Origin of the sequence: Achromobacter sp. UMC46 (assembly GCF_014170335.1) — a bacterium.
Lineage (GTDB): Bacteria > Pseudomonadota > Gammaproteobacteria > Burkholderiales > Burkholderiaceae_B > Achromobacter.
In genome coordinates this window covers 1-53,963 of the sequence record NZ_LZZS01000004.1, presented here as the reverse complement: position 1 = coordinate 53,963, position 53,963 = coordinate 1, and the positions used below count along the sequence as shown (strand labels likewise).

The following is a 53,963-nucleotide window of genomic DNA, read 5'->3' as shown; positions in this document are numbered from 1 at the left end:
GGCCTGGGCATCGGCGCGCTCTTTCCCTTGTCGCTGATCGTAGCCATGGACCACGCGGCGACGCCATCGGACGCCGGCAGGCTGGCGGCGTTCGTGCAAGGCGTGGGCTATCTCATCGCCGCGCTTTTCCCGTTCGCCGCCGGCCTGATCCGCCAACACCTGGCCGACCTCAAGCTGGCCTGGATCTTGATGACGCTGATCTGCCTGGTGCTTTTCGCCATGGCGATCCGCTTCCGTCCGCCGTCAGCGGCGCACGCATCCTAGGGATTTCCCGCGATTTTCCGCCTAAATACCGGCCTCGGCTCGATTCTCCGCTTGCCTGAAAGGTGAACGGAAGTTTGGATTTTTAGACTCCCGCATTCATTGCAATGTCAGCTTTTGTTCAGACAGTAGTCAGGCAAAAGCACAACAACGGGAGGACTAGACCAATGCAATCGAAACGCAGCGCCGTCCGGCGCGAGGCGTGGGCCGCCGGCACGATGATCGTGCTGGGCCTGGGCGCCATCGCGCAGGCATCCACATACACCTTAGGCAGCCTTGCGCGCATGGGGCCGGGCATGTTCCCGGCGATCCTGGGCGCCTTGCTGGTCATGCTGGGGCTGGTCATCGCCAAGATGGCTACGTCCCCCGCCGCCGCCGAAGAAGACGCCGAAGAGGTCCCGCCACCCGAATGGCGCGGCTGGGGCTGCATCATCGGCGGCTTGCTGGCCTTCATCCTGGTCGGCAAGTTCGGTGGCCTGGTGCCTGCCACCTTTGTCCTGGTGTTCATTTCCGCGATGGGCGACCGCCAGCACACGTGGCGCACCGCCGCCCTGCTTGCCGCAGGCGTGACGGTCCTGGGCGTGGCCGTGTTCTCTTGGGCGCTGCAATTGCAGTTTCCGTTGTTCCGCTGGGGCTGATCGATGGAAATCTTCAATAACCTGATGCACGGGTTTTCGGTCGCGTTCGCACTGGACAACCTGATGTGGGCCGTGTTCGGCGTGTTCATGGGCAACCTGATCGGCGTGCTGCCGGGCATGGGTGTGCTGGCCGCCATTTCCATCCTGTTGCCGCTGACCTACACCATGACGCCCACCGCGGCGCTGGTGATGCTGTCGGGCATCTATTACGGTTCGCAGTATGGCGGCGGCATCACCTCCATCATGCTGAACCTGCCGGGCACCGCGTCGCATGCTGTGGCCTGCCTGGACGGCAATCCGCTGGCGCGCAACGGCAAGGCCGGGTCCGCGTTGTTCATGTTGATGTTCTCGTCGTTCTGCGGCGCGTCCGTCGGCATCCTGGCGATGATCCTGTTTTCCCCGATGCTTGTGGACGTGGCCTTCAAGTTCGGGCCGGCCGAGTATTTCTCCATGATGATGCTGGGCCTGCTGGCCGGCGCCACCCTGGCGAAGGGGTCGGCGATCAAAGGCGTGGCGATGGTCGTCGTGGGGCTGTTGCTGGGCGTGGTCGGCACCGACGTCAACACCGGCACGATGCGCTTTCATTTCGGCATCCTGGAACTGTCCGACGGGTTGCAGATCGTGGCGTTGGCCATGGGCCTGTTCGGCGTGGCGGACTTTCTGAAGAACATCAACCGCATCGGCGGCGACAGCAAGATCACCACCGGCAAGATCAGCATGAAGTCCATGCGGCCCGAAGCCGGCGACATCAAGCAATCGCGCGGCGCGCTGGTGCGCGGCACGGCCATCGGGGCGGCGTTCGGCATCCTGCCGGGCACCGGCCCGACCATCGCGTCGTTCATCTCGTATGCGGTGGAAAAGAAGGTGGCGCGCGAGCCGCGCCGCTTCGGCCGCGGCGCGATCGAGGGGATCGCCGGCCCCGAAGCCGCCACCAGCGCGTCCACGCAGACGAGCTTCATCCCGACGATGAGCCTGGGCATCCCCGGCGACCCCGTGATGGCCCTGATGCTGGGCGCGCTGATCATCCACGGCATCCAGCCCGGTCCGCAGATGATGATCGAACACGCCGACATGTTCTGGGGGCTGATCGCCAGCTTCTGGGTGGGCAACGTGCTGCTCTTGCTGCTGAACCTGCCGCTCATCGGCATGTGGGTGCGCCTGTTGACGGTGCCGTTCCGCTACCTGTTCCCGGCCGCGCTGTTCTTTGTCTGCGTGGGGGTCTACAGCACCAACAACAACCTGTTCGACGTCGGCATGGTGACGGTGTTCGGCGCGGCGGGCTATGCGCTGATCCGGCTGCGGTTTGAGCCGGCGCCGTTGCTGCTGGGCTTTGTGCTGGGACCGATGGTGGAAGAGAACTTCCGCCGCGCCCTGCTACTGTCGCGCGGCGAACTGTCGATCTTCGTGACGCGTCCGATCAGCCTGGGCTTCGTGCTGGCCTGCGTCGCACTGATCGCATTGCTGGTCGTGTCGGCGGTGCGCCAGCGCAACAAGGGGCGTGCGGCGTTGCAGGAGTCGGAATCGGCGGCGTAGCCGTCAGGCGTCCGGAGGCGCTGCCAGCGGGCCGGCGGTATGACCGTCGATATGGCCTAGCGGGCGCCCCGGATCCAGCCGGTCTCGCACGCGCTGCTTCAGCACCTTGGCTTCGGGGAAACCGCCGTCGCTCTTACGGTCCCAGATCAGGTCGCCGTTGTACGTGATCTGGAAGATGCCGCCGGTGCCGGGCTGCAGGACCACTTCGCCCAAGTCGGTCGAAAACGTGGACAGGAGTTCTTGCGCCATCCAACCTGCGCGCAGCAGCCACTGGCACTGCGTGCAGTAGAGGATGACGATGCGGGGTCGAAAGGCGGGCGTGTTCATGACGAATATTCTACTGTGCCCGTCATGGCCGCACCCCGCTTCGGCCGCGCCGCGCATTGGTGGATAATATCGGGTTTTCCCGGGTGCGCAATGCGACCCAGAGCCTGCCATGAAGTCTGCTGCATCCTCTCGAAGCCAACGGTGGCTGATCGGTCTCTTGATGGGACTGGTCACGCTTACGCCGATGGGCATCGACATCTACCTTCCTTCGCTTCCCGCCATGGCCGAAGGCTTCGGCCAGCCGGTCAGCGCGTTGCAGGCCAGTATCACGCTGTTCATTTTCGCGGTCGGGCTGGGACAGATGCTGATCGGCCCGCTGGCCGACCGCTATGGCCGCCGGCCCGTCGCGCTGGGCGGCGCGGTGGCCTATCTGGCCGGCTCGGCGCTCGGCGCCGCGGCCACATCGCTCGACATGTTCTACGCGGCTCGCGTCATTCAGGGCCTTGGCGCGTGCTCGGCCTCACTGGTGGCGTTCGCCGCCGTGCGCGACCGTTTCAGCCCGGCCATGGGCGCGCGCGTCTACAGCTATCTGAACGGCGCGCTGTGTTCCGTGCCTGCGCTGGCACCCATGCTGGGCGGCATCCTGGCCGTGCATGCCGGCTGGCGCAGCACGTTCGTGTTCATGGTGCTGTTCGCGCTGGCCCTGGCCGTGCTGCTGGCCAAGCGCTTCGAGGAGACGCGCGCCGCGCCCGCCCAGCCGCGCGCGGCGCTCTATAGCCTGCGCCGCTATCTGCCCATCGTCGCCAGCGGCAGGTTCCTGTATTTCGCGATGTTCGGCACCGCCGGCATGGCGATGATCCTGGTGTTCGTCTCCGCCGCGCCTGTGGTCCTTGTGCAGCAGCTGGGGTATTCCGAGCTGGGCTTTTCCGCCTGGTTCGGCGGCAACGCCGCGATCAACATCGCCGCCTTCTTCATGGCCCCGGCCTTTATCTCGCGCTACGGCCGCCACACCATGGTGCGGGTCGGAATGGCCGCGTTGTTGCTGGCATCGGCCATGCATGCCGCCGCGTGGTGGTGGGCGCCGTTGTCGGCCTGGATCTTCATGCTGCCGGTCGCCGTGCTGACGGTCGGTTTTTCGCTGGCGTTGGGCTCGGGCCTGAGCCTGGCGCTGGAGCCGTTCGCCGAACGCGCCGGCACCGCCGCGGCCGTGTACGGCCTGTTCCAGATGAGCGGCTCCGCGGTCATCGCGACCTTGCTGCTGGACAGCGGCATGGCGCCACAGGCCGCAATGGCCTTGATCGGCGCGGTGATCGTCGTGCCGTTGCTTTGCCTGTCGCCTGGCATGGCCCGCCGCCTGGCGGGCTGAATCCCGCCGCGCGTCAGCCCGGTGCGCGCGGCGCGGTGGACAGGTGCATCACGAGCGCGCCGACGACGATCAGCGCGGCGCCGGCCAGACGCCCCGGGTTCATGGCGCTGCCCAGGAATCCCACCAGCGCGTATCGGTCCAGTGCCAGCGCCGCGATCATCTGCCCCGCGATCACCGCCGCCAGGAAGGCGCCGGCGCCGAGTCGAGGCGCCAGGATCAGCGCAGCCGTGATGTAGAACACGCCGGCCAGCCCGCCGGTCCACCCCCACCAGGGCAAGCGGCCCATCTCGCTGAAAGACGGCGCGGGCACGCGCAGCGCCGCCATCACCACCATCGCCGCCACGGCGCTGACCGCCAGCGACACCATCGTGGCCCAAAGCGGATGGCCCAGGTTGCGGCCCAGCGCCGCGTTGGCGCCCGCCTGGATGGGAACCAGCGCACCGGCGACGACGGCGGCGGAAATCGGAACAAGGGTCGAAACGTTCATGGAGAGCCTCCAATGGCAGGGATGGAGGTATTCTCTTATTCACCAAACGTTAACTCTAATTCCAAGATTGTCTATCCAGCATGCACCAAACGAATAATCTTCGCGCCGTGGACTTGAATCTGCTGGTGGTGCTGGATGCGCTGCTGCAAGAGCGCCACTTGACCCGCGCGGCGGGCCGCCTGCACCTGAGCCAACCCGCGGTCAGCCACGCGCTGGGGCGGTTGCGCACCCTGCTCGGCGATCCCCTGTTCGAGCGCGCACGCGGCGGTTTGCGCCCCACCCCCTACGCCCTGACGCTGGACGAACCATTGCGCGAGGTCCTGGCGCAATTGCGCCGGCTGCTGTCGGGCGTGGTGTTCGACCCCGCCACGAGCCGCAGGGTGTTCCGCCTGGCCATGTCCGACTATGGCGCCGCGATGGCGTTGCCGCCCTTGATGCGGCGCTTGCGGCGCGAAGCGCCCGGCATCGACATCGAGATCGCCGCCGGCAGCCGCAGCGCGATGATCGCGGGCGTCGCCGACGGTCAGTTCGACCTGGCGATGGCAGTGTTCGGCGAAACGCCGGCCGTGATCCGGCGGCGCGTGCTATTCAACGAGACCTTCGTGTGTGCAGTGGACGCGGCGCATGACGCCGGCCCGCTGTCGTTTGAGCAATATCTGGAGCGTCCCCACGTCCTGGTCGCGGCAGGCGCGGACCAGCGCGCGGGTGAAATCGATGCAGCCCTGGCCAGGACGGGCCGGGCCCGGCGCGTCGTGTTGCGGCTGCCGCATTGGGCGGCGGCGCCTGCCGTGCTGCCGGGCACCGACATGGTGTTGACCGTTGCCGGCCGCACGGTGGCGAACGCGGCCGCGCAGGGGCTGGCGGTGCATCCCGTGCCGTTCCCCATCGACGCGCTGGATTTCGAAATGCTGTGGCATGAGCGCGGCGACGGCGATGCCGGCCTGTGCTGGCTGCGAGCCCAGTTGGTGGCGGCGCTGGCCTAGGGGCCCGGCGGCGCCGCTTGCGCTAGTATCCAGGGAACCCCTTTCCTGGAGACGGCATGGCCCTGGATACCTCGGCGGACCAACCGCTGCTTGAGCGCATCACGGAAAACGGCGTGGTCACGCTGCGCATGAACCGGCCCTCGCAATTCAACGCCTTGTCCGAAGGATTGCTGGGCGCCCTGCAGCACGAGATCGACGCCCTGGAGCGCGACGCCGACGTGCGCTGCGTGGTGCTGGAATCGGCGGGCCGCGCCTTCTGCGCCGGCCACGACCTGCGGGAAATGCGCAGCCAGCCCTCGCTGGACTACTACCGCGCGCTGTTCCGCAAATGCGGCAGCGTCATGCAGGGCCTGCAGGCCCTCCCCGTGCCCGTCATCGCCAAGGTGCAAGGCATCGCGACCGCCGCGGGGTGCCAACTGGTCGCCAGCTGCGATCTGGCGGTGGCCGCCGACAATGCGCGCTTCGCCGTGTCAGGCATCAACGTGGGCCTGTTCTGCTCGACGCCCGCCGTGGCCCTCAGCCGCAACGTGTCAGCCAAGCGCGCTTTCGAAATGCTGGTGACCGCCCGCTTCATCGACGCGACCCAGGCCGCGGATTGGGGCCTGATCAATGACGCCGTGCCCGAGGCGGAACTGGATGCGCGGGTGCGCGCCCTGACCGCCGAGATCCTGGCGAAGAGCCCGTCCGCCATCCGTTACGGCAAACGCATGTTCTACAAGCAAAGGCAGATGGCGTTGGCCGACGCCTACGACTACGCGGGTGATGTCATGGCGCGCAACATGATGGAAGCCGACGCCTGCGAAGGCATCGACGCGTTCCTGGAAAAGCGCGCGCCGCGCTGGCAGGGCTAGCTCAGCCAGGTCAGGGCCCAACCGCCGGCCGCCGCCGCCAGCACGACCCAGACGGGCGACCAGCGCGCATAGACCAGCAGCGCGAACAACAGCAACGCTAGCGCGAAATCGGCTTTGCTCAGGATCGCGCTGGTCCAGACCGGGTCATAGAGCGCAGCCAACAGAATGCCGACCACGGCGGCGTTTACGCCCGCGGCGATGTTGCGCACGCCCGGCCGCCGCCGCAGGCTTTCCCAGAAGGGCAATGCGCCGGCCACGAGCAACGCGCCGGGCAGGAAGATGATGGCCAGAAACGCCAACCCGCCCGCCCAGCCCGACAGCGGGCCCGAAGACAAGGCGCCCAGGAACGCGGCGAATGCGAACAAGGGGCCGGGCATCCCCTGCGCCGCACCGTAACCGGCCAGGAAATCGGCCTCGGACACCATGCCGCCCGCGACTGCGGCGGCATCCAGCAAGGGCAGCACCACATGGCCGCCGCCGAACACCAGCGCGCCGGCCCGATAGAAGCCCGCGGCTTGCGTTGCCAGCGGGGAATCCGACAGGGCCGCCCATGCGGGCAAGCCTGCCAGCAGCGCCGCGAAAAGCGCCAGCGCGATGTAGCCTGCGCGACGCGACGCGCCTTGCGCGCGGTTGGCCAAAATCGGCCGGGGCGGCACCTGCAGCGCGGCGGCGCCAACGACAGCGCCAAGCAGGACCGCGCCGACCTGGCCCCATGCGGTCGGCAGCGCGGCCGTGATCAACGCCGCCACCACCGCCAAGCTGGCTCGCGGCCGGTCCGGACACAGGGTCCGGCCCATGCCCCAGACGGCCTGGGCGACGATCGCCACCGCCGCCACCTTCAACCCGTGTATGGCGCCCGACTGCGACAACCAGCCGAAATGCGCCAGGCCCAATGCGAAGCCGATCAGCGCCAGCGCCGTTGGCAAGGTGAAGGCCAGCCAGGCCGCCGCCATGCCGGGCCAACCCGCCCGGCGCAGCCCGATCGCCATGCCGACCTGGCTGCTTGCCGGGCCGGGCAGGAATTGGCACAGCGCCACCAGATCCGAATAGGCGTAGTCATCCAGCCAGCGGCGCTTGTCGACGAATTCCGTGCGGAAATACGCCAGATGCGCGACCGGCCCGCCAAACGACGTCAAGCCCAAACGCAGGAAGACCAGGAACACTTCCCAACAGGAACCCCGCCCGCTCTCCACGCGTTCGTGCGTGGTGGGCCTGCTGGCGACGTGCTCGTCGTGGGGGGGCGGGTGCGGCATCGTACTGGGGATATCTGTGGCGGACGGGGCGCCGGAATTCCGCCCCTTCTTCATGCTTATAGCCGGGCCGCGCGGCAGTTTCAATCGGGTCTGACGGCCCCCTCCCGGCGCCTGCGGCCCTTGCCCGCAGCGGCCCACTGCACGAATCTTCACAATTGACACACAAATCTAGAAGAATTCAGCCGAGAGGCGCCGCTAGCATGCGCGATTTGCCAGCTATCGCCGCATGATTCTTGCCGCCCTTGCCCATCTCAGCTTCGCACCACGCCCGTCCTGGCGGCGCCACAGGAACGGCCTCTGATGCTTAAGTTCGCGATGCGCATCGTCATCATCGCCGTGATCGGCTACGGGGTGGCGACGCAGCTGGTCAACCTCAGCTTCGGGTATCTGCTGGATTCGCTCAGCGCCGACCTGTCATACCGGGCGGTGCGGGGCCAGATCTACGCTTTGCACAAGGACCTGGACCCCGTCGCTCCGGAGGCCCGGGCCAGCTATATCGTGGAAGAACTGCTGCCCCACTATGGGCTTGCGCTGACTCTGCTGCCCGGCAGCCAGGTGAGCCTGACGCCGGCGGAGCAACAGCAAATGGACCGCACCGGCCTTATCATGCGAGACAACTACAACACGTACCTGACCCGCCTGCCGGGCGAACCCGTGCAGTGGCTCGATGTGCGGCTGCCGCTGGAACCCGCGATGGAACGGTGGATCACGTGGTCTGCCTGGGCAGCGCTGAGCATGGTGCTGGCGGTGATCCTGCTGCTCGGGTGGGCGTTGCCCATCTGGCGCGACCTGGACGCGCTCCGCAAGGCGACCCTGCGGATGGGCCAGGGCGACATGAGCGTCCGCGTGCGCCTGTCGCGCATTTCGGGCATCCGCCATGTGGGCGAGAGCTTCAACCACATGGCCGAACGCATTGCCGCATTGATCGACAACCAGCGCAGCCTCACCAATGCCGTATCGCACGAGCTGCGCACGCCGCTTGCCCGCCTGTCGTTCGAAGTGGACATGCTGGGCCACGACCGGTATCTGCCCCGGCGCGGCCAGATCCTGCAGGACATGCGCACCGACATCTCGGAACTGGAAGCGATGGTGGCCGAGCTGCTGGTCTACGCGCGGCTGGAACGCCCCACGGACGATACCGTGAAGCTGGAGACCGTGGACGTGTGCGATTGGCTGGGTGAAGCGCTGGCGCTGGTCGCCCATCAGGCCGACGCACGCGGCATCCAATGCCAGGTGCGCGAGGGCTATCCCGCCCACGTCGAACTGCACCCGCGCTACATGAGCCGCGCCTTGCTGAACCTGGTGCAGAACGCGGTGCGCTATGCCAGCCGGCGGGTCGAGATCGAACTGAAAGAAGCGCCCGAAGGCTACGAGCTGCGGGTGGACGACGACGGCGGCGGCATCGCCGCAGCCGACCGCGAACGAGTCTTCGAACCCTTCACCCGGCTGGACGAAAGCCGGGACCGCGGCACGGGCGGCGCAGGCCTGGGACTGGCTATCGTCAGCCGAGTGGCGGCGAACCATGGCGGCACGATCGAGATCCAGGACAGCCCGCTGGGCGGTGCGCGCTTCGTGCTGCGCTGGCCCCGTGCGGGCGGCGCAGCCCCCCATGGCCTATCCCCGCATGGCCTATAACAAAACATCCTTTATGGCACTTCTTGCCTAGTCCAATCTGTCGGATGATTCGACCTGTTCACCCCATTCGAAAACAGCGCATCAAGAAAGGTAGGCAAATGAGCCAACGATTGAATTACTTCCAGGTGTCGGCGGAACTGTCCAGGAAGTACATGGACTTCAGTGCGGCGATGAAAAAGGTGGCGGTGGTCGAAGAGTTCGGCGACCTGATCGACATCCGCGCGTCGCAGATCAACGGCTGCGGCTTTTGCCTGGACATGCACGTCAAGCAAGCCCGCCTGCATGGCGAACGCGAACTGCGCCTGCACCACATCGCGGTGTGGCGCGAGTCGCCCCTGTTCTCGGCACGCGAACGCGCCGCCCTGGCATGGACCGAAGCGGTGACCACCCTGACGGCGCACGGCGTGCCGAACGACGTCTACGAGCAGGCGCGCGAGCAGTTCACCGAAGCCGAAATCTCGGACCTGACATTCCGCGTGGTCGCCATCAACGGTTGGAACCGCCTGAACGTGGCGTTCCGGACGGTGCCGGGGTCGGCGGACGCCGCTTTCGGCCTGGACAAGGCCGGATTGAACTAGGGGCTACATCAGCCCCTTGATCCGCAAGCCCAGTTCATGGGCTTGCGCTTCGGACGCGATGTTCGTGAAGCTGAGCAACAGGCCCCGCCGCGGGTCCTGCAGGGACGACCATCGAGACAGCGGATGCGCATACATGCCCTGCTCCAGCATCCGCGCGGCCAGCGGCTGATCCGGCTGCCCGCTTTCCATGCGCGCCACCAGATGCATGCCGCCCGGTTGCGGATCGATCGTCATGCGGTCTCCCAGCGCCGCGCTCAAGCCCGCCGCCGTGGCATTGCGCCGTTCACTGTACAGGCGCCGCATGCGCTGGATGTGCCGCCCGAAATGCCCTTCGGCCATGAAGGCCGTCAGCAGGGATTGGGTGTAGCCCGGCGCAGTGCCCGACAGCAATCTGCAGATCCGGTCGAAGCGCGCCACCTGCGCCGCCGGTGCCACCAGATAGGCCAGCCGCAGGCCGGGGAACAGCACCTTGCTGAACGAACCGGCATACAGCACCCGTCCGTGCGCATCCAGGCTCTTCAACGCGGGCAAGGGCCGGCTGACATAGCGGTATTCGCCGTCGTAGTCATCTTCCACGATCCAGGCCTGCCGCCGTTCGGCCCATTCCAGCAGGGCCTGGCGGCGCGGCAACGACAGCGACATCGACAGCGGGCTTTGATGCGCCGGCGTCACCACGGCCGCCTTCGCATCGGTGCATCGCGCGATGCCTTCGCCGACTATCAGGCCGTCAGCGTCCACCGGCACCGGCACCGCCTGCATGCGGGCCTGCGCCAGCAAGGCGCGCGTGGGCGGATAGCCGGGGTCCTCTACCCACACGTGGTCGCCTGGCGCAAGCAGCGCTTGCATGATCAGCTGCATCGTATGGTTGTAGCCCGACGTGATGAACACCTGCGAGGGCTGGCATTGGATGCCGCGCGCCACCTGCAGATAGGCGGCCACGGCCGTGCGCAATCCCATCAGCCCGTTGGACGGTGGATAGGACAGGTCCGGCGCTTGCACGCTGCGCAGTTGCCGGGCGCCCAGGCGGGCCCAGAGCTTGCGCGGAAACTCGTCAAGCGCCGGCACCCCCATCTGGAACGGCAGGATGACGGCCGGACGATGCCAGCCATGCTCGTCGTCGGGCGTTTCCGGCAACGGCGTCGACGCGGCGGGCGCCGCCTGCGGCTGCAGGTCCGGCGTGACGATCGTGCCGGCCTGCCCGCGACTCTGGATATAGCCTTCGGCGACCAGCAACGAGTACGCCACTTCGATCGTGCCGCGCGCCACGCCCATTTCCTTGGCCAGCGCGCGGGCCGACGGAATGCGGTCGCCTGGCGCCAGCGTGCCTGCCGTGATCGCGCCGCGGAACCGGTCGTAGATCTGGCGATAGAGCGGATCCCCGCTGCCGGGCGCAAGCGGCGGCATTCCGTCCTGCGGGCGATGATCGGTCATATGGCATAGTCCAAAGTTCAATTTATGGCCCTTCAAATTATGTCATGGTCTTTCTACGATGACGTCTTGTCCTTTCTGAATCACCCGTGAATTCCTCCATGACCGACTCCGCTTTAAAACACATCGAGACCGACGACGAACTGCACGCCTGCTTGCCGCTGATGCGCGAACTGCGGCCGCATCTTGCCGATGCGGGCGACTTCGTTGCGCGCATCGCCCGCATGCGCGCGGAAAGCTATCGGCTGCTGGCCGCCGTCGACGCCGACCAGGTCGTGGCCCTGGCCGGTTACCGCTATCAGGAAAACCTGATCTACGGCCGCTTCATGTATGTGGACGACCTGGTCGTGGACAGCACGCGCCGCAGCGGCCGCTGGGGCGCCCGCTTGCTGCTCGCGCTGGAAGGCATGGCCCGCGCTGCCGGCTGCGCCAAGTTCGTGCTGGATACGGGCCTGTCCAACGCGCTGGCCCAACGCTTCTACTTCCGCCAAGGCCTGTTGACCAGCGCCATCCGTTTCAGCAAGCTTCTGGATACCCCCGCAGCATGAGCATTCTTCACATCACTTGCAGCCCGCGCGGCCGCCACTCTGAAAGCTACCGGCTGTCGCAGCGCATCCTCGACCGCCTGATCGCCGCCGCAGGCGACAGCAAGCCCGAGATCGTCGAGATCGACGCCACGGCCCTGCCCCATGTGGACCAGGACTACGCCGCGGCCTTGAGCGCGTCCGCCGACCCGGCCGACGACATCTTGGCGCGCGGCGCGCTGCGGCAATCGGCCCAACTGATCCAGGCACTGCAGGACGCCACGCATATCGTCATCGCCACGCCGATGCACAATTTCACGGTGCCGTCGTCCTTGAAGGTCTGGATCGACCATGTCGTGCGCGTGCGCAGCACCTTCCGCATCACCCCCGAAGGCAAGACCGGCAATCTGCCGGACCGGCCGGTGTATGTCGCGATCTCGTCCGGCGGCGAATTCTCAAGCGGCGCGGCCCGCCAACCCGACTTCCTGACGCCCTATCTGAAGCATGTGCTGGGCACCGTCGGCCTGCAGACCGTGACGTTTTTCTCGGTCGAAGGCACCGCACGCGGCGAAGATGCGCTGCAAGCCGCGCGGCGCCGCGCCGACGCAGATATCGCAGCGCATCCATCGTTGGCAGGGCAGGCTCACGCCTGGTGATTCCTGATCCCTGCAGGCTTACCGGGCCCTTCGGGCACATCCGGCGCGACGGCGGAAACTAATCCGCCGCCGGTCGGATTATTTAAGCGTGTCGCATTGACACCGCGAAAACCGGCGCACTACGCTAGGCCGCAAAAGTCCGCGCCTGCAGGCGGACGGCGTATTCCCCCAACCCGCAACGACATGTTGGAGACACGTGATGACCCTATGCCGGGCTGTGCTTTCCACCGTCCTGTTTTGCGCGGTGTCCGCCGGATTCCCGTCCGCCGCCGATGCGGCATGCAGCGACAAGAAAATACTGTCGATGTCGGACGAAGGAAAATCGGTGAAGGCGATCGCCAAGGCATGCAACATGCCAGCGGCGAAAGTGCGGGCAGCGATCGAAAGCGACGAGGGCAACGCCGACGCCTCGGCGGACGCCTCGACGCCCGCGCCCGCCGCGCGGAAACTGCCGTCCGGCTCGGGGCTGGCCAGCTGCGATTGCCAAGGCACCGTGCCGTACGGAGAAAAGGCCCCCGAACTACGTTGCCAAAGCGGCATATCGATCGCCACGCCGTGCGCGGGCTACTGTCCGCCGCGTGGCGTGGCGCCCTGGCGGCGCGTCTGCAGTTGAGCGCGGCAGGTCCGACGCGCCGGATGCGAAACCCCCTGCCGCAATGTCCCGACAGCGCGCTCAGAATACCAGCGTGGCCGTCCCCATGACCGTGCTGGTGCTGTCGAGCCGGTTGGTGCTGCTGATCGTGGGCACCCAACGCAGGCTCAGCGACAGCGAACGCTTGTCCGCCAGTTTCGTGTCGTAGGTCACGATCGGGCCCAATGCCCAGTCTCGCCCCTGGAAGCCATTCAGCCTGTCGGCCGTGGGGCCCTTGTCGCGGCCCATCTGCTGCATGGTGCCCAAGATCAGGCCGGCGCTGACGCCATTGCTGAACTTCTTGCGGCCCATCACGTCCAGGCTGAAGATGGGCGCGTTGCGATAGTCGGTGGCGTTGTTGCGGGTGTAGAACTGCACGCCCGCCACCGTGTCCAGCTGGAAGCCGGACTCCGGGAAAATCTTGGTGTAGGCCACCTGGGGAATGAAGGTCCAGTTGTTCAGACTGGGGTTGGCCATGTCATTCGCGTTGTACTTGCCGGTGGGCGCCCAGATATTCAGGCTGAGTGCCATGTGCGACGTTTCGGAAAAGTGATAGCCAGCGATGATGGGCGAGAAGTACAAGTCGAAAAGGTTCGAGGCGGTATCGCTTTGCCCGACAGTGCGCCCGCCGGGGCCGTTGAATTTGGAATCCACCTTCGTCCACACGTAGGGCAAGGTGAAACTGGATGCGAAGTTCCAGCGGCCCGGCCCGGTGTCCCAGGTTTTCAGCACCGTGGCAAGCGTGAACGCGACCTGCCCGTCCAGCCCCAGCGACGTGCGTCCCCCCACGGGCACTTCACGGCTGCCGCCGACCTTGCCGTCCAGATAGATCTCGGCGAAGTTCACCGCCCAGATCGGTTCGGGCGAAACGATACCCGCGTTCGGCTGCACGTTGGTGCCCGTGATCTGGCGGCCCAAGGCGCCTTCGGTTGCCAAGGATACGGATGGCGCGGCCAGCGCGGCCAGCGTCACCCATGGTGCCATCGCCTTGCGCCAGATGGCCCGGCGCGCATGGTTCGACTTCATTGCTTCCCCTTCCCTTACGCCTCAAGGCACCAATTCGGCCTTGGGCAGCTTCCACGTACCGTTCAGAATTTCGGGTTTCGGGCCATAGAACCGGGCCACGATGTTGAAGCGCCCTTCCGGCGCCGGCAACCAATTCGACTCCTTGTCCTTGCCCGGATTGGCGTGTTGCACGTACAGCGTCAACGATCCGTCCTTGCCGCGCTTCAGCCCGGGGGTGCGGTCGCCGATCGCGTAGCGCTTGATCGGGTTGTCGACCAGGTGGCGGCCAGGCAGGTCGTACATGGTCATGGACCAGAAGAACGCGACGGGCGGCAACTGCCCGGGTTCGAACCGGATCTCATAAGACTTGCCACCGTCCAGCGGGCGTCCCTGCCCGTCTTCCTCATAGCCCAGATAGACGGCTTCTTCCGATGAGTTGCCGTAGATGCCCATGGCGGCGGCCACGGCTCGCTTCGTGTAATCGCCGCCCAGGTCCGTCCGCGAACCGAACAGGCCGATGGACGAACGTGTCTGCTTTTCCGCTTGCAGCAGCGCGGCCTTGCCGTCCGCCACGCCCAGCTCGATTGCATTGCGCGTGGTCGCATCCAATTTGGCGGCGTCGAAGGGCTTGCCCGGCCCGATGCCGATCAGCGCGAAACGCCGCATCATGTCCTGTTCGGCCGCCGGCTGGGGCTGCGTGAACGCCAGCAACTGGTTCAGATAGGCGATGAAGTCCACCGACGTGGCGCGCTGTTCGTCCCACGGCAGCCAGTCCACGCTGGCGGGCGCGGCCGCCGGCGGCGGATGCCGCAGGAAGTCGCTGAGCGGGCGCAACCGGTACTTGGCCTGCAAGGCCTGCACGTTCTTCACGTCCGACGGCCCGTTCAGGCTGGTGCGCCCGAGGATCCCGACGAAGTCCGTTTCGGATTTCAGCACCTTGCTGATTCCACGGGGCTTGCCGCCATCCCAATGCGGCCCGGCGATCAGGTAGTTGCCGGCACCAAAGCCCGTGGCGCGCACGCCGGCGTAGGCGAAGTTGTAGGTGTACAGATCCACCATCTGAAAGACGTTGTACCGGTCTTTCGGGGTGGCGGGCAGGCTCAACACCCAGGGCTCGGTGCGCAGGTCCAGCCACGCCCACGAGTACGGGGTGTCGTTGTTCGGCGTGACGATTTCGCGGTTCTCCGGCGTGTAGGGCTGCGAGTAATGGCGGAACTTTCCAAAGCCGCCGACATACTCCTCGCCGCCGGGATCGATCGCCTGCACGTACATCGTCTTGTAGTTGTAGAGCATGGGGTAGGCATAGATATAGGCCTCCTTGGCGATGCTGCGCAACGACTCGTCCTGGATGGGCGCAGGCGAGGTGGCGCAGCCCGCCACGGCCGCCAACGCCGCCAGGCCGGCGATGCCCAATGCACTACGAAGGGACGCCATCATCTTTTGCATGCTTGCTCCTGGAGTTCTGCGGACCCGATGCCGCGATCAATTCCCGAACGTGATGTTCAACCCGGCGAACACCGTGAACTGGGGCAGCCCTTCGCCCTTGTGCGCCACCGTCCATTGCGGCTCGGCGAACAGGTTGAAGATGTTCTTGCCCACGCGCCAGGCCTTGCCGGCGCCCAGTCCGATGGGGATGTAGTAATTGTTCTTCTGAAGATCGAAGGTCCACGTGGCCGTCGACCGTGTCGCTGCCATCGGCCTGTGGACGCGTGCTGATGGGAACCGTCGTCCGCAATATCTGCGGCACGCCCACCCAATCACTCGGCGCGAACGGAATCGTCAGCCGGATCAGGAAGTCATTGGTGTGCGCATTCGACCCGAACAGTTTCGGCGTGTAGTAATTCTGAAATCCCAGCGACGCGCCCACATTCAACGGATTATTGCTCTTGTTCGCGTCGTCGGCGGACTGCGCGAAGGCAGCGCCTGAAAACCCCAGCGGCGCGCTCAACGCCAGCCATGCGGCAATCCACCCCTTTCCCGATTTTCTCCACCCTGACCTCAAACTGCCCATGCGCTGCTCTCCAACCAGGAATCACAAAATGCAAAGACATGCGGTAGTGCAAAGGATCTTCTTGGAATTATTAATATGAGTACTAAGAAGATTTAAATCTTCCGCAATATTCGCACAGAGTTTTACTTTCCCCAAGCGCCACGTCTTCGCCGGCCATCCCGTGGTTTCTTCGCGGAATACCCGGTCGATCCCAGCACTCGCGAGCGGAAAAAAAAGCGGGGACACCTTATTGGCGTCCCCGCTGCATTCACCGCGTAGCAAACGGTCGGTCGGCCTGCTGCATCCGCGACGCCGGCGGGCGCGCATGGACTTGATGAATACGCAGCCCGTCGCGACGCGTCACTTCGAAACTCCAATCATGCAGTGATACCGTGTCGCCCGCGTCGGGAATCCGGCCCACCGCCCGCAACAGGCAGCCCGCAAGGGTGGCGTCCGGATAGTCGTCGGCCAGTGTAGGCGCCTCCAGCAGCCGGGCCGCCTCGCCAACCGAAAGACGTCCTTCCAGCAGCCACGAACCGTCCGACAATTGCAGCGCTTCGGGCTCGTCGTCGCTATGCTCGGGCAGATCGCCCGCCACCGCAGTCAGCACGTCCATCGGCGTCACCAGGCCTTCGCAGACGCCGTGCTCATCCACCACGATCAGCATGTGGTCGCGCGAGGCGCGCAGCTCTTCCAGCACCTTCAGCACCGGCGTTGTCTCCATGACATAGCGCGGTTCGCGCGCCAGTTCCACCAGGTCGATCGGACCCGGGTTCTGCAGCAGCGGCAGCACATCCTTGAAGTGCAGCACGCCCAGCACGTTGGACGCCTCGCCCGCGCAGAGCGGCAGGCGGGAGTGGCCGGTGGCGAACTTGCGGACGACGATGCCGGGCGTGTCGGACACGTCCAGCCACGTCATGTCGCCGCGCGGCACCATGATGGACCGCACGTCATGCGCGCCGACGGACAACACGCGCTCGATCATCGAGCTTTCTTCAGGCGCGAACGCGGGCTCGTCGCCTGCGCTGTCCACCAGCGCCACGACCTCGTCAGCCTGGTGTCCCGGTTGGCCCGACCGACCAGCGCGCAGCAGGCGCAACACCGCCTGCGCGGTGCGTTGGCGACGCCCCAGCGCATGCGTGCCTCGAGCGCGATTGCGGCGGGCCAACTGGTTGCACAGCTCGATCAGGATCGAGAAGCCGATGGCGGCATACAGGTATCCCTTGGGCATATGGAAGCCCAGGCCTTCGGCCACCAGGCTGAAGCCGATCATCAGCAAGAGGCCCAGGCACAGGATCACCACCGTCGGATGGCGGCCCACGAACGCCATCAGCGGACGGCTGGCCACCATCATGACGGCCATCGCCACCACCACGGCGATCATCATGATGCTCAGGTCCTGCACCATGCCCACGGCGGTAATCACGGAGTCCAGCGAGAACACGGCGTCCAGCACCACAATCTGCAGGATCACCTGCCAGAACACGGCATGCTGCACCTTCTGGCCGGCGTCGTGCGACGCGCTGCCTTCCACGCGCTCATGCAGTTCCATCGTGCCCTTGAAGAGCAGGAACAGGCCGCCCAGGATCAGGATCAGGTCGCGCCCGGAGATCTCGGCCCCCCACACGGTGAACAGAGGCGCCGTCAGCGTGACGACCCATGCAATGCTGGCCAGCAGGCCCAGGCGCATCACCAGCGCCAGCGTCAGGCCGATCAAGCGTGCGCGGTTGCGCTGATCGGGCGGCAGCTTGTCGGCCAGGATGGCGATGAACACCAGGTTGTCGATGCCCAGAACAATTTCAAGAATGACCAGCGTCGCCAGGCCAAGCCAGGCGGTGGGGTCGTTCATCCAGTCGAAAATCATTGTCGGTCCACGGTAATCGGGCGAGCGCACACGATAGCGCCACCTTGCTGAAAGGAAAATGCGTGATCAAGCGATGGGGATCGGGCGGATGGCGGCGCGCGGCACGCCAGCAAGGGCGTCGCCGCATTGGCGCGGGCCGGATCGGCGCTTCGGAAACCGGAGGCCGTGGGGGAAACAGGAAGGGATGGCGGGCGCCGGGGCGCCCTGCTAGGAGGGGGGTCTTCGGTCATGGTGGGCGGAAATCGCGCACTGCCCATCGGGCAGCGATGGCGCATGAAAACCGCCGGGCTCTCGTTCTTACAGGAACCTGAATACTACCTGAATCTTGCCGGAACAGGTAATGGGGAGGCCGGCTGCGGCTAGCGCGGGTCCGCCCCGCCGCCGGATCCTGACGTCGCGCCAGAGCCCGGCATACCGGCATTGTCGGGCGCCCCGGTCTTGTTGCCGGGCGTTTTCTGCGGGTCGGCCGTATCCGCGCCAGGATCCTTTTGCCGGGGGCTTGAGCCCGCCTTGGAATCCGTGCCCTTCTCATCCATGCCCTTTTCTTCAGACGAAGGCATTTTTTTCTCATCCGGCCTCTGCGCGCCGGGGACGGGCTTGCCGATGGCGTTGGCCGGGGCGGTCTTCTCGTCCGGCGTCGGCATGGGTTGCGCGGGAGCGGCGGCCTGCGCAACCAGCGTCGAGCGGGGGGACTGCGCCCAGGCGGCGTGCCAGGGCAGGATTGCCAAGACGGACAGCAGTAGCAGTTTGTGGCTTTTCATGGTTGTCTCCAGAAGGAAAACAGTGACAAACTAGGCGCCGACGGATAACGAGCTGGTGCGGGATCTCTTTCACCCAGGGGCAAGTTGCGTGCCTGCCCCGATGCTGGAGTGATGCATGGACGATCAACCCTCCGACGATCTATCCCCTGAGGCTCGACGCCCGGACGATCCGCCAGCCCCCGGGCGACGCGGCCTGCTCAAGGCGTTGGCGGTCGGGGTTCCCGGCGCCGCATGGGCCGTCACGGCCCGCAGCGCGCCGGGCGAGTCCCCGCCTGCGGCGGGAACGGGCCAGATGCTCCCCCCCGCGGCGACGCCCGTCAATCGAACCTTGACCTTTTTCAATGCCCAGGAAGCCCTGGCGATGGACGCGATCGCGGCACGCCTGATCCCGGCCGACGAACTGGGACCGGGCGCCAAGGAAGCCGGTGTGACCCGTTTCCTGGATGGCCAATTGGCCGGCGCATGGGGGGCAGGCAGCCAGTTCTACCGGCAAGGCCCGTTCGAAAAAGGCACGCCGGAACAGGGTTACCAATTGTCATTCACCCCCGCCGAGATGATCCGGCGCGGTCTGGCCGCGTTGGACGCCGCCACCCGCAAGCAGGACGGCAAGCCGTTTGCCGAATTGGACGACGCCCGGCAGGACGCCTGGCTGCATGACATGCAGGCCGGAAAGCCCGATTTTTCACCCTTGCCCTCCGACGTGTTTTTCCAGGCGCTACTGGACGCCACCATCGAAGGGTTCTTCTCGGACCCGTTGTACGGCGGCAATGCCGACATGGTCGGCTGGAAGCTGGTGGGGTTTCCGGGCGCGTTCGCCTCGTTCTCCAACGATATCGAGCGGCATGGCGTCATCTGGGCCGGCAAGCCGGTGTCCATCGCCAACGCCACGGGACATGTGATGAAACCGGGAGACGGCCATGGCTAAGACCCTGCCCGCAGTAGACGTGGCGATTATCGGCGGCGGCTGGACGGGATCGATCATCGGCAAGGAGCTGGCCGCCGCCAACCAGCGCGTGGTCGTGCTGGAGCGCGGCCAGGCGCGTTGGCCATCGCCCGACTTCCAGGGACCGAACGTCCACGACGAACTGAAGTACACCCGCCGCCACGAGCTGCATCAGGACGCCGCCACCGAAACCTTCACGTTCCGCAACAGCACCGACCAGAAGGCGCTGCCCATGCGCCGCTGGCAGTTCGCCTATCCCGGCACGCATCTGGGCGGGGCCGGCAACCACTGGTCGGGCGCCTACTACCGCTTCGATCCCACGGATTTCCGCATCCGCAGCCACTACACAGAACGCTATGGCGCCGGCATCTTCGACCGCGAATTGACCTGTCAGGACTGGCCGCTGACGTACGACGAACTGGAGCCCTACTTCGACCGCTACGACTACCTGATCGGCGCATCCGGGCAGGCAGGCAACATCAAGGGGCAAAAGCAGGAAGGCGGCAACCCGTTCGAGCCATGGCGGTCGCGGCCGTATCCGAACCCTCCCATGAAGGTGCCCTACGCGCCCGCCCTGTTCGGCGAGGCAGCCAAGACGCTGGGCTACCACCCCTACGTGCAGCCGTCGGCGCTCTGTACGCGGCCCTACGTGAATTCCGAAGGCCTGCACATGAGCGCGTGCGTCTACTGCGGGTTCTGCTCCAACTTCGGCTGCGAGCACTTCGCCAAGGCCTCGCCGCAGGTCTGTATCCTGCCCGTGGCGATGAAGATGGCGAACTTCGAAATCCGCACCGGCGCCCACGTGCTGCGCGTGGAGCTGACGCCGGACAAGAAGCGCGCGCGCGGCGTGACGTATGTGGACGCCGCCGGCGAAGAGATCTTCCAACCCGCCGAGGTCGTCGTGCTGTGCGCGTTCGGCATCAACAACGTGCGGCTGCTGCTGCTCTCCGGTATCGGCAAGCCCTACGATCCGATCACGGACACGGGCGTCGTGGGCCGCAACTACACGCACCAGACGACGTCGGGCGTGAACCTGTTCTTCGACGAATCCGTCAACATCAACCCCTTCATGGGCGCGGGCGCGGTGGCCGTGACGATGGACGATTTCAGCGCCGACAACTTCGACCACGGGCCGCTGGGATTCGTGGGCGGTGGCTATCTGCAGATCCAGGTCGTCAGCGGCGCGCCCATCGGCTACCACCCCACGCCCAAAGGCACGCCGGCGTGGGGCGCCGACTGGAAAAAGGCGGTCAAGCGCTACTACAACCACTCCGCGTCCATCACCATCACGGGTTCCGCCCAACCCTGGCGCGGCGGCTACCTGAGCCTGGACCCCACCTACAATGACGCCTGGGGCCTGCCGCTGCTGCGCGTCACCTATGATTTCCCGGACAACGACATCCGCATGTCGGCCTTCCTGACCACCAAGGGCGACGAGATCGGACGCGCGATGAAAGGGATTGCCCGCACGGAGCCCGGCCCGCGCAAGCGGCCGTTCTCGGCCACCGCTTACCAATCCACGCATTTGACGGGCGGCGCGGCCATGGGCGACAACCCCGAGACCAGCGTCGTCAATCGATATGGGCAGAGCTGGGACGTGCCCAATGTGTTCGTGACGGGCGCGGCGCTTTTCCCGCAGAACTCGGGCTACAACCCGACAGGCACCGTGGGCGCGACCGCCTACTGGATCGTCGACAAAATCAAGGCGGACTATCTGCGTTCGCCAGGGCGGCTGGTGTGATCATGATTGAACATCGCAAAGGCATCACCATTGCCATCCTGCTGATCATCGCGCCACCGCTCGTGACGCTGATCGCCACCGCGCATCAGATGATCGGCACCGGCGGCGACGGCCTGATCCGGGCAAGCGCGGTCGTCGCGCCGCCGGCCCCGCCGCCGCCCGCCGCCAAGCCGGCGGCGCCCGCTGCCGCTACGCCTGCCGCACCCGCCGCGCCTGCCCCGACGGCAACCTCCGCTGCCCCGGCACAGGTGCCGGGCCGCAGCGCGTTGGATTTCAGCGCGTCGCGCCCTGACTGGGAAGGGTTCCTGCGCGGCGCCGACCCGGAAGCCGGCAAGCAACTGGCCGCCACCGGCAAGCCCGGAGCCGGCGTGCAGGCCTGTATCGCCTGCCACGGTCCTGCGGGCATCACGCCCACCGGCGGCATCTTTCCGAACCTGGCCGGCCTGAGCCGCGAGTATCTCGCCAAGCAGTTGGCCGATTTCCGCAGCGGAACGCGCGTCCAGCCGCTGATGAACACGGTGGCACGTGCGCTGACCGAACAGGAGATCGGCCAGGTGGCGGCCTACTACGGCACCTTGGCCGGCCCGCCGTTGCACGTGGGCGAATTCGGCGGCGACGCGGCGCGCAAGCTGGACCTGCAAGGCGACGGCGCGCGGGCGCTGCCCGCCTGCGCCAACTGCCACGGCTTGCGCGGCATGGGCGAAGGCCCCTTGCTGCCCAGGTTGGCGGGCCAATCCAAGGAATACTTCACGGACCAGATGAATGCGTTTCGCAACGGCTCGCGCCAGAACGACGACGTGGGCGTGATGCGCGCGTTTTCGCAGCGGCTGACTGACAGCGAAATCGAGGCGCTGGCCTTGTATTACGCCGGCCCGCCGCCCAAGCCGAAGTGACCGCCTCCCCGCCTTGCGCGCGGCGCAGGGCGGGGAAATTTTCCTGGTGTTTACCCTAGTGCGGCGCTATACTCGCGGCACTTTCAACCACCTAGAGATCACTGTGGACAACGACGGATGTAGTCGAAAACCGACTGCTCGCGCCGCTTGACGCAGGATCCGCGGAATCCCCCTTCCGCGTGAGTCCTGCGTTCAGCCAGGACTTGGGCGTTCAGCCCCTTTCCCCCTAAAGCTTACCGACGCGATACGCGGGCCTTGTTGCGCGCGTGTCTTGCCGGTCAAGCGGCGCATGCCTGTGGACCTTCCACCGTACTCCCCTGTCAAGGAGACGACCATGCGTATCAAGAATTTCTTCCCGTTCCTGGACCGGGCCCATGACGCCCGGGCCGGCCACGCCGCGGGCCCGGTCCCGCTGGGCGCCCTGCCTGCCCGCGCGCCCGTCACGCCGGTCTATCAATTCACCATCGTCAGCCTGAGCGCCACGCTGAACACGCTGCGCAAACAGCTGTACTACGAACTGCAGGCGCTGGACCTGCGGGTAGTCGCCGTACGCATTACGCAGGCTGAAGCCGGCCAGTTGGCGTCCACGGTCGTCACGCTGCATTGCCCGCCGCATCTGCGCAGCCTGCTCAGCGCCGTCGCGCTGCGCCTGGGCCAAAGCCCGGACGTGCGCCGCGTGCATTGGGAAAACGAAACCGGCGCGTCCATCGCCGTGCTGCCGGCCTGAACCACGGTTTTCCTGGCAAGGAGATTGTCATGAAAGACCCGTACAAAGTCCTGTTGCTGGCCCGCGTGCTGGCCCTGGTGCTGATCTGGCTGGTCGGCGTGGGCCTGGTGCTGGCCTCGGTCTGGCGCCTGCCCTGAGCGCGCCAAGGGGCCACGCGAGCCCCACGCCGAACCTCCAATAAGCTGAAAAGGGGCAAGACCATGAAGAACTTCGAAAATATCCAATTCCTGACCTTGGCCAACACCCTGGTCAGCCTGCTGACCGCGTTCGTGCTGGGCTCGATCGTCGGATTCGAACGCCAGTTCCGCCAACGCACGGCCGGCCTGCGCACCAACGTGCTGGTGGCGGTGGGCGCCGCCATCTTCGTCGACCTGGCATTCCGTGTCGGCGGCGCGGACGGCGGCACGCGTGTCATCTCCTACGTGGTGTCGGGCGTGGGATTCCTGGGCGCCGGCGCGATCATGCGCGAAGGCGGCAGCATCCGCGGGCTGAACACCGCCGCCACCCTGTGGGGCTCGGCCGCCATCGGCGCATGTGCAGGCGCATCGCTCATGCTGGAGGCCGTGGCCGCCACGGCCTTCGTGCTGGCGGCCAACACCTTGCTGCGCCCCGTGGTCAGCTATGTGAACCGCCAACCGCTGGATTCGCAGACCTCGGAAGTCACGAATGTGATTCATGTGATCGCGAACGTAGAACACCGCCAGGCCGCCATGACCGTGCTGGAAGACGTGCTGGAGGCCGAACAGCTACCGTTGTCCGAGCTGAAGATCGACCAGTTCGGCGAGAACGAGGTGGAGATCGAAGCCGCGCTCAGCGAGGCCTCGGTCAACGAGCTGGACCTGGACCGCGTCACGGCCAGCATTGCCGCATCGCCTGCGGTGCGCACGGCGTTCTGGGCCGCCCGCACCGTGTGAGGTTTGGCGACGGCCGCGCCGAAACGCTCTAGAATGGGCGCCGACCATGCGAGCCTCCCTGACGACCCTGAACCGCGGCAACGCCGGCCTTTGGCTGGTGCTGATGCTGTTCGTGCTGAAGGCGATGGTGCCGCAGGGCTTCATGCCGGCCACGCATCAAAGCGGCACGCTGATCCAGCTGTGCTCGGCCGCCGGCCCCATCTGGGTGGCCGGGCCGTCCAAGCAGGACAACGCGCCCGACGAACGGCACGCGGCGCAAGCCGCCACCTGCCCGGTCGGCATGGCGCTTGCCGCCGTGGCCTTGCCCCCCTCGCCCGTGGTGTTGACGGCCGCGCTGGCCGTCATGGCCCATCCGCTGGCTGCGCGCGCCCCGCCCGGCCCCGTCCATGCGTCGATCACCGGCGCCCCGCTCGGCGCCCGCGCGCCGCCCCGACTCCCGGTATTCCGCTAAATCCTGCGCCGCCCGTGCGCGGCAATCCTTAGCCTACCGAGAGTATTCATGCCTTTTTCTTCCGCCAGGACGCACCGCGTCCTGAAGCGGCGCGTGGCCATTTGGACCGCGCTCGCCTTCACGCCCGCGCTGCATGCGCAAACGGCCCCGGTCGCCACGCTGCCGGCCATCTCCGTGCAGGGCGATCTGCCCGCGCCGACGTTGCTGGACCAGGCTTCCACCGGCACCTTGCTGGGCCTGACGCCCTTCGAAACGCCTGCCAGCATCGACATCATCAGCAACGAACAACTGCGCGCGCGCGGCGCCACCACCGTCACGGACGCCATCACCCAGGCGGCTGGCATCAGCGCCATGCGGCATCCCGGCAACGGCGGCTCGTCGCTGTCTTCCCGCGGTTTCACCGATTCCAACTCCGTCGCGCAGCTCTATGACGGCGTGCGCCAATACGGCGGCGTCGGCCAGACGTTCATCTACGACCCCTGGGCCGTGGACCGCATCGAAGTGCTTCGCGGTCCGGCCTCGGTGCTGTACGGCGAAGGGGCCATCGGCGGGGTCGTGAACGTGATCCCCAAGAAGCCCACGCGCGGCCCCATCGAAAACGAGCTGATGACGACGATCGGCACGCACGACACCCAGCGTTTCGGTTTCGGCAGCGGCGGCGCGCTGGACGACAAGTGGTCGTACCGGCTGGATGTCAGCGGCAACCATACCGATTCCGGCATCAGTCTGGGGGATTCGCGCGATGCCGCCGTCACCGCCGCGCTGCGCCTGGACGTGTCGCCGGAACTGAATGTCACGCTGACCCAGGCTTATGCCTGGCAGGAGCCCACGCGCTATTTCGGCACGCCGCTTGCCGACGGCACGCTGGACTACAGCTTGCGCAAGCAGAACTACAACGTGGCCGACAGCAAGATCATCTACCGCGACAGCCGCACCGAACTCAAGGCCGAATGGTCCCCCAACCCCGCGACCACCGTGCGCAGCCGCCTCTACTACATCGGCAGCAACCGGGACTACCGCGATGCCGAGAACTACGCGTGGACGCCCGTCGGCCAGATCCTGCGCAGCGGCTACACCGACATCGGCCACGACCAGGAGCAGACCGGCATGGTCACGGACGCCGCGTTCGACGGCCGCCTGTTCGGCCTCGCGAACAAGGTGGCCGTCGGCGTCGAACTGAACCGCGCTTCGCTCAAGCACACCAACAATTCGCCCTACTCCGGCACGTCGCTGGTGGACCCGTACGACGTGGATCACGGCCGCTTCATCAATATGGCCGGCACGACTCCACGCTACCGCAACACGGCCAGCCAGTACGCCCTGTTCGCCGAAGACCGGTTGATGCTGACTTCCCGCTGGTCGGTGCTGGGCGGCTTGCGCTACGACCATATCGACCTGAAACGGCGCGACCTGGTGGCTGACGAAACGGCCTTCCGCAGCACCTACACCAACATCGGCTGGCGCCTGGGCACGGTCTACGACGTGCTGCCCACCTTGTCCGTCTACGGCCAGTACGCGCAGGCCGCCGATCCGATCGGCAGCTTGCTGCTGCTGTCGCCCGCCAACAAGGACTACGAACTGTCGCAGGGCAAACAGATCGAGATCGGCGTGAAGCAGACGTTCTGGGACAACAAGGGCCAATGGACGCTGGCGGCTTATCACATCACCAAGAACAACCTGGTCACGCGCGACCCCAACGACCCCGCGTTGCGCATCCAGGTGGGCGAGCAATCGTCGCGCGGACTGGAGGCCACGCTGGGCGTCGAACTGTCTCCGGCATGGCGGCTGGACGTGAACGCCGTGGCGTTGCGCGCCCGGTATGACGATTTCAACGAGTCGGTCGGCGGCGTGGCGGTGTCGCGCAATGGCAATGTGCCCACCGACGTGCCGGAACGCGTGGCCAACGCGTGGCTCAGCTGGAAGTTCGCCCCGCAATGGACGGCCAGCGCCGGCGTGCGCTACGTGGGCAAACGCTACGCGGACGCGGCCAACCGCCTGGAAATGGCGGGCTACGCGACAACCAACCTGGCGCTGCAATGGGAGCCCCGGCGCGACCTGAGCCTGGCGCTCCGCGCCTTCAACGTGTTCGACCGCCAGTACGCCGAAACCGCCTACTACAACCAGACGCAGTGGCTGCTGGGCGAAGGCCGGCGCGTGGAGCTCAGCGCCAACTACCGGTTCTGAACCGCAGCGGGCCCCGACCCGCGTGTACAATTCGACCGCCGCTTCTGCAACGGAGGCGGCGGTCGCTGCATCTGCGGCCCCGTTGGACCCGGCTTGCCGGGTGGCTCGGCCGGGCGCCTATCCCCCGGATGACCTCTGTTTTATCCAATCCATGCCTTTTTTCTCCAAGCTCCGTCGCGAGTGGATGTCCAATCCGCGCGCCGACATCCTTGCGGGCGTACTGGTCGCGCTTGCCCTGATCCCCGAAGCCATCGGCTTTTCCATCATCGCCGGCGTGGACCCCAGCGTGGGCCTGTACGCCTCCTTCTCCATTGCCGTCATCATCGCGTTCACCGGCGGGCGGCCGGGGATGATCTCGGCGGCCACCGCGGCCATCGCCGTGCTGGTGGTGCCGCTGGTGCGCGACCATGGCATCGGCTATCTGTTCGCGGCCTCCGTGCTGATGGGCCTGTTCCAGATCGTCGCCGGCTTCCTGCGGTTGGACCTGTTGATGCAGTACGTGTCGCGCTCGGTCGTGACCGGCTTCGTCAACGCGCTGGCCATCCTGATCTTCATGGCCCAACTGCCCCACCTGACCGGCGTGACCTGGGTCACCTACGCCATGATCGCCGGTGCGCTGTCCATCATCTACCTGCTGCCGCGCCTGACCACCGCGGTGCCCTCCCCGCTGGTGGCGATCGTCGCCATGACGGCCGTGTCCATCTATGGCGGGCTGGACGTCGCCACCGTGGGCGACATGGGCAAGCTGCCGTCCGCCTTGCCGTTCTTCCAGATTCCCGACGTGCCCTTCACGCTGGAAACGCTGCGCATCATCCTGCCGTACTCGCTGACCATGGCGGCCGTCGGCCTGCTGGAATCGATGATGACGGCACAGATCGTCGACGACATGACGGACACGTCCAGCGACAAGCGCCGTGAATGCAAGGGCCAGGGCATCGCCAACATCGTCACCGGTTTCCTGGGCGGCATGGGCGGCTGCGCCATGATCGGCCAGTCGGTCATCAACGTCCGTTCGGGCGGCCGGACGCGGCTGTCCACGCTCGTGGCGGGCGCCTTCCTGTTGTTCCTGATCGTGGTGCTGGGCCCGCTGGTGGCGCGCATCCCGATGCCGGCGCTGGTGGCGGTGATGATCATGGTGTCGATCGGCACCTTCAACTGGCGGTCGCTGCCCAACCTGCGGTCCCACCCCTGGCAATCGTCGGTCGTCATGCTGGCGACGGTGCTGGTCGTGGTCTGGACGCATGACCTGGCTCGCGGCGTGCTGACCGGCGTGGTGCTGAGCGGCCTGTTCTTCGCCGGCAAGGTCCGGGCCCTGCTGAACGTCTCGGCCAGCCTGTCCGAGGACGGTGCGACCCGCACGTACCGCTATGCCGGCCAGGTGTTCTTCGCCTCGGTCGGACGATTTGCCGCGGCCATCGACTTCCACGAGGCGGTCGACACCGTGATCATCGACGTGTCCGACGCGCATTTCTGGGACATTTCGGCGGTCGACGCGCTGAACAAGACCGTCGCCAAGCTTCGCCGTGCGGGCCTCGCCGTCGAGGTCGTCGGCCTGAACGAGGCAAGCGCCACCTTGATCGGCAAGCACGCCACGGGCGGCGCGCACTAGGGGATTAAGGGCTTTAGGGATTACGGGCTGAGCAGGTCCGACAAGGCGTTGCCCAGTTCTTTGACGGCCCCGGTCACGCCCTCGGCCGCGCCTTCCGCGCCAACGCCGATGGCGTGGCCGAACCCTTGCGCCACCTGCGCCGCAAAGCCCCGCCGGACCGAGAATTTCGGGTTATCCAGGCTGCCCTGAAGCTTGAAGTCAAAGCGCAGCGCGCCACGCTTGTCTTTCATCGCCGCCAGCACCGCCTTGCGCGGCAATGAGAACAACGTGCCGTCGCCGCTGAAGGTCAGGCCGCGCAACGCGACCGTACCCGAGGCGCGCAGTTCACGGTTCGCGATAGTCGTTTTCATGTCCAGATCCATCGCGCCGCCCGTGAGCGAACCCGCTTCCTTTTCCGACAGATAAGGCGCGGCGTGCCGGATATCCATGTTGCGCACGGCCACTTTCATGTCGGCGTCGGTGCCCCCGATTTGCAGCCATCCTTCCGCGCGCACGGTGGACTCCCCGTTGCGGTTGTCTGCCAACGTGCCGCTGAACGTCATGTCGCTGCGCACGCCGTCGCCAGGAACCGACACCGGACTTAATCGCGCCTGCACGTTCTTGAACGGGATGCGATGCGGCGGCTTCGCCACCACGGCATCCTCGAAATCCAGGCGCCCGTCGCGCAGGATCAGTTCGGTGATGCGGATCGTCCTGTCACCGCGCGATTTGGCGGCCCCGCCTGCACCTGCATGCAGCGCCGCCTGCAGCGCGGGCGCAATCTGCAATTCGCTGTCGGCGCCACGCACCACGGCGAAATCGAAGCCTTCAACCACGACGGTATGGAAGACGGCCTCGTGGCGCAGAAACGCCGGCCACTCCGGTTCCAGAACAACGCGTTTGGCGCTTGCGCCAGCCTGGCCAGACGCGCCAGGCACGTTGACGTCGGTCAGCACCACCTGCCGCCAACCCACCCGCACGTCTCCCACCTGTCCGCGAGGTCCCAGCATGCTTGAAATCCGCTGCTCCGCGATGCGGGTGGCGGCGAAGGCCAGGACGCCGGCCAGCGCGGCAAGGATAAGCAGCACGGCAATGGCGGTGCCCAGGGCCGATCTGCGGCGCGGCGCGGCTGCGTTCAAACTCATTGCGGTTCCAGGTTCGGGGTGGCGACGGAGTAAGAAATGGTCGGCGATATGGGGCCATTATTCAATGGACGAAATGGATGATGGCAGCATATGCCCCCCTGACGCAATCGGCCCCGTCCGCGCCGAATAAAGGCGGGGACGGGGCCGTCGGGCATCGCGCGGCCGGCTTTCGGACTCAATGCGCGATCAAAGGGTCAGCGTTGTGTCTTGTTTTGCTGGCCAGGCTGCTGGCCGGGCTGCTGCCCTTGGCCTTTATCGGCGGTCTGCCCGGACTGGCCGGGTTGCTGGCCGGGGGACTGATTGCGGTCCTTGGGGTTTTCCTGGGCCTGTTGCTTTTGCGGCTGCTTTTGCTGGTCGGGCTGGTTCTGATTGGACATTACAAGTCTCCTGATTAGGCGGAAAGGACTCCGCTGGATCTGAAGTAGCAACTGACGTGCCCAAACGCCGCAACGGGACGTGCGCGGGCGCTCCGATTGGAGTCCCCGTTTTCAGACCGGTAAGTCCCGGCCCCCATGGAAGAAATTGCGCGCGGCGAACCGCCCCACAGGCGCTACTGCGCCGTGGCGCGGACAGGAAAACCGGGTTCGGTTTCCGAAGCGGCGCCGTCGAATGCCTCGATCCACGATGACGCGTAGTTGGCGGGCGCCGCCAAGGGCTCGCCACCGTCGCGCTGGGTACGCAGTCGCACCATCAACGCATCCAGCGGCATCGGACGCCCCAGCGCGAAGCCCTGCCCGTAGCGACAGCCGGCCGCCCGCAACGCCGGGATGTCCGCCACGTTCTCCACGCCTTCGGCCACCACGCGCCAGCCCAGGCGCGTGGCCAGCTCAGCGGCAGTGCGCAGCACTTCAAAGGCAACCGCGCTGCGCCGCATGCGCGTCACGAAATACTGGTCGATCTTCACTTCGGACAAGGGAATGGCCGACAGCAGTTTCAGAGAGGCATGGCCAGTGCCGAAGTCGTCCAGGCTGACCTCGCATCCCGCCTCTTCCAGCTTCATCAGCGATGCGCGCAGCACATCCAGTTCGCGGATCGGCTGGTCTTCGGTCAGTTCGACCCGTACCAGCGATGCCGGAAGCTCCGCCGCACGGATCAGATCAAGCAGGAAATCGACGGAACGTTCGTCCGACAGCGTGGTGGCAGGCGCGTTGATGGCGATCGGCACCGCCATGCCGGCCCGCCGCATCGTCAGCAGCACGTCGATCACGCGCAGGCACACGCGCTCGAACAGGAGCTTGTCCATCCCCATGCGGTTGATGGCGGGAATGAATTCCGCGGGCATGACAACGCCCAGGCGCGGATGCTGCCATCGCGCCAATGCTTCGGCCGACACGATCCTGCCGGTCATCAGGTCCACCTGCGGTTGCAACAACACCCGCAGCCCATCCTTTCCTGTCACCATGGCAGCGATTTCTTCGTCGCTGACCACCGAGCTTGTGGAAGCCTCGTGATTGGGCGTCATGTCTACGCTCCTCGCGTGCCTCTGGGTATGGCCTGCGCTGTCCGGGCGCAGAAAGAGGCACATTGGGACATGAGTATTCACTATCGGCTTGCCGCTATGGCGCCGGCCGTCGTTTCCGGCACCTTGAACCGCCAACTGTTTTTTTATGCGATTTCGAGCAATTGTTCCAGGCAATTTTGCGCTTAAGACGCCGCAAAGTCACACAAATGAAACTATTTGTATACACCCATTCGGATTCATGAATCTGACACGCTGTGGACAGCGTTCGCGGCGACGCGAAAACCGCTTTGTCGACATGATAGGGTTTGCATCTTTCGGCTCTCGGCCCCTTTTTGTGGTGGTGTGAATAGCGTGACGACCCTGCTTTCCCGTTGGCGCGTATCCCTGCGCAATGTCCTGTGGCTGGACGCCTTGCAAGCCGCCGCGATCAGCGCGGCCCCTGTCATCCTGGCCGTGCTTGCGCACGAGCCGCGGCTGGGCTGGACCGCGATCGCCGCGTTCTGGGCGTGCTTTGGCGACCCCGGCGGCCCGTTACGCCAACGTGCCGGCTCCATGCTGGCGCTGGGCCTGATCGGCGCCCTGTTCTGCTTTCTGGCCAGTGCCAGCGCCGGCCATCTTTGGCTGCTGCTGCCCCTGACTTTCGTCTGCTGCACCTTCGGCGGCCTGCTGCGCGTGCTGGGTCCGGCGGCGGCGATCGTGGGCACGCTGCTGTCCGCCGGTTTCGTCGTGGCAGCCGAGCTGCCCACCCCGACGCTGGCCGACAGTCTCTGGTTCACCATGTTCTTCCTGGCGGGCGCCGTCTGGGCCATTTTGATGACCGCGCTGGTATGGCGCCGCCGGCCGTGGAAAGACGCCACGCACGCGGTCGCGCATTGCTATCGCGGGCTGGCCGATTTCGCCGACGCGTTGGCGCGCATGTATTCGGGCCTGACCCCGACGGCCGGCCCCGAAGCCTGGACCGCGGTCACCAAACCGCAGCGCAGCGCCCAGCGTGCAGCCCTGGAAGCCGCCCGGGTCCGTATCCGCGAGGTGCAGGACACAAGGCCTTCGCGCCGTGCCCGCGCCAATCAGCTGACTTACCTGCTGGACAGCGCTGAAGACAGCTTCATTGCGCTGGTCGCCTCTGCCGACCTGCTGGAATCCCACGCGCCGCAATGGCTGGGCCGCAGCGCGGGCGCGCACCTGTCGCATGCGCTGCACCGCTATGCCAGCGTGTGCAACGCCATTGCCAGCACGTCGGACGTCAACGATCCCAAGCAGGCGGAATGCCTGCGCGAGCGTCTGGCCCACTTTGGCGCGGGCCTGCACGACTTGCGCGGCGGCGCCATGGCCTATGCGCCCGACCTGGCAACGATGGTGCCCGTGCTGGACCGCCTCCTGCATACAGCGCAAGCCGTCATGCAAGCCTTGTTCGACCAGGTCGACGCGCCCGCCGCGCCTGACCGGCAACGCCTTGCGGCGTCCCGCGTCCGGCAGGCGTGGCGCACGCTGCGGCAGAACCTGGGCGTGGAGTCCGACGCCTTCCGCCACGCCTTGCGTGTCGGCGTCGGCGCCACCATCGCCGTGGCCCTATCCAGGACGTTCGCCGTCAACCACGGCTATTGGATGTCGCTTACGCTGGTCTTCATCCTTCAGCCCTACTTCGCGACGACCTGGCAGCGGACCCTGGAACGCGTGACGGGCAGCGTGGCCGGCGCCATCGGCGCGTCCCTGCTGGGCTTGTTCTTGAGCACGCCGTTATCCGTCGCGCTGGCGGTACTGCCCATCGCGCTGGGCACCTTCGCCGCGCGCACCATCCACTACGCGCTGTTCACGTTCTTCCTGACATCCCAGTTCGTGCTGGTCAGCCATATCCAGCAGCCGGAAATCTACGAACCCACACTGGCGGCGCTGCGCGCCTTCAATAGCGTGCTGGGCGGCATCCTGGCATTGCTGGTGGGGTTTCTCGTGTGGCCGGAAAAAGAGCCGCGGCAGTTGGCCGGCGCGCTGACCCGCGCGCTTGACCGGCACGCGGCCTATGCGCTGGCGCTGATCCGGCAAAAAGGCGGCGCAGCCCCCGATTCGGACGGCGCTATCGTCGCCCTGCGCCGGCAGGCCTGCCTGTCGGCCGACAATGCCGAAGCCTCGCTACAGCGCCTTCAACAGAATCCGGTGCACCGCGAACGCAACGTCGACACGGCGGTGAACCTGTTGAACGCCATGCGGCGGATCACGGCTGCCGGAACGGTATTGGAGATTCAACCGGCCCTGCCGCCCGAGGCGCCTGCCGCCGTAGCGCTGCGCGACTATGGACGGATCCTGGCGCACGCCCTGCATCCCCAGGACGACGCGCCGGACCTGCCTGCCCGCCCGTGGGCCGTCCCGGCCGCGGTCACCGCCGCCGACCCGGCTCTGGCGGATCCGCTCGAACGCATCGCCCAGCAGGCCCGTCAGGTCCGCCAACTGCGCGACCGCATCGAAAAGGACCCGCCCGGCTAGCCCGCTCCGGTGCGGCGGCGGGCGCTATTTGCGCCGTCTCCGGGTATCTGGACGCGGCTTGACGCGAATCAAGGGCCGGCCTCCAGGAAAGCGCAACCATGTGTCCATGGGACGCTTACCAAGGAGACCCGCATGTATCGCCGCATTGCCGTACACCTGGACCACGGATTCGACTGCAAACGCCGCACCGAGCTGGCGTTGTCGCTAGCCAAGCGCCATCAGGCCGAACTTGTCGGCATCTACGCCAGCGCCGCGCCGCCCCAGTACTACTACGGCGAATCGGTATTGATGTCGCGCACGCTGAACGTCATGAAGGAACTGCAGGCGCAGAACCGCGCCACCGTGCAGAACGCCTTCCTGGAAGCGGCGGCCGCGGCCGACGTTCCCGCCGTCTTGCGTGCCGGCGACACCGCGCCCAGCGTCTGTGTGGCCTTGCACGCCCGCACCAGCGATCTCGTCATCGTCAGCCAGTTCAATCGCGAAGACGTGGAAGCCGCGCACGAAGCGGAATTCGTCGAGCAGATGCTGTTGACCGCCGGACGCCCGGTGCTGGTGCTGCCCTCAAGCGGCGATTTTCCCGCCGTCGGCGACCGCGTGCTGTTTTGCTGGGATGGCAGCCGCGAGGCCGCGCGCGCGCTCGGCGACGCCACGCCGGCGTTGCGCCTGTCGAAGCAGCTGATCGCGCTGACCATGGACGAAGGCGGGGCTTCGCAAAAAGGCGAAGCCGTGCCCTTCGAAGACCTGGCCACGTATTGCGTCGCCCAAGGCATGCCCGCGCCGGACCACGTCCGCCGCGACATCAAGGGCGTCGGTGTCGGCAGCACCATCCTGAATGCCGCCGCCGACCATAGCGCCGACATGATCGTCATGGGCGCCTACGGGCACAGCAAGTTCCGCCAATGGGCAATGGGCGGCGCTACCGCGTCCATCTTGAAGAGCATGACCGTGCCGATCATGTTCTCGCACTGAGCATGCTCGGCTAAGCGGCTTCGGCCTGCGCGTCCAGCACGGGCGTCAACACCGGCTTGCCGCCGAAATGCGCCGTGGCGTTCTCCAGAAACAGCGCCACGGTCGCCGCCACCGCCTCGGGGGACCGCCCCGCGCTGTGCGGGGTCAGCACCACATTGTCCAGCTGCTTCAACGCATCCGGGACATTCGGTTCGCCATCCACCACATCCAGCCCCGCACCCGCGATGCGTTTTTCCGCCAGCGCGGCAATCAACGCGGCGGTATCCACCACGCTGCCGCGGGCGATGTTCACCAGATAGCCGTCGGGGCCCAGCGCGTCCAGCACGCCGGCGTCCACCAGATGCCGCGTGCCGGCACCGCCTGGCGTCGCCACCACCAGGAAGTCGGACGCCGCGGCCAGAGCGCGAGGATTATCGAAATAGGTATAGCCCGATTCGGCCCGCGCGCGCCGGTTGTAGTACCCGACGCTCATGCCGAACCCGTTGGCGCCGCGCTTGGCGATTTCAAGCCCGATGGTGCCCAGACCTAGAATGCCCAGGCGCTTGCCCGTCACTTGCGGCCCCATGAAACCGCTCCAATGCCCCTGCCGTACCCAGGCATCGGCTTGAGGCAGATGGCGGGCGGCGCCCAGCAACAGCGCCATCGCATGATCGGCGACGGACACGGCGTTGGCGCCCGGGCCGTTCGTCACAATGACGCCACGCGATGCGGCGGCGGCCAGATCGATGTTCTCGTAGCCCACGCCCAGCGAACAGACCAGTTCAAGTTTCGGCAAGGCGGCCATTTCGTCGGCGCGCAAACCCGTGGCGCCGCGCGTCAGCACGATGCGGATCTCGTGGCCGTGGTCCTGGATGGCTTGCTTGCGGGCTTGCGCCGTGGGCGCGTAGACGGCATGAAAGCCGCGCGCTTGAATCGCGGGCAGGAAATCATGCACGCTGTCGATCAGAATCAATAAGGGAATGGTCATGGTGGCGTTGCCCGATAGGCGGAGGTCTCTCGAAAAAGCCGGGAAATCTTACGCCTCGCCAAGCGCCCGCGCTACCCGCCGTCCAGCGGACGACCATTCCTTGCAAAGACGGCCGGCCCGCGCCGCATGGCGCTCAGCCGGCCGTCAGGCGCTATAGCCGCCCCATCAGCAGCATCACGATCAGCACGATCACGACAATGCCGAGCAAGCCGCTGGGGTAGTAGCCCCAGCCCTTGCTGTGCGGCCAGGCCGGCACGGCGCCGATAAGCAGCAAGATCAGAATGATCAGCAGAATGGTCGACATGATGACTCCTCGTCGTTATTGATTTGAATGGCTCAGCGGCAGGCGGGCATCAGCGTTTGGGGGGGTCTATTTCCCTGATCGGAGGCGACAGCGGCGGCAGATCCACTTCCGGCTCGTCGGTGTCGGGTTCCACCGGAAGGTCCCCCGGCGGCGATCCCGGCGGGATCGGATCGGGCTTGGGCGGCACGTGTAGCTGCAATGTGGCTTGCATGGCACTCTCCTTTAGGGATCCTTGCCGGACCGGGGAATAGCCCCGGCCGCAAAGATCGGTTCGCTGATGTCGTCGTGCCGTTTGCCTCAGCAAGCGCCGTGCCCGGCCCGGCAATTTCCGGGCAGGAGACGGCGGCCGGGCACGGCGTTTGCTGCTGCGGGGCCCGCCAACGCCGCCGGAGACAGCATGGACGCCCGCACATCGCAGCCCGAGCCCGCAGCGCTGGTCTACGTCGACGACACCCAGCCGGGCTATCGCCGCTTGCGCGTGAACGGCAACACGTTCCACTACCTGGACGCCAAGGGCACGCGCATCACGGATGCCGCGGAAATCGCCCGCATCCAGGCGCTGGCGATCCCGCCGGCGTATGAAGCCGTCTGGATCTGTCCCCTTCCCCACGGCCACCTGCAGGCCACCGGCCGCGACGCGCGGGGCCGCAAGCAGTACCGTTATCACCCGGGCTGGGCCGCCATGCGCGACGCGGACAAATACCAGAATCTGCTGGCGTTCGGCCAGGCACTGCCCCGCATCCGACGCCAGGTCGACCGCGACATGCGGGCGGCGGGGCTGGCGCAGGAAAAAGTGATCGCCACCCTGGTCCGGTTGCTTGAGACCACGCTGATCCGCATCGGCGCGCGCGAGTATGCGCGGGCAAACAAATCGTACGGCCTGACGACGCTGAAACGACGGCATGCGAGCGCTGCGCGCGGCGGCTTCCGGTTCCGCTTCCAGGGCAAGAGCGGCGTGGCCCACGATGTCACGGTGAAAGACCGCCGCGTGGCCCGCATCATCAAGCGCTGCCTGGAAATTCCGGGCCAACAGTTGTTCCAGTACCTGGATGAAGACGGCGCCAAGCATCCCGTGGACTCCGGCGCGGTCAACGCCTATCTGCGCGCCGCGGGCGCGGGCGATTTCACGGCCAAGCACTATCGCACCTGGGCAGGGTCGGTGCTGGCGTACGCGGCCTTGCAGGCGCGCCCGTTCGAGGACGACGCGCAGGCCAGACAGGCCGTGGTGGACGTGATCAAGCGGGTCTCGCAGCGCCTGGCCAACACGCCCGCCGTGTGCCGCGCCTGCTATGTGCACCCCGCCGTGCTGCAGGCTTATCTGGCGGGCACCCTTCCGCCGAAGGCCCGGGCGCCGGTTGCGCCGCGCGGCCTGGACGCCGACGAACGTCGCCTGTTGGCGTTCCTGCGCGCCCTGCCCGGCGCCCCTGCCGGCGCCCCTGACGGCATGGGCGCCCCGGGGGAGTCACAAAATGGATGAGCGGGCGTTCTTCGCACGCGGCTGCGGCGCGGCGCCGTCGGCCCAGTTCGATTCCGTTTGATTGTCGACGACCGCGCGCTGGTCCCGCGCGGCTTCGTCCGGCGTCGAGGCGTCTGGTTTGACCGGTTGTTTCGGCACATCGACGGGGCCGCGTGGGGGCAGTATCTTAGCGTTGTCCTGCGTACCGGCCGGCGCGGCCTTGTCCGCCTGGCCCGGGACGGCGGCGGTCGAACGGGAGCGGGTTGTCATTGGCTTCTCCTGTCAAATTTCGAATTTCCATCCTACGGCCTGCCGCCGGGTTAACGCACTGTCAACATCTTCAAATTGCAAGTGGATGTGCCCGGGCCGGCCGAGCATGTCTTCGCCAGACGCCACGGGAACTCACAAGGAGATGCAATGCGAGACCCAAACTTCGAGCAATGTGTGCAAGCCTGCTACGAATGCGCGGTGGCTTGCGACCAATGCGCCGCGACCAGTCTGGAAATCAACGCGGCCCGCATGAAGCGCTGCATCAGCCTGGCCACGGATTGCGCCGGCGTGTGCCGGCTGTGTGCCGCCATGCTGGCGCGCAACGGCGAATTTTCTACCGCGCTATGCACTTTGTGCGCTCTGGTGTCCGATGCATGTGCCCGTGCATGCGCGCCGCATCAGGACATGGAGCACTGCCAGGTTTGCGCCGGCGCCTGCCTGGCCTGCACGCTGGCCTGTCAAGACATGCTCGAGGCCTAGCGCCCCGACACGCCGCGCGGCCGCACGGGCCGGCCCGCGCAGGTGAAACATCCCGCCCGATTGCCAGGAGCTTTCTGATGGCCTCTACGAACACCCCTCTGCCTTCCGACTTTCCCGAGAACGGCCCGGACAATCGTGGGGCGCGCAGGCGCGCTCGCCATCCGGAGAGCTGGATCGATGAAATCGAAGCGACGCTGCGCGACGCCGACCCGACGGATCTGGACGCGCTGAAGGCGCGCCTGTCGGACCAGCTGAACGCGACGCGGCGCAGCCTGCGCGACGCGTCGGAGAACGCCAGCGACCTGATGCGCGAGACCCTCGATTGCACCGAAGAGTACATTCACGCCCGGCCGTGGCAAGCCATCGGGCTGGTGGCTGGCGCAGCCTTTCTATTCGGCGTCGTCGTGGGCCGCCAATAGCCGCGCCAGCCTGGGTTCTGCCGGGCGTCAGCCCGGCTTCTGCACCTTATCCTTCGCATCGCCGTAGGCCGCCTGCGTCTTGCCGGCCACTTTCTGCGCCGTGCCCTTCAGTTCGGTCGACGTGCTGCCGGTCGCCTTGCCGGCGACTTCCTTTGCCTTGCCGACGGCCTCGTTGACTCTGCCCTTCACCTGGTCCTTGTTCATGGCTCTCTACCTTTTCATCGCATGGTTGGGTTGGCGGCGCTAGCGAATGCGCCAGCCGGACACCCTTCCGCAAGTCGCGTGCCCGGACCGGCATCTTCGGGAACAGCGTTTGCTTGGAAGGACCGCGACGCACCTCCCGCGCCCGACCCAAGGAGCATCGCATGGCCAACGTCCGCAACGCCCGCAGCGCCACCGGCGACCGTCCGCATCCCACGCCGCCGATGCCGGACCAGCATCTTGAGAAACCCGGCAACGAAGCCGACATGGAACTCAAACCCCAGTATCAGGCCCCAGGCTATCGGGGCAGCGCCAAACTGCAGGACATGGCGGCCATCGTCACGGGCGGAGATTCCGGCATTGGACGCGCGGTCAGCGTGCTGTTTGCGCGCGAGGGCGCCAACGTCGCTGTCGTGTACCTTAACGAGCACGAGGATGCCCAGGCGACACTGCGCGCCGTCGAGGCCGAAGGACGGCGCTGTCTGCTGATCGCCGGTGACGTGCGGGACGCCGCGTTCTGCAACGACGCCGTCGCCCAGGCCGTAGAGGCCTTCGGCAAACTGGACATCCTGGTCAACAACGCGGCCTACCAGCAGCACACCGACGCGCTGACCGACATCAGCGACGACAAATGGGATAAGACGCTGCGCACCAACATCACCGCCTACTTCTACATGGCCCGCGCCGCGCTACCGCATTTGAAGGCGGGCGCTTCCATCATCAATACCGGGTCCGTCACCGGCTTGCGGGGCAGCGCCAAGCTGCTGGACTATTCCTCCACCAAAGGCGCGATCCACGCCTTTACACGCTCGCTGGCCGCGAACCTGGCGGATCAAGGCATCCGCGTGAACGCCGTGGCGCCGGGCCCCGTCTGGACGCCACTTAACCCCGCGGACCAAAGCCCGACGGCCATCAAGGAATTCGGCAAGCACACCGATCTGGGTCGGCCCGCGCAACCCGAAGAGATATCGCCGGCGTACGTATTTCTGGCGTCGCCCGCGTGCGCCAGCTACATCACGGGCATCGTGTTGCCCATTACGGGCAGCGCCGGCGATTGACGCGTCAGGCGACGGAAGTCGGCGCCTCTACATGCTTGGGCGGCTTCAGGGGATCGAAGTCTTCCCATTTTCCGTTCAACCACCGGCCCCGCGCCCGCTCAATGTCGCGGCCGCCTGATTCGCGTAGGACCTGACGGGCCAGCGCCTCCTTTCCCACGGGCACGTGCAGCGCCAGCATCACGCCTGCCGCGCGCACGGCAGGGTGCATCTCCTGGGCGCGGGGCGAAGCTTGCTTCCGGCGCTTGTCCCGGCCGACGATCCACAGCGCCCCGGCCAGGGCGCCCAGATAGGCGCCCACGCCCGCCGCCGCGATGACGATCAGGATCGGCGCCGCCAGCCGCGCCGCGATCAGGCCACCCAATAGCGCGAACAGCAGGCCAAGCGCCGAAGCGCCGGCAACGGCGCCCAAGTGGGCGCCCTTGGCGTCCGGATCCGCGATGCGGTCGCCGCCTAATGGAAAGCGCGCGTGTTCGCCCGCCGAATTGATATAGAACGTGTGCACGTCGTCTTCCGTGAAGCCCTCGGCAAAGAGCTTTTGCGCGGCCACGGTGGCCTGGTCGAATGTCTGGAAGCGTGCGGCGACAATCAAGGACATGGAAATCTCCCGGCTGGATCTTACCCATGGGCGCAGCAACTCGCATGCCCGTCCCGCGACGGTACGGCGCTTGCTGTTAACTCCGCGTTCCCCTTCGAGCCCTTGTCCGGAGATTGCCATGCCCCGTACCCCTGCCCCCGACTTCTTGGATCCCGATGATTCCGGCCGCCCGGACCTGGGACCCAGCGACTCCTCCGATTCGGCCAGCGACCTGCCGCCCGGCATGGCGCATACCGACAGCGATTCCCAAGCGACCGGCGAACGCGAAAGCGTCGACCCCGACCCGCGTGATGGCGACGGCAGCGATATCGCGCCGGACCGAGTGACCGGGGCGGACGATGCCGGCGTATCCCGGTCGGCGCCTAACCCGGAGCGAAATGGTGGCTGAGCCGGCGCCTCCGCAATTCGCCGAAGCCGCCGCAGACGCGCGGCCGCGCGGCCGCGAAATGTCGTGGCTGGATTGGGTGGCGTTGATCGCCGTGGTGGCGGCAGGCCTGAACTGCGGCTTGATCGCCGCCGTCAATTTGGACGTGTTCGCGAAAATCCTGCCCCACGCGGCGGCCACCCGAGCCGTCCAGGGGCTGATCGGGCTGGCCGCGCTGCATTGCGTCGTGCTGTTGTTCAAGTGGGGCGACGGCGCCGAGTAGGCGTCCGCCCGCCGACCTACTGTTCGCCAGGGCGCTTGCCGGGATACTGCCCCCCTTCTTCATACTCCGGGCCCTTGGTGTTGGGCTTTTTGTCCGCGGGCCGGTTCGCCGCCGGCGGCGGCTTGCCGAAACCGGGCTTGTCCGCCCCGAACTGGCCGCTGCGGTGCGCGGCGTCCGTCTCGTCGTTCGGCGTGTTCGCCTCGGGCTTGGCCTTCTCTTCAGCGGGTTGCCTCATCTTGCTCTCCGTGTTGCCGATGGTGCCGGGTACCGCGCAAGCGGCGTGCCCGGGTACGCCGGGAACGCCGCTTGCTTGGCATGATCGCAGGCCCGCCTCATGCCGGGCCTTTACCCAAAGGAGTCAGCCATGAATCTGTCCAGAACCGTTTGCCCCGCGATCGCCCTGTGCCTGTCCGCCCTGGCGTTCCAGGCCTCTGCGCAAACCACGCCCGTACGCAACAGCGACCAGATCGACAACCAGTACAAGATGGACAAGAAAGCGTGCGACGGAATGAAGGGCAACCAGAAGGACGTCTGCCAGCAGCAAGCCGAAGCCACCCGCGACAAGGCAAAAGCCGACGCCAAGGCGGGCAAGGAAAAAGCCGAGGCCAACCATGACGCCGCCAAGACGCGCAACGATGCCGACTACAAAGTGGGCAAGGAAAAATGCGACGCCATGTCGGGCAACGCCAAGGACGCCTGCATGGCCGACCTGAAGACGCGCCACGGCAAGTAAGCTGGCGCCCTGCGAAACGTCGCGCCGCCCCGCAGGGCGGCGCGACTAGCCGGCCCCGCGCGCCTCGCCGGACCCGTCTTCGCCCGGCAGGACGTAGCCGGCCGCCGCGTATTCTTCGAGCCGGTTGTAGAGCGTCTTGGGGCTGATGCCCAGCATCGCAGCGGTCTGCTTCTTGACGCCGTTGCAGCGCGCAAGCGTGGCCAGAATCAGGCGCCGGTCGGCCTCGGCCAGCGTCTCGCCCACGGGCACGCTGACCTGGCCGTTGCTGGCGTCACCCCCTGGCGACACGTGCGGCGCCAGCATGTCCACATCCAGAACGTCGCCGTCGGCCATGATGAACGCCCGGCGCACGAAATTCTTCAACTCGCGCACATTGCCCGGCCAGTCGTATCGCGCCAAGGCCTCGGCCGCCTGCGGGGCAAACACCTTGTTCTTGCCCGTTTCCTGATTCTGCGCCTGCAGGAACCGCTGGGCCAGGAACAGGATATCGTCGCCGCGCTCGCGCAGAGGCGGCAGTTCTATCGGGAACACGCTAAGCCGGTAGTACAGGTCTTCGCGCAGTTTGCCGTCCTGCACGGCCTGCTCCGGATTGCGGTTGGTGGCGGCCACGATGCGGATATCGCACCCGATCTCGCGGTTGGTGCCCACCCGCATGAACTGTCCGGTTTCCAGCACCCGCAATAATTTGACCTGAAGGTCCAGCGGCATTTCGGTGACCTCGTCCAGGAACAAGGTGCCGCCGTCGGCGCGTTCGAAATAGCCTTTGTGCTGCCGGTCGGCGCCCGTGAAGCTGCCGCGTTCATGGCCGAACATTTCGCTTTCGATCAAATTTGGAGAAATCGCGCCGCAGTTCACGGCGATGAACGGGCGTTGGCGACGCGCACTCAGTTCATGGATCGCGTGGGCGGCCAGCTCTTTGCCGGTGCCGCTTTCGCCGATCAGCAAGGTCGTGACGCTGGTAGGCGCGACTCGTCCGATCTGGCGGTAAAGCTCGGTCATGCAGTCCGACGCGCCATACAGTTTGCCGAATCGCCCCGCTTCCTCGAACGGCATGCCGGGCAGGTCTCCTCCCGCGTTGGCCACGACCCGCGTCAGGATGCCGTTCAAGCGGTCCATGCAGATCGGCTTGACCAGAAAATCGGTGGCGCCCAAGCGCAGGGCCTGGACGGCGTAGTCGACCGAGCCATGACCCGTCATCACCACGACTTCGGCGCTGGCCGCCGCGACATTCTTGAAAATATCCATGCCGTTGCCGCCTGGCAGCCGGACGTCGGTCAATACCAAGTCCGGCGCCTGCCTTTCCAACTGGATGAGGGCATCCTTGACGCTGGCGGCCAACGCCACCGAGAAGCCGCTGTCGCGGCCCATCTCGGCCAGTGTTTCCCGAATCGCCTCGTCGTCGTCGACGATCAGCAAATGAGGCATAGCTTCTCCGTAATACAGTGCGCGACCGGGGTTCCGCGCCGCGCATGGACATGGGATCGAGAATAGTCACTCTGACGGCGACAGGCGTAAACAATCGATACCGTCCACTAAAGATTTCGAATACTTGCAACTGGTCGCATTCCTTGGCGTACCCGGCCGCTACGATGAACTATCGCGGCAAAGCCCCCGGGCCGAGGTATCAGCATGGCAAATCGCACCACCACCGGGCGCGCGGATGCGGTTGCGTCCCCCGCTCTTCCGATGGACGTGACCGGCCTGTCGCCGGTCATGCAAAAGTTGGGCGCCCAGTTGCAACTGGCGGCGTCGACCGACGCCAGCGTCTTCATCGTGGGAGAAAGCGGCGCCGGCAAGGAGATCGTGGCGCGCGCAATCCACGACGCCAGCGAACGGCGCAACCAGCCCTTCGTGGCCGTGAACTGCGGCGCCATCAGTGGCACATTGGCGCACGCTGAACTGTTCGGCCACGAAAAAGGCAGTTTCACGGGCGCGTTGGCCCAGAACGCCGGCTACTTCGAATACGCAAGCGGCGGCACCCTGTTCCTGGACGAGGTCACCGAGATGCCGCCCGACATGCAGGTGCATTTCCTGCGCGTGCTGGAGGCCGGAACGTACCAGCGCGTCGGGGGATCCGACCTGCTGCGAGCGAACGTGCGCATCATCTGCGCCAGCAACCGCGACCCCGCGGCCTCGGTCGCCGAAGGCCGGTTGCGCCAGGACTTCCTGCACCGTTTACTGGTCATCCCGCTGCGCGTGCCGCCGCTGCGCGAACGCGGGGACGATGCGCTGATCCTTGCGCACCGGTTCCTGGATACCCTTAACGCGCAGCATCGTACGCAGAAGGTGTTTTCCAAGCAGATGCTGGACGCGATCCTGCAGCACGACTGGCCTGGCAACGTGCGCGAACTACGCAATGTGGTGCAGCGCGCCTTCATTCTGTCGGACACGCAATTGGATACCGACCTGCTGGCCCGCGTCCCGGCCCGCCAGCGCACCGAAATGCGCGACGGCGCCCTCAGCTTCCCGGTGGGCATGCCACTGGGCCGGGCGCAGCGCGAATTCATCCTGGCCACGCTGGCGCACCATGACGGCGACAAGCGATTGGCCGCGGACACGTTGGGCGTAAGCCTGAAGACGCTTTACAACCGGCTGGACGTGTACGACAAGGAAGGCTTGGCCGAGCGCTGAGCAGTTCTTACCGCTGGCTTGTAATTGCGCCACGCCTGCGATCGGACGATCCCCGAGACCCGCCCGCAAGCCCGCCTGGCACAGAGTTTGCTTGAGTATCAAGGATGCGCCGCCATCCGGCGGCTTCCTGGCAAGGAGACTCGATTGGGCCACCCTACGCAAGAATTGCGCCTGCGCCAGCAGATGACACTGGCGCCCCGCCTGCAACAGTCCGTCAAGCTGCTGCAGATGTCGGCGCTTGAGTTCACGACCGCGGTGGAGCATGCGCTGGCCACCAATCCCTTTCTTGAAGACGGCGACGAACCCGAAGTCGAGCCTGCGGACAGGGAGCGCGACACCAGGCCCGCCACGCATGGCGACAACGCCGAAACATCGGCCGACAATCCGGCCGCATCGTCGGCCGAGTCCCCTGCTGCGGCGGGCGACGGGGAAGAGGCGCCCCCGGACGCGCCCGCCTATTCCGGCGATTACCCTATGCCGTCGTCCGGCAACGGCGACGGCAAGGATCTGGGGCAATGGGCCAGCGCCTCGCTGTCGATGCGCGAACGCCTGTCGCAAGACCTGGGCAACTACCACCTTCAGCCGCGCGACCGGCTGCTGGCCGAATTCGTCATCGACGCGCTGGACGACGACGGCTATCTGCGCGTGCCGCTGGGCAGCCTTTGCAGCGCGGACCGGCCCGAATTCAGCCCGCCTCCCGATGACGGCGAATGGCTGGCCGCATTACGCCTGGTGCAGCAGCTGGACGCGCCCGGGCTGGGTGCGCGCGACCTGGCCGAATGCCTGACGCTGCAACTGGCGGCCGCGCGGACGGTCGCCCCATCCACCCGGGAGCTGGCGCTTCGCATCGTCCGCGAGCATCTGGACCGCTTGGGCAAGAACGACTGCATCGGACTGCGCCGCGTGCTGGATTGCTCGGACGAGGCGCTGCGCGAGGCCTGCGCGCTGATCCGCAGCCTGGACCCCAAGCCCGGCGCCCGCTACAGCGCGGAAGCCCCGGTCTATGTCGTGCCCGATGTGTTCGTGGACAAGTGGCATGCCCGTTGGCGCGTGCTGCCCAACCGCAACGCGATGCCGCACGCGCGACTGCACCGCACCTACGCCGACCTGTTCCGCCGCGCCCGCCTGGACGACCGCAGCCCCATGGCGCAGGAGCTGCAGGAAGCGCGCTGGCTGGTGCGCAATGTGGAACAACGCTACACGACCATCCAACGCGTCGCCGAGGCCATCGTCAAGCGGCAGCAGACGTTCTTCGAATATGGCGAGGTGGCCTTGCGCCCCTTGATGCTGCGCGAGGTCGCCGACGATCTGGACATGCACGAGTCCACGGTGTCGCGCGCCACGGTCGGCAAGTACATGGTGACGCCGCGTGGCGTGTTTGAATTCCGCCATTTCTTTTCGCGCGAACTGGCAACGGAATCGGGCGGCTCGTGTTCCGCCGCCGCCGTGCGCGCGCTGATCAAGGAAATGGTCGACGCCGAAGACCCCTCCATGCCCTTGTCCGACGTGGCCCTGACCCAGCAACTGGCCTCCAGCGGCATCCTCCTGGCGCGGCGCACCGTGTCCAAGTACCGCGGACAACTGCGGGTGCCTCCCGCGGAACTGCGCCGCCAGCACTAGGACGACCTGCCCCGCATGCAAAGAAGGCTTCCCTGGGGAAGCCTTCTTCGTTGCCGCCGGTCTGGCGATTACTTGGAACCGCCCGAATTCGGATACCCCGGAGGCGGCGCAGCGCCGGCGGCGGGCGTGCGCGGCACGTTGTCATTGGCTTCCCGCGGACGTTTCGGCGTTTCATCGGAGTGCTTCTTGCCCGACGACATGGTGCCGCTGTGTTGCATCGCGGGCGCGGTGGTGCCCGTAGAGGGCGTCGCGTTAGGCGCGGGCGCCATCTGCCCCGCCGGCAACGGACGGTTCGGCTGGGCCGCGGAGGCGTCGTTCGGCGTGGAAGACGGCGTGGTCGGGTTGGCCGATTGGGCCAGCGCCGCACCGGCGGACGTCAGGCCAGCCAGCAGTGCAAAAGCGCAAGTCATGGCACGGGTTTTCATAGTCAGGCTCCTTGGTTGGGATGCATGGACCTGTACGCAAGCCCCGTTCCCGTCCCGACACGGCGGCCTTCCGACCGCCAGCCCCCCCAACTACCCGCCTAGCGCGTCCGGACGGGTAGTTTTTACCTGCCTTTGCAACACTGGCATCCCGCTGGACCGGCGCCGCCTAGCCGCCGTCGTCAAGTCCCGCACCCCGGGGCTCGTCCAACATGCACTGCACGCGTTCGCCCAGCGCATCCAGCGAGAACGGTTTCACGATCAACTCCATCCCGTGCTCCAGGAATCCCCGGTCATGCGCGGCGCTTTCGGCATAGCCGGTCATCATCAACACCTTCAGCCCAGGATGCGCCGCCCGCGCGGCATCCGCCAACTGGCGCCCGTTCAAGGCGGGCAAGCCCACGTCCGTCACCAGCAGATCAATACCGGCGGTGCCCAGGACCAACTCCAATCCCGCCTCGCCATCCGCTGCGGTCAACACCTGCAAGCCAAGTTCGATCAGGCATTCGCGCACCATGTCGCGCACGTTGGCGTCATCTTCCACTAACACCACGACGGACGGCCGCCCGACGCCCGGCACCTGCTGCGCGGCGGACTCCTGCCGCGCGGCCGTGTCCGGCGCGCCGTCGTACCGGGGCAAGAGCAGCCGGACCGTCGTGCCCTTGCCCACCGCGCTTTCCAGGGTGGCCACGCCGCCTGCCTGCTTGGCAAAGCCATAGATCATCGACAGCCCCAGGCCGGTGCCTTCGCCCAGCGGCTTGGTGGTGAAGAACGGATCGAAGGCGTGGGCCAACACGTCGGGCGGCATGCCGCAGCCCACGTCCGCGACTGACACTTCCACGAAATCTCCCGGACTCAATCCCGGAAACTGGCGCAATCGCGTGGGATCCATCGACTGGTTCTGCGCCGCGATGGTCAACACGCCTCCATTGGGCATCGCGTCGCAGGCATTGATCACCAGATTCAGCATGGCGTTTTCGAACTGGTTCCTGTCGCATCGCACGGTCCACAACTCAGGCTCCAGGTCGGAGGCCAGGTGGACGCGTTCGCCGGTATAGCGATGGAACAGGTCGGCCATCGATTGCAGCGTGGATGCCACGCTGAACGGTTTGGGGTCAATGGGCTGGCGCCGCGAAAAGGTCAGCAGCCGTTGCGTCAGGTGCGCGGCGCGGTTGGCCGAATCCATGGCGACGTTGATGAAGCGTTCCGCCTGCTCGGGCGTGCGGGCGCCGAGCTTGCGCTTGATCAGGTACAAGGCGCCCGTGATGCCCTGAAGCATATTGTTGAAGTCGTGCGCAATGCCGCCGGTCAGCCGCCCCACCGCCTCCATTTTCTGCGACTGCCGCAGCGCCTGCTCGGTGTCCCGGAGCATTTCGGCCTGCGCCTTCAAATCGGTATCGTCACGGCCCGTCATGTACAGGCTGTCTTGCGACCATGACATGCTCCAGGTGATCCAGCGGTATACGCCGTCGCGCCCCAGCAGGCGGTTCTCCATATGCCGCACCGCCTGGGCCGGATCCGCCAGCGATGCTTGCGCCATGGCGGCGCGCGTGGCCGCCTGGTCGTCCGGGTGCACCAGTTCGGTCAGCGCCATGGACAAGAACTGTTCAGGGCTCCAGCCCAGGATCGGCCGCACCGCGGGATTGACGCTGACGAAGCGCTCGTGCGCGTCGACAACGGCAAGCAGTTCCGGAGACAGGCGCCAGATGCGGTCGCGCTCGGCGATCGCGTCCTCGACGCGCTGCTCGAGCGTGCGCGCGTACTGCGACCGCTCGACGGCGTCGCACATGCGCTCCGCCACCTCTTCGATAAAGGCGATATCGCTGCCCCGCAGGCGACTGGTGGCCTGCGGCCGCACCAGCAACGCGCCGTGCCGTCCCCATCGACGCATCGGCACCACGATCGCGGACGGCCGGACTTCGCCGACCTGGTCCGCCACCAGCGGCTGCAGGTACGCGGTGCGGCCCTTGCGCAGCGCGTCTTTGAATTCTTCGCCCAACGGCTCCGGCGCGAGCGGCTCCCGTGTCGCCCGGCCGCCTTCGGACCACCAACTGGTCGACGGCGCTCTCACCGCGTCCTCGTCGCCGGCTCCGTCCACAACCGCGACATGGCCAAGGGCCAGGTGCTGGCCCAACGCCTCGCAAGCGGCCTGTTCGATTTCGGACTGAAGGTGCAGTTCCCGCATGCGGTCGCCTAGCGACAGCAGGAAGTTCTTGCGGTGCTGCCCTTCCCATAATTCGGTTTCGGCCGCCTTGCGCGCCGTGACGTCCAGGAACAGCGCCATCATGCGGTCGGTGCCGTCTTTGCGCGCGCGGGCCTCGTACCAGGCTTCGTTGGGCGCCGGCACGGCAAACTCGAATTGCGTCGGTTCGCCCGTTTCCACCACCTGGGCGAACGCGTCCATGATCTGGCTGGGCACCCCGGGAATCATTTCGCGCAGCGTATGGCCCAGCGTGTCGCCTTCCCGCATGCCGCTCTGGCGTTCAAAGGCCGGATTCACCTCCAGAAAGCGGAAGTCCACGATGCGGCCATCCCCGTCCCGCAGCGCCTCGCTTAAAAAGAAGGCCTCCTGCATCCCTTCGAACATGGCGCGCCACCGCTCGCCGCTATCGCGCAGCGCGGTGTCGGTCAGGTGCCGTTCGATCGCCAGGGCGGCGCTGCGCGTCACCAGCGCGATGGCGTCGATATCGTCGGCGGACGGCGAACGCGCGATGCTGTAGTAGTTCGAGAACACACCCAGCAAGCGTCCATCAGGCGCCTTGATCGGCGTCGACCAGCACGCGCGCAAGCCATGCGACAGCGCCAGGTCGCGCCAGTGCTCCCAATCAGGATGCAAGGCGATATCCGCCACATAAACGGCGCTTCCCGCATGCGCCGCCGCGCCCCATGACGCCACGTGCGGTCCGATCGGCGTGCGTTGCATCGCCACATTGAACGCCGCCGGCAAGCTGGGGGCCGCGGCATGCAGCAGGAACGTCCCGGTGTCGTCGATCAAGGCGATCGCCGCCCGCAACTCCACGCTGGATTGCGCTTCGATGGCGTGCAGCACGTGCTCCAGCACATGCGCCAGCGGCATGCCCGCGGCAATCCGCTGCAGCATGATGCGTTCGTCCTCCAGACGCGCCAAGGTATCCGTCCAGGGGAGCGCAACGCGATCTTGTTTCTTCAACATGTCTGCCCCTTTGCCAATGCCTACTGTATTGCGGGGCGGCGCTGCCTTGCGGAAACGCTCGGTAACGCGACGCTACCGATCCTGCTCGAACGCCGGTTCGCCGTCCAGCCGCAAGGCGTTCAGCGCTTCGGGCTTGTCGACCAGCACGCATTGCTTGCCCGTCCGGGTGCAATGGTCCCTGACGCGCCAATAGGCCCCGTGGCTCACGCAGCCCGTCTGGCAAATGACGAGGTCCGCGGCGACCAGGCTGGCTTCAAGCGTCGCGCCATCCGCATCGCCCGCGCCGCTGTGGCCCAGGTACCGGCCCCCGGCCAGTTCCACGACCTTGCGCGTCAGCATCAAGGCCATGGCGTCCTCGCCCACGCATAGCACGGACTTCTCGCGCAGCGCGACGGCAGTCACGGCCGGCCGGGAGCAAACCGTGTCCGCCAGCCGCTCGGCGGGACGCGCCCGCGCCTGGCTGGCCCGGTCCTGCCAGGCCAGCCGTTCGCGCATGAGGCTCTGGATGCGTTCCATCAGCTGCGTGACCCGGCGCGCCAGCGCTACGCGCTTGGGCAAGCCCGGTATCGATCCTTCCAGGGCACGATGGTCTTCCCGCGCCCAAGCCAACGCCGTATCGCGCAGGATGACGGCGGCGCGCAAGCGCATCGCGTCGGCTTCCAGATGCTGGATCCGCGCTGCCTGCGCGCTAATCAACTGGCTGCAATGCGATTGCGCCTGTCCGTATGCGGCAAGCAGCGCCGCATGTTCACGCTGGAGCGTCTGGCGGTCTAGGGAAGAGGATGTCATCACAGGCCTCGGGTTGAAACGTCGCCGGACGGCTGCAGGCTGAGAGAGGCTCCGCGACGCGCCACTTGGCATGCGGGCAATTATAAATGAGAATGCTTCCTTTTTATAAATAGGCCGCACATCCACGGCGCGTACAGGGAAATCCATAGCTGACGCGCCCCGGTCGCTTAAATATGATCGACAGACTCCACCGGCACGCAGGCCCCTCCCGGGCTTGGAATAGACGTCCCCACGAGGACGCCACGCGCCCTTCCGCATCGGCCGCGGCCGACGCGCGGAACCAACGAAGTCAGGGATGCCCGATGCCGAAATCCACCGAACTTCTGCGCGATATCCACGAAACCAACCTGATGTATCTGCTGCTATTGCAGCGCCTGGCGCGCACCGGCAACGCACCCGCCATGGCGGGCCTGCAGATTTCGGAGCATGCCTGCCAGTGGTTGGCCGCCCTTTCCCAAAACGATCTGATCAAGATGTCGCGATGCAGCGTGCTGCTGGCGCAGCTGGATCTTGCGCCGCACCTGCTGCTCTCGGCGCTGAGCCAAGGCATCGACGCCACGCTGGCCGCGCGCGCAGCGGCCGCAACGCCGCCTGAACCCCACACACTTGGGATGCCCTAGCTTTTCCCGGTCCCTGCGCGTCCTGGTTCCGCGCAGGGACGCCGGTCATCAAGGGGATTCCGCGATAATGTCCGATCCCCGCTTGACTGCGCTACTCGTGCGCCATGCCAGCCCCGCGCTGATCACAAGCGCCAGGGTCAACAGGCCGCCCGCCATGGCCGCCACGCCGGGCCATTGGCTGGAAGCCCAGAAATGGCCGCCCCACGAACCCAGCACGCTCGACCCCACGTAATAGACCAGGAGGTAGAGCGATGCGGCCAACGCCTTGTAGCCGCGCGCCATTTGCCCGACCCAGCCGCTTGCCACCGCGTGCGCCGCGAAAAAGCCGAAAGTGAACAAGATGATCCCGGCGATCAGCACGGGCAGTGAATTCGACAGCGTCAGCAGCAATCCGGCCAGCGCCAGCCCCGTGGCCGCGCACAGCATCGCACCGCGCCCGTGGCGGTCGGCAAGCCGGCCGAAAAACGTCGACGCGAAGATGCCGACCAGGTAGACGACGAAGATGAAGCCGATGAAAGTCTGGCTAAGCGAAAACGGCGGCAGCAACAGGCGAAAGCCCACGTAGTTGTAGAGCGTGACGAACGCGCCCATCAACAATCCGCCCATCGCGAACAGCGCGCATAGCGGGCCGTTCTTCAGGTGCGCGCCGACGCCGGCGCGCACGTCGGCCGCCACGCCGGCCCAGCCCCGGCCACGTTGCGGCGTGAAACGGCGCGAGGCCGGCAGCAGCCAGACGAACAGCACGGCCGCCACGATCCCCAGCAAGCCCAGCGTCCCCATCGCCGCCCGCCATCCGAAGTGGTCGGACACCAGCCCGGTGATGACGCGGCCCGACAGCCCGCCGAAGGCGCTGCCGCTGATGTACAGGCCCATGACGAAGCCCAGCGTGTCCGGCTCGACCTCTTCGGCAAGATAGGCCATCGCCACCGCCGGCACGCCGCCCATCGCCACGCCCTGCAGCGCGCGCAGCGCCAGCAGGCTGTGCCAGTCCGGCGCCACGGCCGCGATCGTGCCCAGCACGGCCGACGCGAATAGCGACAACGCCATCACGCGCTTGCGCGGCAGCGCCTGAGAAAACAGGCCGACCAAAAAGATGGCCACGGCCAGCAAGCCGGTGCACAGCGACAGCACCAGACTGCTCTGCGCAGGCGACACGCCGAACGCCTGGGTGAACATCGGCATCAGCGGCTGCACGCAATACAGCAGGGAAAAAGTGGAAAATCCGGCGGCGAACAAGGCCCATTGGGCGCGGCGCAGTCCGGGCGTGCCCCGTGCAAGGTATGCGGTCGGGGCCGGGGCGGAAGGACTGGCGGAGGGGGTAGACATCAGGATTCTCGGAATGGCATCGGGCTTGCAGCCCGCCCCATCAAAGTAGACTTTTCCCCTGCATATGTCCAATATATGAAACTCGCACACCTTATATTCTAAAGCAATGGAACTGCGCCACCTGCGCTACTTCACTGCCGTCGCCGAAGAACTGCACTTCACCCGCGCCGCCGCGCGGTTGGGGATCGGGCAGCCGCCGCTCAGCCAGCAGATCCAGCAGCTGGAGCGCGAAATCGGCACCCCGCTGTTCCTGAGGCTGCCGCGCGGGATCGAAATGACCGAGGCCGGCGCGCAGTTCCTGGAGGACGCCCGTGCCATCCTGGCCAGCGCAGACCGGGCGATCGACACCGCCCGCCGCCTGGGCCGTGGCGAGCGCGGCGCGGTCACCGTCGGTTTCACGGCCTCGGCCGTGTTCCACCCCTATTTGCCGCGCGCCATCCGGGCCTTCCGCGACCGCTATCCCGACGTTCGCGTCACGCTCACGGAAGGCAACACCCTATCGCTGCTGCGTGGCTTGCGGCTGGGCGAGGTCGACGTGGCATTCGTAAGGCCGCCCTACCTGCTGGACGCAGAATTCGAATCCGAGCGCGTGCTGGACGAACCCATGCTGGTCGCGTTGCCCCCCGACCATCCCTTGAGCCACCTTCCCAGCGTGCCGGTCGCGGCGCTGGCCGACGAAGACTTCGTGCTGTATCCGCGCCCCATCGGCGCCGGCTTGTATGACGCCATCCAGTCCGCCTGCCAGCGGGCGGGCTTTACCCCGCGCGTGATTCAGGAGGCGCCGCAAATGGCCTCCATCGTCAGCCTCGTCGCCGCGGGCGTCGGAATCTCTGTCGTGCCGGCGGCCATGCGCCACATGGGCGCCGAAGGCATCGAATACCGACCCATCGAAGGCGACGCCCCGCACGCCTTGCTGGACATGGCGTACCGGCGCCGCGACCGCTCGATCGCAGCCGTCAACGCCGTCGAGATGCTGCGCCGGCTGGCCCACCCCGAACGCCCCTGAGGCGCCCACGCCGAACCAGGCGGTATTGCCCTGTCGCTTTTGTCATCTTCTGTAAAGCCGCGGCAGAAGACGCAGAGTAAATTGTCGCGCTATCGGTGATCCGTCCCTGAACCGGGCCGCAGCCTTGCCGAATCCAACCTTTCTACAGGTGACTTAGTGCGACGTACTCTTCTGGCCCTGGCCATCGCAACGATTCCCGGCTTGGGCGCAGCCGCCGGGCTGGCTTCCTCCATTGGCGCGGTGACCGTCTATCAGGACCGCGCCGTGGTGACCCGGTCCGCCAGCAGCGAACTTGCGGCAGGCGAACATGAACTGGTGCTTGAGAACCTGCCGGTCTCGTTGCAGGAGAACTCCCTGCAAGTCTCGGCCAAAAGCACCGGCCAGGCCTCGCTGCTGGATGTCAAGGTGCGTGATGCCTTCCAGGCCGACACCGCGAACGAGCGGGTCCGCGCGCTGCAAGAGCAAATGCGCAAGCTTGAGGCTCAGCAGGCCGAACTGGACGACGAGGCCGCCGTGCTCGACAACCAGCGCGAGCTGGTCCTGATGATGCAGCGCGGCGCGACCGAACCCGCGAAAGAAGGCGCTCGCCTGACCTTGGACGAACTCAAGGCGATCCAGGCGCTCAGCGCCGACAGCCTGGGCAAGACACTGGCCAGCCTGCGCCAGGTCGCCGAACGCAAAGCCGTGCTGGAACGCGACATGGGCGCATTGCAAGCCCAGTTGGACGTTTTACAGGGGCAGTTGAGCCGCCGCAGCAAGACCGTCACCCTGCGCGTGAATCTTGCCCGCGCGGGCAAGGTGGACCTGGCCGTGTCGTACGCCGTGGGCGGCGCCCGCTGGACGCCGGCCTATGACGCGCGTCTGCGTCCGGCGGACCGTACGGTGGACTTGGGCTACTTCGGCGTCATCAGCCAGAATACGGGCGAAGACTGGAAGAACGTCAAGCTGACGCTCTCCACTGCGCGCCCGTCGCTGGGCGGCGGCGCGCCGCCCTTGCAGCCTTGGATCATCGATGTGGCTCCCCCGCCGCCTCCCCCGCCC

The 53,963-nt window shown here is 66.5% G+C and carries 57 protein-coding genes and 1 other annotated feature (1 of these 58 running past the window's edge); of the genes, 33 read left to right on the top strand and 24 right to left on the bottom strand.

Features of this window, described 5'->3' with window-relative positions:
* The 3 genes from A9973_RS03290 to A9973_RS03280 form a co-directional block, all read left to right on the top strand.
* Positions 1-264 carry the 3' end of an MFS transporter gene (locus A9973_RS03290; RefSeq protein WP_183012348.1) on the top strand. It extends 906 nt beyond the left edge of the window, so the window shows 264 of its 1,170 coding nt (coding positions 907-1,170); its start codon lies off the left edge, out of view; it ends in the stop codon at positions 262-264.
* Positions 265-428: 164 nt separating this feature from the next.
* Positions 429-899 carry a tripartite tricarboxylate transporter TctB family protein gene (locus A9973_RS03285; protein WP_183012347.1) on the top strand — a complete coding sequence of 157 codons (471 nt, stop codon included), beginning with the start codon at positions 429-431 and terminating at the stop codon, positions 897-899.
* A gap of 3 nt (positions 900-902) precedes the next feature.
* On the top strand, positions 903-2,432 hold the full coding sequence (locus A9973_RS03280; protein ID WP_183012346.1) for a tripartite tricarboxylate transporter permease: 1,530 nt from the start codon (positions 903-905) through the stop codon (positions 2,430-2,432).
* A 3-nt stretch (positions 2,433-2,435) separates the two neighbouring features.
* Here A9973_RS03280 and A9973_RS03275 read toward each other — a convergent pair whose 3' ends face one another.
* On the bottom strand, positions 2,436-2,759 hold the full coding sequence (locus A9973_RS03275) for a SelT/SelW/SelH family protein (RefSeq protein ID WP_006222084.1): 324 nt from the start codon (positions 2,757-2,759) through the stop codon (positions 2,436-2,438).
* A gap of 109 nt (positions 2,760-2,868) precedes the next feature.
* Here A9973_RS03275 and A9973_RS03270 point away from each other — a divergent pair, with 109 nt between their 5' ends.
* The gene (locus A9973_RS03270) at positions 2,869-4,065 is read left to right on the top strand and encodes a multidrug effflux MFS transporter (protein ID WP_183012345.1); all 1,197 of its coding nucleotides are present in this window, start codon (positions 2,869-2,871) and stop codon (positions 4,063-4,065) included.
* 13 nt (positions 4,066-4,078) lie between these two features.
* Here the strand turns inward: A9973_RS03270 and A9973_RS03265 are convergent, their stop codons facing one another.
* Positions 4,079-4,552 carry a DMT family transporter gene (locus A9973_RS03265; RefSeq protein WP_183012344.1) on the bottom strand — a complete coding sequence of 158 codons (474 nt, stop codon included), beginning with the start codon at positions 4,550-4,552 and terminating at the stop codon, positions 4,079-4,081.
* 80 nt (positions 4,553-4,632) lie between these two features.
* Here A9973_RS03265 and A9973_RS03260 point away from each other — a divergent pair, with 80 nt between their 5' ends.
* A complete protein-coding gene (locus A9973_RS03260; protein ID WP_183012343.1) occupies positions 4,633-5,535 on the top strand; it encodes a LysR family transcriptional regulator in 903 nt (300 codons plus the stop codon).
* A 56-nt stretch (positions 5,536-5,591) separates the two neighbouring features.
* Entirely contained in the window at positions 5,592-6,386 is a 795-nt protein-coding gene (locus tag A9973_RS03255; protein ID WP_183012342.1) for an enoyl-CoA hydratase, read from the top strand.
* Here A9973_RS03255 and chrA read toward each other — a convergent pair.
* Positions 6,383-7,639, bottom strand: coding sequence for a chromate efflux transporter (gene chrA / locus A9973_RS03250; protein ID WP_183012341.1), 1,257 nt, complete (start codon positions 7,637-7,639; stop codon positions 6,383-6,385). The genes A9973_RS03255 and chrA overlap by 4 nt on opposite strands.
* Positions 7,640-7,939: 300 nt before the next feature.
* Here chrA and A9973_RS03245 point away from each other — a divergent pair, with 300 nt between their 5' ends.
* Complete coding sequence (locus tag A9973_RS03245) at positions 7,940-9,274, top strand: ATP-binding protein (RefSeq protein ID WP_183012340.1); 1,335 nt, start codon at positions 7,940-7,942, stop codon at positions 9,272-9,274.
* 98 nt (positions 9,275-9,372) lie between these two features.
* The gene (locus tag A9973_RS03240; protein ID WP_183012339.1) at positions 9,373-9,852 is read left to right on the top strand and encodes a carboxymuconolactone decarboxylase family protein; all 480 of its coding nucleotides are present in this window, start codon (positions 9,373-9,375) and stop codon (positions 9,850-9,852) included.
* 3 nt (positions 9,853-9,855) lie between these two features.
* On the opposite strand, the gene A9973_RS03235 is transcribed toward A9973_RS03240, so the two are convergent.
* Positions 9,856-11,283, bottom strand: coding sequence for a PLP-dependent aminotransferase family protein (locus A9973_RS03235; RefSeq protein ID WP_183012338.1), 1,428 nt, complete (start codon positions 11,281-11,283; stop codon positions 9,856-9,858).
* Between the two features lie 98 nt (positions 11,284-11,381).
* Here A9973_RS03235 and A9973_RS03230 point away from each other — a divergent pair, with 98 nt between their 5' ends.
* From A9973_RS03230 to A9973_RS03220, 3 genes are all read left to right on the top strand, one after another.
* Positions 11,382-11,828, top strand: a complete 447-nt coding sequence (locus A9973_RS03230) for a GNAT family N-acetyltransferase (protein WP_183012337.1) — start codon at positions 11,382-11,384, stop codon at positions 11,826-11,828.
* A complete protein-coding gene (locus A9973_RS03225; RefSeq protein WP_183012336.1) occupies positions 11,825-12,460 on the top strand; it encodes an FMN-dependent NADH-azoreductase in 636 nt (211 codons plus the stop codon). Before A9973_RS03230 ends, A9973_RS03225 begins: the two co-directional genes overlap by 4 nt.
* Before the next feature lie 199 nt (positions 12,461-12,659).
* Positions 12,660-13,073 carry a hypothetical protein gene (locus tag A9973_RS03220; protein ID WP_183012335.1) on the top strand — a complete coding sequence of 138 codons (414 nt, stop codon included), beginning with the start codon at positions 12,660-12,662 and terminating at the stop codon, positions 13,071-13,073.
* A gap of 60 nt (positions 13,074-13,133) precedes the next feature.
* Here the strand turns inward: A9973_RS03220 and A9973_RS03215 are convergent, their stop codons facing one another.
* The 5 genes from A9973_RS03215 to A9973_RS03195 form a co-directional block, all read right to left on the bottom strand.
* Positions 13,134-14,117, bottom strand: a complete 984-nt coding sequence (locus A9973_RS03215) for a transporter (RefSeq protein ID WP_370539435.1) — start codon at positions 14,115-14,117, stop codon at positions 13,134-13,136.
* Between the two features lie 21 nt (positions 14,118-14,138).
* Complete coding sequence (locus A9973_RS03210) at positions 14,139-15,542, bottom strand: DUF1254 domain-containing protein (RefSeq protein ID WP_183012334.1); 1,404 nt, start codon at positions 15,540-15,542, stop codon at positions 14,139-14,141.
* Between the two features lie 36 nt (positions 15,543-15,578).
* Entirely contained in the window at positions 15,579-15,791 is a 213-nt protein-coding gene (locus A9973_RS31030) for a hypothetical protein (RefSeq protein ID WP_255468998.1), read from the bottom strand.
* Positions 15,792-16,354: 563 nt separating this feature from the next.
* Positions 16,355-17,950 (bottom strand): TerC family protein, encoded by a 1,596-nt coding sequence (locus tag A9973_RS03200; protein ID WP_183012333.1) that lies wholly within the window; start codon positions 17,948-17,950, stop codon positions 16,355-16,357.
* A 359-nt stretch (positions 17,951-18,309) separates the two neighbouring features.
* Complete coding sequence (locus A9973_RS03195) at positions 18,310-18,711, bottom strand: hypothetical protein (RefSeq protein ID WP_183012332.1); 402 nt, start codon at positions 18,709-18,711, stop codon at positions 18,310-18,312.
* A gap of 115 nt (positions 18,712-18,826) precedes the next feature.
* On the opposite strand from A9973_RS03195, the gene A9973_RS03190 reads away from it, so the two are divergent.
* The 8 genes from A9973_RS03190 to A9973_RS03155 all read left to right on the top strand — a co-directional run bounded on the left by A9973_RS03190 (position 18,827) and on the right by A9973_RS03155 (position 28,173).
* Positions 18,827-19,636, top strand: a complete 810-nt coding sequence (locus tag A9973_RS03190; protein WP_255468997.1) for a gluconate 2-dehydrogenase subunit 3 family protein — start codon at positions 18,827-18,829, stop codon at positions 19,634-19,636.
* Complete coding sequence (locus tag A9973_RS03185; RefSeq protein ID WP_183012331.1) at positions 19,629-21,395, top strand: GMC family oxidoreductase; 1,767 nt, start codon at positions 19,629-19,631, stop codon at positions 21,393-21,395. Before A9973_RS03190 ends, A9973_RS03185 begins: the two co-directional genes overlap by 8 nt.
* 2 nt (positions 21,396-21,397) lie before the next feature.
* Positions 21,398-22,288, top strand: coding sequence for a c-type cytochrome (locus tag A9973_RS03180; protein WP_183012330.1), 891 nt, complete (start codon positions 21,398-21,400; stop codon positions 22,286-22,288).
* Between the two features lie 334 nt (positions 22,289-22,622).
* Positions 22,623-23,015, top strand: coding sequence for a hypothetical protein (locus A9973_RS03175; protein WP_183012329.1), 393 nt, complete (start codon positions 22,623-22,625; stop codon positions 23,013-23,015).
* Positions 23,016-23,215: 200 nt separating this feature from the next.
* Entirely contained in the window at positions 23,216-23,929 is a 714-nt protein-coding gene (locus tag A9973_RS03170) for an MgtC/SapB family protein (RefSeq protein WP_183012328.1), read from the top strand.
* Positions 23,930-23,975: 46 nt separating this feature from the next.
* Positions 23,976-24,380 carry a DUF2946 family protein gene (locus tag A9973_RS03165; RefSeq protein WP_183012327.1) on the top strand — a complete coding sequence of 135 codons (405 nt, stop codon included), beginning with the start codon at positions 23,976-23,978 and terminating at the stop codon, positions 24,378-24,380.
* A gap of 48 nt (positions 24,381-24,428) precedes the next feature.
* A complete protein-coding gene (locus tag A9973_RS03160) occupies positions 24,429-26,564 on the top strand; it encodes a TonB-dependent siderophore receptor (protein WP_183012326.1) in 2,136 nt (711 codons plus the stop codon).
* An 81-nt stretch (positions 26,565-26,645) separates the two neighbouring features.
* Positions 26,646-26,698 (top strand) — a sequence feature (sul1 is cis-regulatory element that is thought to sense ions involved in sulfur or methionine metabolism; They are found in Alphaproteobacteria).
* A gap of 17 nt (positions 26,699-26,715) precedes the next feature.
* On the top strand, positions 26,716-28,173 hold the full coding sequence (locus A9973_RS03155) for a SulP family inorganic anion transporter (protein ID WP_183012325.1): 1,458 nt from the start codon (positions 26,716-26,718) through the stop codon (positions 28,171-28,173).
* Between the two features lie 20 nt (positions 28,174-28,193).
* On the opposite strand, the gene A9973_RS03150 is transcribed toward A9973_RS03155, so the two are convergent.
* The 3 genes from A9973_RS03150 to A9973_RS03140 all read right to left on the bottom strand — a co-directional run bounded on the left by A9973_RS03150 (position 28,194) and on the right by A9973_RS03140 (position 30,759).
* Positions 28,194-29,297: a DUF748 domain-containing protein gene (locus tag A9973_RS03150; protein WP_183012324.1), complete on the bottom strand. Its 1,104-nt coding sequence runs from the start codon at positions 29,295-29,297 to the stop codon at positions 28,194-28,196.
* A gap of 194 nt (positions 29,298-29,491) precedes the next feature.
* Positions 29,492-29,674, bottom strand: coding sequence for a hypothetical protein (locus A9973_RS03145; RefSeq protein ID WP_183012323.1), 183 nt, complete (start codon positions 29,672-29,674; stop codon positions 29,492-29,494).
* A gap of 173 nt (positions 29,675-29,847) precedes the next feature.
* Positions 29,848-30,759 carry an EAL domain-containing protein gene (locus A9973_RS03140; protein WP_183012322.1) on the bottom strand — a complete coding sequence of 304 codons (912 nt, stop codon included), beginning with the start codon at positions 30,757-30,759 and terminating at the stop codon, positions 29,848-29,850.
* Between the two features lie 351 nt (positions 30,760-31,110).
* Here A9973_RS03140 and A9973_RS03135 point away from each other — a divergent pair, with 351 nt between their 5' ends.
* Both A9973_RS03135 and A9973_RS03130 read left to right on the top strand, forming a co-directional pair.
* Positions 31,111-33,237, top strand: coding sequence for an FUSC family protein (locus A9973_RS03135; protein ID WP_183012321.1), 2,127 nt, complete (start codon positions 31,111-31,113; stop codon positions 33,235-33,237).
* A gap of 132 nt (positions 33,238-33,369) precedes the next feature.
* Entirely contained in the window at positions 33,370-34,206 is an 837-nt protein-coding gene (locus tag A9973_RS03130; protein WP_183012320.1) for a universal stress protein, read from the top strand.
* A gap of 10 nt (positions 34,207-34,216) precedes the next feature.
* Here the strand turns inward: A9973_RS03130 and A9973_RS03125 are convergent, their stop codons facing one another.
* The 3 genes from A9973_RS03125 to A9973_RS03115 all read right to left on the bottom strand — a co-directional run bounded on the left by A9973_RS03125 (position 34,217) and on the right by A9973_RS03115 (position 35,688).
* Positions 34,217-35,173, bottom strand: coding sequence for a 2-hydroxyacid dehydrogenase (locus A9973_RS03125; protein ID WP_183012319.1), 957 nt, complete (start codon positions 35,171-35,173; stop codon positions 34,217-34,219).
* 151 nt (positions 35,174-35,324) lie between these two features.
* A complete protein-coding gene (locus tag A9973_RS03120; RefSeq protein ID WP_183012318.1) occupies positions 35,325-35,477 on the bottom strand; it encodes a DUF3309 domain-containing protein in 153 nt (50 codons plus the stop codon).
* 49 nt (positions 35,478-35,526) lie between these two features.
* A complete protein-coding gene (locus A9973_RS03115) occupies positions 35,527-35,688 on the bottom strand; it encodes a hypothetical protein (protein ID WP_183012317.1) in 162 nt (53 codons plus the stop codon).
* 186 nt (positions 35,689-35,874) lie between these two features.
* Between A9973_RS03115 and A9973_RS03110 the strand changes: the two genes are divergently transcribed.
* On the top strand, positions 35,875-36,954 hold the full coding sequence (locus tag A9973_RS03110; RefSeq protein ID WP_183012316.1) for a DNA topoisomerase IB: 1,080 nt from the start codon (positions 35,875-35,877) through the stop codon (positions 36,952-36,954).
* Here the strand turns inward: A9973_RS03110 and A9973_RS03105 are convergent.
* Positions 36,940-37,203, bottom strand: a complete 264-nt coding sequence (locus A9973_RS03105; protein WP_183012315.1) for a hypothetical protein — start codon at positions 37,201-37,203, stop codon at positions 36,940-36,942. The two genes, A9973_RS03110 and A9973_RS03105, sit on opposite strands and share 15 nt — an antisense overlap.
* 147 nt (positions 37,204-37,350) lie before the next feature.
* Here A9973_RS03105 and A9973_RS03100 point away from each other — a divergent pair, with 147 nt between their 5' ends.
* Together A9973_RS03100 and A9973_RS03095 are read left to right on the top strand one after the other, a co-directional pair.
* Positions 37,351-37,683, top strand: coding sequence for a four-helix bundle copper-binding protein (locus tag A9973_RS03100; protein WP_183012314.1), 333 nt, complete (start codon positions 37,351-37,353; stop codon positions 37,681-37,683).
* A gap of 77 nt (positions 37,684-37,760) precedes the next feature.
* Positions 37,761-38,102 (top strand): YqjD family protein, encoded by a 342-nt coding sequence (locus A9973_RS03095; protein ID WP_183012313.1) that lies wholly within the window; start codon positions 37,761-37,763, stop codon positions 38,100-38,102.
* Between the two features lie 27 nt (positions 38,103-38,129).
* Here the strand turns inward: A9973_RS03095 and A9973_RS03090 are convergent, their stop codons facing one another.
* Entirely contained in the window at positions 38,130-38,306 is a 177-nt protein-coding gene (locus A9973_RS03090) for a CsbD family protein (RefSeq protein WP_183012312.1), read from the bottom strand.
* A 161-nt stretch (positions 38,307-38,467) separates the two neighbouring features.
* Between A9973_RS03090 and A9973_RS03085 the strand changes: the two genes are divergently transcribed.
* A complete protein-coding gene (locus A9973_RS03085) occupies positions 38,468-39,361 on the top strand; it encodes an SDR family oxidoreductase (protein WP_183012311.1) in 894 nt (297 codons plus the stop codon).
* A gap of 4 nt (positions 39,362-39,365) precedes the next feature.
* Here the strand turns inward: A9973_RS03085 and A9973_RS03080 are convergent, their stop codons facing one another.
* Positions 39,366-39,956, bottom strand: a complete 591-nt coding sequence (locus A9973_RS03080; protein ID WP_183012310.1) for a hypothetical protein — start codon at positions 39,954-39,956, stop codon at positions 39,366-39,368.
* Between the two features lie 118 nt (positions 39,957-40,074).
* Here A9973_RS03080 and A9973_RS03075 point away from each other — a divergent pair, with 118 nt between their 5' ends.
* Entirely contained in the window at positions 40,075-40,344 is a 270-nt protein-coding gene (locus A9973_RS03075; RefSeq protein ID WP_183012309.1) for a hypothetical protein, read from the top strand.
* The gene (locus tag A9973_RS03070) at positions 40,334-40,603 is read left to right on the top strand and encodes a DUF378 domain-containing protein (protein WP_183012308.1); all 270 of its coding nucleotides are present in this window, start codon (positions 40,334-40,336) and stop codon (positions 40,601-40,603) included. Before A9973_RS03075 ends, A9973_RS03070 begins: the two co-directional genes overlap by 11 nt.
* 16 nt (positions 40,604-40,619) lie before the next feature.
* Here A9973_RS03070 and A9973_RS03065 read toward each other — a convergent pair whose 3' ends face one another.
* Positions 40,620-40,838 (bottom strand): hypothetical protein, encoded by a 219-nt coding sequence (locus A9973_RS03065; protein ID WP_183012307.1) that lies wholly within the window; start codon positions 40,836-40,838, stop codon positions 40,620-40,622.
* Positions 40,839-40,967: 129 nt separating this feature from the next.
* Between A9973_RS03065 and A9973_RS03060 the strand changes: the two genes are divergently transcribed.
* On the top strand, positions 40,968-41,336 hold the full coding sequence (locus A9973_RS03060) for a hypothetical protein (protein ID WP_183012306.1): 369 nt from the start codon (positions 40,968-40,970) through the stop codon (positions 41,334-41,336).
* 45 nt (positions 41,337-41,381) lie between these two features.
* On the opposite strand, the gene A9973_RS03055 is transcribed toward A9973_RS03060, so the two are convergent.
* Entirely contained in the window at positions 41,382-42,761 is a 1,380-nt protein-coding gene (locus A9973_RS03055; RefSeq protein WP_183012305.1) for a sigma-54 dependent transcriptional regulator, read from the bottom strand.
* Positions 42,762-43,022: 261 nt separating this feature from the next.
* On the opposite strand from A9973_RS03055, the gene A9973_RS03050 reads away from it, so the two are divergent.
* Both A9973_RS03050 and A9973_RS03045 read left to right on the top strand, forming a co-directional pair.
* Entirely contained in the window at positions 43,023-43,967 is a 945-nt protein-coding gene (locus A9973_RS03050; RefSeq protein ID WP_255469054.1) for a sigma-54-dependent Fis family transcriptional regulator, read from the top strand.
* 183 nt (positions 43,968-44,150) lie between these two features.
* A complete protein-coding gene (locus tag A9973_RS03045; protein WP_370539456.1) occupies positions 44,151-45,587 on the top strand; it encodes an RNA polymerase factor sigma-54 in 1,437 nt (478 codons plus the stop codon).
* A 68-nt stretch (positions 45,588-45,655) separates the two neighbouring features.
* On the opposite strand, the gene A9973_RS03040 is transcribed toward A9973_RS03045, so the two are convergent.
* From A9973_RS03040 to A9973_RS03030, 3 genes are all read right to left on the bottom strand, one after another.
* Complete coding sequence (locus A9973_RS03040; protein WP_183012303.1) at positions 45,656-46,012, bottom strand: hypothetical protein; 357 nt, start codon at positions 46,010-46,012, stop codon at positions 45,656-45,658.
* A 166-nt stretch (positions 46,013-46,178) separates the two neighbouring features.
* Positions 46,179-49,181 carry a PAS domain S-box protein gene (locus A9973_RS03035; RefSeq protein ID WP_183012302.1) on the bottom strand — a complete coding sequence of 1,001 codons (3,003 nt, stop codon included), beginning with the start codon at positions 49,179-49,181 and terminating at the stop codon, positions 46,179-46,181.
* Positions 49,182-49,253: 72 nt separating this feature from the next.
* Positions 49,254-49,970, bottom strand: coding sequence for a DUF2325 domain-containing protein (locus A9973_RS03030; RefSeq protein ID WP_183012301.1), 717 nt, complete (start codon positions 49,968-49,970; stop codon positions 49,254-49,256).
* A gap of 302 nt (positions 49,971-50,272) precedes the next feature.
* Between A9973_RS03030 and A9973_RS03025 the strand changes: the two genes are divergently transcribed.
* Positions 50,273-50,590 carry a flagellar transcriptional regulator FlhD gene (locus tag A9973_RS03025; RefSeq protein ID WP_183012300.1) on the top strand — a complete coding sequence of 106 codons (318 nt, stop codon included), beginning with the start codon at positions 50,273-50,275 and terminating at the stop codon, positions 50,588-50,590.
* 48 nt (positions 50,591-50,638) lie between these two features.
* On the opposite strand, the gene A9973_RS03020 is transcribed toward A9973_RS03025, so the two are convergent.
* Positions 50,639-51,916 carry an MFS transporter gene (locus A9973_RS03020; RefSeq protein ID WP_183012299.1) on the bottom strand — a complete coding sequence of 426 codons (1,278 nt, stop codon included), beginning with the start codon at positions 51,914-51,916 and terminating at the stop codon, positions 50,639-50,641.
* Positions 51,917-52,022: 106 nt separating this feature from the next.
* On the opposite strand from A9973_RS03020, the gene A9973_RS03015 reads away from it, so the two are divergent.
* Together A9973_RS03015 and A9973_RS03010 are read left to right on the top strand one after the other, a co-directional pair.
* A complete protein-coding gene (locus A9973_RS03015; protein WP_183012298.1) occupies positions 52,023-52,922 on the top strand; it encodes a LysR substrate-binding domain-containing protein in 900 nt (299 codons plus the stop codon).
* Positions 52,923-53,078: 156 nt separating this feature from the next.
* The coding region (locus A9973_RS03010; RefSeq protein WP_370539434.1) for a mucoidy inhibitor MuiA family protein at positions 53,079-53,963 on the top strand (885 nt) is incomplete at its 3' end.

What these genes read in the sequence shown, in the direction of transcription:
- A9973_RS03285 (WP_183012347.1), top strand. Translation starts at nt 429, where the DNA reads ATGCAATCGAAACGCAGCGCCGTCCGGCGCGAGGCGTGGGCCGCCGGC.
- A9973_RS03280 (WP_183012346.1), top strand. Translation starts at nt 903, where the DNA reads ATGGAAATCTTCAATAACCTGATGCACGGGTTTTCGGTCGCGTTCGCA.
- A9973_RS03275 (WP_006222084.1), bottom strand. Translation starts at nt 2,759, where the DNA reads ATGAACACGCCCGCCTTTCGACCCCGCATCGTCATCCTCTACTGCACG.
- A9973_RS03270 (WP_183012345.1), top strand. Translation starts at nt 2,869, where the DNA reads ATGAAGTCTGCTGCATCCTCTCGAAGCCAACGGTGGCTGATCGGTCTC.
- A9973_RS03265 (WP_183012344.1), bottom strand. Translation starts at nt 4,552, where the DNA reads ATGAACGTTTCGACCCTTGTTCCGATTTCCGCCGCCGTCGTCGCCGGT.
- A9973_RS03260 (WP_183012343.1), top strand. Translation starts at nt 4,633, where the DNA reads ATGCACCAAACGAATAATCTTCGCGCCGTGGACTTGAATCTGCTGGTG.
- A9973_RS03255 (WP_183012342.1), top strand. Translation starts at nt 5,592, where the DNA reads ATGGCCCTGGATACCTCGGCGGACCAACCGCTGCTTGAGCGCATCACG.
- chrA (WP_183012341.1), bottom strand. Translation starts at nt 7,639, where the DNA reads ATGCCGCACCCGCCCCCCCACGACGAGCACGTCGCCAGCAGGCCCACC.
- A9973_RS03245 (WP_183012340.1), top strand. Translation starts at nt 7,940, where the DNA reads ATGCTTAAGTTCGCGATGCGCATCGTCATCATCGCCGTGATCGGCTAC.
- A9973_RS03240 (WP_183012339.1), top strand. Translation starts at nt 9,373, where the DNA reads ATGAGCCAACGATTGAATTACTTCCAGGTGTCGGCGGAACTGTCCAGG.
- A9973_RS03235 (WP_183012338.1), bottom strand. Translation starts at nt 11,283, where the DNA reads ATGACCGATCATCGCCCGCAGGACGGAATGCCGCCGCTTGCGCCCGGC.
- A9973_RS03230 (WP_183012337.1), top strand. Translation starts at nt 11,382, where the DNA reads ATGACCGACTCCGCTTTAAAACACATCGAGACCGACGACGAACTGCAC.
- A9973_RS03225 (WP_183012336.1), top strand. Translation starts at nt 11,825, where the DNA reads ATGAGCATTCTTCACATCACTTGCAGCCCGCGCGGCCGCCACTCTGAA.
- A9973_RS03220 (WP_183012335.1), top strand. Translation starts at nt 12,660, where the DNA reads ATGACCCTATGCCGGGCTGTGCTTTCCACCGTCCTGTTTTGCGCGGTG.
- A9973_RS03215 (WP_370539435.1), bottom strand. Translation starts at nt 14,117, where the DNA reads ATGAAGTCGAACCATGCGCGCCGGGCCATCTGGCGCAAGGCGATGGCA.
- A9973_RS03210 (WP_183012334.1), bottom strand. Translation starts at nt 15,542, where the DNA reads ATGCAAAAGATGATGGCGTCCCTTCGTAGTGCATTGGGCATCGCCGGC.
- A9973_RS31030 (WP_255468998.1), bottom strand. Translation starts at nt 15,791, where the DNA reads ATGGCAGCGACACGGTCGACGGCCACGTGGACCTTCGATCTTCAGAAG.
- A9973_RS03200 (WP_183012333.1), bottom strand. Translation starts at nt 17,950, where the DNA reads ATGATTTTCGACTGGATGAACGACCCCACCGCCTGGCTTGGCCTGGCG.
- A9973_RS03195 (WP_183012332.1), bottom strand. Translation starts at nt 18,711, where the DNA reads ATGAAAAGCCACAAACTGCTACTGCTGTCCGTCTTGGCAATCCTGCCC.
- A9973_RS03190 (WP_255468997.1), top strand. Translation starts at nt 18,827, where the DNA reads ATGGACGATCAACCCTCCGACGATCTATCCCCTGAGGCTCGACGCCCG.
- A9973_RS03185 (WP_183012331.1), top strand. Translation starts at nt 19,629, where the DNA reads ATGGCTAAGACCCTGCCCGCAGTAGACGTGGCGATTATCGGCGGCGGC.
- A9973_RS03180 (WP_183012330.1), top strand. Translation starts at nt 21,398, where the DNA reads ATGATTGAACATCGCAAAGGCATCACCATTGCCATCCTGCTGATCATC.
- A9973_RS03175 (WP_183012329.1), top strand. Translation starts at nt 22,623, where the DNA reads ATGCGTATCAAGAATTTCTTCCCGTTCCTGGACCGGGCCCATGACGCC.
- A9973_RS03170 (WP_183012328.1), top strand. Translation starts at nt 23,216, where the DNA reads ATGAAGAACTTCGAAAATATCCAATTCCTGACCTTGGCCAACACCCTG.
- A9973_RS03165 (WP_183012327.1), top strand. Translation starts at nt 23,976, where the DNA reads ATGCGAGCCTCCCTGACGACCCTGAACCGCGGCAACGCCGGCCTTTGG.
- A9973_RS03160 (WP_183012326.1), top strand. Translation starts at nt 24,429, where the DNA reads ATGCCTTTTTCTTCCGCCAGGACGCACCGCGTCCTGAAGCGGCGCGTG.
- A9973_RS03155 (WP_183012325.1), top strand. Translation starts at nt 26,716, where the DNA reads ATGCCTTTTTTCTCCAAGCTCCGTCGCGAGTGGATGTCCAATCCGCGC.
- A9973_RS03150 (WP_183012324.1), bottom strand. Translation starts at nt 29,297, where the DNA reads ATGAGTTTGAACGCAGCCGCGCCGCGCCGCAGATCGGCCCTGGGCACC.
- A9973_RS03145 (WP_183012323.1), bottom strand. Translation starts at nt 29,674, where the DNA reads ATGTCCAATCAGAACCAGCCCGACCAGCAAAAGCAGCCGCAAAAGCAA.
- A9973_RS03140 (WP_183012322.1), bottom strand. Translation starts at nt 30,759, where the DNA reads ATGACGCCCAATCACGAGGCTTCCACAAGCTCGGTGGTCAGCGACGAA.
- A9973_RS03130 (WP_183012320.1), top strand. Translation starts at nt 33,370, where the DNA reads ATGTATCGCCGCATTGCCGTACACCTGGACCACGGATTCGACTGCAAA.
- A9973_RS03125 (WP_183012319.1), bottom strand. Translation starts at nt 35,173, where the DNA reads ATGACCATTCCCTTATTGATTCTGATCGACAGCGTGCATGATTTCCTG.
- A9973_RS03120 (WP_183012318.1), bottom strand. Translation starts at nt 35,477, where the DNA reads ATGTCGACCATTCTGCTGATCATTCTGATCTTGCTGCTTATCGGCGCC.
- A9973_RS03115 (WP_183012317.1), bottom strand. Translation starts at nt 35,688, where the DNA reads ATGCAAGCCACATTGCAGCTACACGTGCCGCCCAAGCCCGATCCGATC.
- A9973_RS03110 (WP_183012316.1), top strand. Translation starts at nt 35,875, where the DNA reads ATGGACGCCCGCACATCGCAGCCCGAGCCCGCAGCGCTGGTCTACGTC.
- A9973_RS03105 (WP_183012315.1), bottom strand. Translation starts at nt 37,203, where the DNA reads ATGACAACCCGCTCCCGTTCGACCGCCGCCGTCCCGGGCCAGGCGGAC.
- A9973_RS03100 (WP_183012314.1), top strand. Translation starts at nt 37,351, where the DNA reads ATGCGAGACCCAAACTTCGAGCAATGTGTGCAAGCCTGCTACGAATGC.
- A9973_RS03095 (WP_183012313.1), top strand. Translation starts at nt 37,761, where the DNA reads ATGGCCTCTACGAACACCCCTCTGCCTTCCGACTTTCCCGAGAACGGC.
- A9973_RS03090 (WP_183012312.1), bottom strand. Translation starts at nt 38,306, where the DNA reads ATGAACAAGGACCAGGTGAAGGGCAGAGTCAACGAGGCCGTCGGCAAG.
- A9973_RS03085 (WP_183012311.1), top strand. Translation starts at nt 38,468, where the DNA reads ATGGCCAACGTCCGCAACGCCCGCAGCGCCACCGGCGACCGTCCGCAT.
- A9973_RS03080 (WP_183012310.1), bottom strand. Translation starts at nt 39,956, where the DNA reads ATGTCCTTGATTGTCGCCGCACGCTTCCAGACATTCGACCAGGCCACC.
- A9973_RS03075 (WP_183012309.1), top strand. Translation starts at nt 40,075, where the DNA reads ATGCCCCGTACCCCTGCCCCCGACTTCTTGGATCCCGATGATTCCGGC.
- A9973_RS03070 (WP_183012308.1), top strand. Translation starts at nt 40,334, where the DNA reads ATGGTGGCTGAGCCGGCGCCTCCGCAATTCGCCGAAGCCGCCGCAGAC.
- A9973_RS03065 (WP_183012307.1), bottom strand. Translation starts at nt 40,838, where the DNA reads ATGAGGCAACCCGCTGAAGAGAAGGCCAAGCCCGAGGCGAACACGCCG.
- A9973_RS03060 (WP_183012306.1), top strand. Translation starts at nt 40,968, where the DNA reads ATGAATCTGTCCAGAACCGTTTGCCCCGCGATCGCCCTGTGCCTGTCC.
- A9973_RS03055 (WP_183012305.1), bottom strand. Translation starts at nt 42,761, where the DNA reads ATGCCTCATTTGCTGATCGTCGACGACGACGAGGCGATTCGGGAAACA.
- A9973_RS03050 (WP_255469054.1), top strand. Translation starts at nt 43,023, where the DNA reads ATGGACGTGACCGGCCTGTCGCCGGTCATGCAAAAGTTGGGCGCCCAG.
- A9973_RS03045 (WP_370539456.1), top strand. Translation starts at nt 44,151, where the DNA reads ATGACACTGGCGCCCCGCCTGCAACAGTCCGTCAAGCTGCTGCAGATG.
- A9973_RS03040 (WP_183012303.1), bottom strand. Translation starts at nt 46,012, where the DNA reads ATGAAAACCCGTGCCATGACTTGCGCTTTTGCACTGCTGGCTGGCCTG.
- A9973_RS03035 (WP_183012302.1), bottom strand. Translation starts at nt 49,181, where the DNA reads ATGTTGAAGAAACAAGATCGCGTTGCGCTCCCCTGGACGGATACCTTG.
- A9973_RS03030 (WP_183012301.1), bottom strand. Translation starts at nt 49,970, where the DNA reads ATGACATCCTCTTCCCTAGACCGCCAGACGCTCCAGCGTGAACATGCG.
- A9973_RS03025 (WP_183012300.1), top strand. Translation starts at nt 50,273, where the DNA reads ATGCCGAAATCCACCGAACTTCTGCGCGATATCCACGAAACCAACCTG.
- A9973_RS03020 (WP_183012299.1), bottom strand. Translation starts at nt 51,916, where the DNA reads ATGTCTACCCCCTCCGCCAGTCCTTCCGCCCCGGCCCCGACCGCATAC.
- A9973_RS03015 (WP_183012298.1), top strand. Translation starts at nt 52,023, where the DNA reads ATGGAACTGCGCCACCTGCGCTACTTCACTGCCGTCGCCGAAGAACTG.